The sequence below is a fragment of the Xanthobacter agilis genome (genome assembly GCF_021730435.1).
Taxonomy (GTDB): Bacteria; Pseudomonadota; Alphaproteobacteria; order Rhizobiales; family Xanthobacteraceae; genus Xanthobacter; species Xanthobacter agilis.
This window is the reverse complement of record NZ_JABWGX010000019.1, coordinates 1-57041: the sequence shown is the minus strand read 5'-3', so window position 1 is coordinate 57041 and position 57041 is coordinate 1. Positions and strand designations below refer to the sequence as shown.

The 57041-nt window shown below is 68.4% G+C and carries 46 protein-coding genes, 2 tRNA genes and 1 pseudogene; 27 read left to right on the top strand and 22 right to left on the bottom strand.

Going from position 1 to position 57041, the window contains the following annotated elements; genetic code table 11:
- Positions 1-123 precede the first annotated feature (123 nt).
- Positions 124-972, bottom strand: coding sequence for a 3'(2'),5'-bisphosphate nucleotidase CysQ (cysQ, locus tag HUW53_RS14415; RefSeq protein WP_237346460.1), 849 nt, complete (start codon positions 970-972; stop codon positions 124-126).
- Between the two features lie 172 nt (positions 973-1144).
- Between cysQ and chpT the strand changes: the two genes are divergently transcribed.
- From chpT to copM, 3 genes are all read left to right on the top strand, one after another.
- Entirely contained in the window at positions 1145-1855 is a 711-nt protein-coding gene (gene chpT, locus HUW53_RS14410; protein ID WP_237346459.1) for a histidine phosphotransferase ChpT, read from the top strand.
- 127 nt (positions 1856-1982) lie between these two features.
- Positions 1983-2474: a hypothetical protein gene (locus tag HUW53_RS14405; RefSeq protein ID WP_237346458.1), complete on the top strand. Its 492-nt coding sequence runs from the start codon at positions 1983-1985 to the stop codon at positions 2472-2474.
- A gap of 111 nt (positions 2475-2585) precedes the next feature.
- The gene (gene copM, locus HUW53_RS14400; RefSeq protein WP_237346457.1) at positions 2586-3101 is read left to right on the top strand and encodes a CopM family metallochaperone; all 516 of its coding nucleotides are present in this window, start codon (positions 2586-2588) and stop codon (positions 3099-3101) included.
- A gap of 221 nt (positions 3102-3322) precedes the next feature.
- Here the strand turns inward: copM and ctrA are convergent, their stop codons facing one another.
- Entirely contained in the window at positions 3323-4024 is a 702-nt protein-coding gene (ctrA, locus tag HUW53_RS14395; RefSeq protein WP_237346456.1) for a response regulator transcription factor CtrA, read from the bottom strand.
- Between the two features lie 458 nt (positions 4025-4482).
- Here ctrA and HUW53_RS14390 point away from each other — a divergent pair, with 458 nt between their 5' ends.
- The 3 genes from HUW53_RS14390 to HUW53_RS14380 all read left to right on the top strand — a co-directional run bounded on the left by HUW53_RS14390 (position 4483) and on the right by HUW53_RS14380 (position 7822).
- On the top strand, positions 4483-4878 hold the full coding sequence (locus HUW53_RS14390) for a flagellar export protein FliJ (RefSeq protein WP_237346455.1): 396 nt from the start codon (positions 4483-4485) through the stop codon (positions 4876-4878).
- 224 nt (positions 4879-5102) lie between these two features.
- A complete protein-coding gene (locus HUW53_RS14385; protein ID WP_237346454.1) occupies positions 5103-5636 on the top strand; it encodes an RNA polymerase subunit sigma-70 in 534 nt (177 codons plus the stop codon).
- Positions 5633-7822 (top strand): hypothetical protein, encoded by a 2190-nt coding sequence (locus tag HUW53_RS14380; RefSeq protein WP_237346453.1) that lies wholly within the window; start codon positions 5633-5635, stop codon positions 7820-7822. Before HUW53_RS14385 ends, HUW53_RS14380 begins: the two co-directional genes overlap by 4 nt.
- 36 nt (positions 7823-7858) lie before the next feature.
- On the opposite strand, the gene HUW53_RS14375 is transcribed toward HUW53_RS14380, so the two are convergent.
- On the bottom strand, positions 7859-9058 hold the full coding sequence (locus tag HUW53_RS14375) for a GGDEF domain-containing protein (RefSeq protein WP_237346452.1): 1200 nt from the start codon (positions 9056-9058) through the stop codon (positions 7859-7861).
- Positions 9059-9262: 204 nt separating this feature from the next.
- Here HUW53_RS14375 and speB point away from each other — a divergent pair, with 204 nt between their 5' ends.
- From speB to HUW53_RS21995, 4 genes are all read left to right on the top strand, one after another.
- Positions 9263-10243 (top strand): agmatinase, encoded by a 981-nt coding sequence (gene speB / locus HUW53_RS14370; protein WP_237346451.1) that lies wholly within the window; start codon positions 9263-9265, stop codon positions 10241-10243.
- Positions 10244-10313: 70 nt separating this feature from the next.
- Positions 10314-11432, top strand: a complete 1119-nt coding sequence (locus HUW53_RS14365) for a calcium:cation antiporter (protein ID WP_237346450.1) — start codon at positions 10314-10316, stop codon at positions 11430-11432.
- Between the two features lie 80 nt (positions 11433-11512).
- The gene (locus HUW53_RS14360) at positions 11513-11923 is read left to right on the top strand and encodes an NADH:ubiquinone oxidoreductase subunit NDUFA12 (RefSeq protein ID WP_237346449.1); all 411 of its coding nucleotides are present in this window, start codon (positions 11513-11515) and stop codon (positions 11921-11923) included.
- 550 nt (positions 11924-12473) lie between these two features.
- Positions 12474-13133, top strand: a complete 660-nt coding sequence (locus HUW53_RS21995; protein WP_307499992.1) for a DUF2155 domain-containing protein — start codon at positions 12474-12476, stop codon at positions 13131-13133.
- Here the strand turns inward: HUW53_RS21995 and aat are convergent.
- Both aat and HUW53_RS14345 read right to left on the bottom strand, forming a co-directional pair.
- A complete protein-coding gene (aat, locus tag HUW53_RS14350; protein WP_237346448.1) occupies positions 13070-13741 on the bottom strand; it encodes a leucyl/phenylalanyl-tRNA--protein transferase in 672 nt (223 codons plus the stop codon). The genes HUW53_RS21995 and aat overlap by 64 nt on opposite strands.
- 74 nt (positions 13742-13815) lie before the next feature.
- Positions 13816-15003 (bottom strand): pyridoxal phosphate-dependent aminotransferase, encoded by a 1188-nt coding sequence (locus HUW53_RS14345; protein WP_237346447.1) that lies wholly within the window; start codon positions 15001-15003, stop codon positions 13816-13818.
- 381 nt (positions 15004-15384) lie between these two features.
- Between HUW53_RS14345 and HUW53_RS14340 the strand changes: the two genes are divergently transcribed.
- The 7 genes from HUW53_RS14340 to HUW53_RS14310 all read left to right on the top strand — a co-directional run bounded on the left by HUW53_RS14340 (position 15385) and on the right by HUW53_RS14310 (position 23194).
- Positions 15385-16827: a M48 family metalloprotease gene (locus HUW53_RS14340; RefSeq protein ID WP_237346446.1), complete on the top strand. Its 1443-nt coding sequence runs from the start codon at positions 15385-15387 to the stop codon at positions 16825-16827.
- A 135-nt stretch (positions 16828-16962) separates the two neighbouring features.
- On the top strand, positions 16963-17724 hold the full coding sequence (locus HUW53_RS14335) for a DsbA family protein (RefSeq protein ID WP_237346508.1): 762 nt from the start codon (positions 16963-16965) through the stop codon (positions 17722-17724).
- Positions 17725-17896: 172 nt separating this feature from the next.
- Complete coding sequence (aroQ, locus tag HUW53_RS14330) at positions 17897-18328, top strand: type II 3-dehydroquinate dehydratase (RefSeq protein WP_237346445.1); 432 nt, start codon at positions 17897-17899, stop codon at positions 18326-18328.
- Between the two features lie 60 nt (positions 18329-18388).
- A complete protein-coding gene (gene accB, locus HUW53_RS14325) occupies positions 18389-18862 on the top strand; it encodes an acetyl-CoA carboxylase biotin carboxyl carrier protein (protein ID WP_237346444.1) in 474 nt (157 codons plus the stop codon).
- Between the two features lie 224 nt (positions 18863-19086).
- Entirely contained in the window at positions 19087-20442 is a 1356-nt protein-coding gene (gene accC, locus HUW53_RS14320; protein ID WP_237346443.1) for an acetyl-CoA carboxylase biotin carboxylase subunit, read from the top strand.
- An 802-nt stretch (positions 20443-21244) separates the two neighbouring features.
- Positions 21245-22459 carry a polysaccharide biosynthesis/export family protein gene (locus HUW53_RS14315; protein WP_237346442.1) on the top strand — a complete coding sequence of 405 codons (1215 nt, stop codon included), beginning with the start codon at positions 21245-21247 and terminating at the stop codon, positions 22457-22459.
- Positions 22460-22615: 156 nt separating this feature from the next.
- Complete coding sequence (locus HUW53_RS14310; protein WP_237346441.1) at positions 22616-23194, top strand: invasion associated locus B family protein; 579 nt, start codon at positions 22616-22618, stop codon at positions 23192-23194.
- A 511-nt stretch (positions 23195-23705) separates the two neighbouring features.
- On the opposite strand, the gene der is transcribed toward HUW53_RS14310, so the two are convergent.
- Genes der through HUW53_RS14295 form a run of 3 tightly spaced genes read right to left on the bottom strand, consistent with a single transcriptional unit; the run spans position 23706 to position 26196 of the window.
- On the bottom strand, positions 23706-25073 hold the full coding sequence (gene der, locus HUW53_RS14305; protein WP_237346440.1) for a ribosome biogenesis GTPase Der: 1368 nt from the start codon (positions 25071-25073) through the stop codon (positions 23706-23708).
- A gap of 51 nt (positions 25074-25124) precedes the next feature.
- Entirely contained in the window at positions 25125-25388 is a 264-nt protein-coding gene (locus tag HUW53_RS14300) for a hypothetical protein (protein ID WP_237346439.1), read from the bottom strand.
- Positions 25389-25401: 13 nt separating this feature from the next.
- On the bottom strand, positions 25402-26196 hold the full coding sequence (locus HUW53_RS14295; RefSeq protein ID WP_237346438.1) for a tetratricopeptide repeat protein: 795 nt from the start codon (positions 26194-26196) through the stop codon (positions 25402-25404).
- A 206-nt stretch (positions 26197-26402) separates the two neighbouring features.
- Between HUW53_RS14295 and HUW53_RS14290 the strand changes: the two genes are divergently transcribed.
- Entirely contained in the window at positions 26403-27203 is an 801-nt protein-coding gene (locus tag HUW53_RS14290) for a LytTR family DNA-binding domain-containing protein (RefSeq protein WP_237346437.1), read from the top strand.
- 134 nt (positions 27204-27337) lie between these two features.
- Positions 27338-27670, top strand: a complete 333-nt coding sequence (gene cowN / locus HUW53_RS14285) for a N(2)-fixation sustaining protein CowN (protein WP_237346436.1) — start codon at positions 27338-27340, stop codon at positions 27668-27670.
- A 108-nt stretch (positions 27671-27778) separates the two neighbouring features.
- On the opposite strand, the gene HUW53_RS14280 is transcribed toward cowN, so the two are convergent.
- Entirely contained in the window at positions 27779-28276 is a 498-nt protein-coding gene (locus tag HUW53_RS14280; RefSeq protein ID WP_237346435.1) for a YaiI/YqxD family protein, read from the bottom strand.
- 160 nt (positions 28277-28436) lie between these two features.
- Here HUW53_RS14280 and HUW53_RS14275 point away from each other — a divergent pair, with 160 nt between their 5' ends.
- Positions 28437-29222 (top strand): phosphatase PAP2 family protein, encoded by a 786-nt coding sequence (locus HUW53_RS14275; protein WP_237346434.1) that lies wholly within the window; start codon positions 28437-28439, stop codon positions 29220-29222.
- A gap of 16 nt (positions 29223-29238) precedes the next feature.
- Here the strand turns inward: HUW53_RS14275 and HUW53_RS14270 are convergent, their stop codons facing one another.
- Both HUW53_RS14270 and HUW53_RS14265 read right to left on the bottom strand, forming a co-directional pair.
- Positions 29239-30588, bottom strand: coding sequence for a sigma-54-dependent transcriptional regulator (locus HUW53_RS14270; RefSeq protein ID WP_237346433.1), 1350 nt, complete (start codon positions 30586-30588; stop codon positions 29239-29241).
- The gene (locus tag HUW53_RS14265) at positions 30588-32453 is read right to left on the bottom strand and encodes a sensor histidine kinase (RefSeq protein WP_237346432.1); all 1866 of its coding nucleotides are present in this window, start codon (positions 32451-32453) and stop codon (positions 30588-30590) included. The genes HUW53_RS14270 and HUW53_RS14265 overlap by 1 nt, the downstream gene beginning before the upstream one ends.
- A gap of 274 nt (positions 32454-32727) precedes the next feature.
- On the opposite strand from HUW53_RS14265, the gene HUW53_RS14260 reads away from it, so the two are divergent.
- On the top strand, positions 32728-34068 hold the full coding sequence (locus HUW53_RS14260) for a dicarboxylate/amino acid:cation symporter (RefSeq protein ID WP_237346431.1): 1341 nt from the start codon (positions 32728-32730) through the stop codon (positions 34066-34068).
- A gap of 104 nt (positions 34069-34172) precedes the next feature.
- Here HUW53_RS14260 and HUW53_RS14255 read toward each other — a convergent pair whose 3' ends face one another.
- On the bottom strand, positions 34173-34871 hold the full coding sequence (locus tag HUW53_RS14255; RefSeq protein WP_237346430.1) for a pirin family protein: 699 nt from the start codon (positions 34869-34871) through the stop codon (positions 34173-34175).
- Positions 34872-34978: 107 nt separating this feature from the next.
- On the opposite strand from HUW53_RS14255, the gene HUW53_RS14250 reads away from it, so the two are divergent.
- On the top strand, positions 34979-35950 hold the full coding sequence (locus tag HUW53_RS14250; protein ID WP_237346429.1) for a LysR family transcriptional regulator: 972 nt from the start codon (positions 34979-34981) through the stop codon (positions 35948-35950).
- On the opposite strand, the gene HUW53_RS14245 is transcribed toward HUW53_RS14250, so the two are convergent.
- The 4 genes from HUW53_RS14245 to HUW53_RS14230 all read right to left on the bottom strand — a co-directional run bounded on the left by HUW53_RS14245 (position 35943) and on the right by HUW53_RS14230 (position 39837).
- Positions 35943-37307: an alkaline phosphatase family protein gene (locus tag HUW53_RS14245; protein ID WP_237346428.1), complete on the bottom strand. Its 1365-nt coding sequence runs from the start codon at positions 37305-37307 to the stop codon at positions 35943-35945. The genes HUW53_RS14250 and HUW53_RS14245 overlap by 8 nt on opposite strands.
- 142 nt (positions 37308-37449) lie before the next feature.
- Positions 37450-38403, bottom strand: a complete 954-nt coding sequence (locus HUW53_RS14240) for a ribose-phosphate pyrophosphokinase (RefSeq protein WP_237346427.1) — start codon at positions 38401-38403, stop codon at positions 37450-37452.
- A gap of 84 nt (positions 38404-38487) precedes the next feature.
- Positions 38488-39051, bottom strand: coding sequence for a hypothetical protein (locus tag HUW53_RS21845; protein WP_272904247.1), 564 nt, complete (start codon positions 39049-39051; stop codon positions 38488-38490).
- A gap of 234 nt (positions 39052-39285) precedes the next feature.
- Entirely contained in the window at positions 39286-39837 is a 552-nt protein-coding gene (locus HUW53_RS14230; protein ID WP_237346426.1) for an RBBP9/YdeN family alpha/beta hydrolase, read from the bottom strand.
- A gap of 271 nt (positions 39838-40108) precedes the next feature.
- On the opposite strand from HUW53_RS14230, the gene HUW53_RS14225 reads away from it, so the two are divergent.
- From HUW53_RS14225 to pbpC, 3 genes are all read left to right on the top strand, one after another.
- Positions 40109-40687, top strand: a complete 579-nt coding sequence (locus tag HUW53_RS14225; protein ID WP_237346507.1) for a glycosyltransferase — start codon at positions 40109-40111, stop codon at positions 40685-40687.
- Positions 40688-41122: 435 nt separating this feature from the next.
- Positions 41123-46273 carry an alpha-2-macroglobulin family protein gene (locus tag HUW53_RS14220; RefSeq protein WP_237346425.1) on the top strand — a complete coding sequence of 1717 codons (5151 nt, stop codon included), beginning with the start codon at positions 41123-41125 and terminating at the stop codon, positions 46271-46273.
- The gene (pbpC, locus tag HUW53_RS14215) at positions 46270-48393 is read left to right on the top strand and encodes a penicillin-binding protein 1C (RefSeq protein WP_237346424.1); all 2124 of its coding nucleotides are present in this window, start codon (positions 46270-46272) and stop codon (positions 48391-48393) included. The genes HUW53_RS14220 and pbpC overlap by 4 nt, the downstream gene beginning before the upstream one ends.
- A gap of 140 nt (positions 48394-48533) precedes the next feature.
- Here the strand turns inward: pbpC and HUW53_RS14210 are convergent, their stop codons facing one another.
- The gene (locus HUW53_RS14210; protein ID WP_237346423.1) at positions 48534-48743 is read right to left on the bottom strand and encodes a hypothetical protein; all 210 of its coding nucleotides are present in this window, start codon (positions 48741-48743) and stop codon (positions 48534-48536) included.
- A 329-nt stretch (positions 48744-49072) separates the two neighbouring features.
- Between HUW53_RS14210 and HUW53_RS14205 the strand changes: the two genes are divergently transcribed.
- Positions 49073-49146 (top strand) — tRNA-Gln (locus HUW53_RS14205).
- Positions 49147-49604: 458 nt separating this feature from the next.
- On the opposite strand, the gene HUW53_RS14200 is transcribed toward HUW53_RS14205, so the two are convergent.
- The 5 genes and pseudogenes from HUW53_RS14200 to HUW53_RS14185 form a co-directional block, all read right to left on the bottom strand.
- Complete coding sequence (locus tag HUW53_RS14200) at positions 49605-51845, bottom strand: class I SAM-dependent DNA methyltransferase (RefSeq protein WP_307499985.1); 2241 nt, start codon at positions 51843-51845, stop codon at positions 49605-49607.
- A gap of 286 nt (positions 51846-52131) precedes the next feature.
- Positions 52132-52989 (bottom strand): annotated as a pseudogene (locus HUW53_RS21990) (type IIL restriction-modification enzyme MmeI); the annotation flags it as partial.
- Positions 52990-53217: 228 nt separating this feature from the next.
- A tRNA-Glu gene (locus HUW53_RS14195) sits at positions 53218-53292 on the bottom strand.
- Positions 53293-53472: 180 nt separating this feature from the next.
- The gene (gene glnA / locus HUW53_RS14190) at positions 53473-54888 is read right to left on the bottom strand and encodes a type I glutamate--ammonia ligase (RefSeq protein ID WP_237346422.1); all 1416 of its coding nucleotides are present in this window, start codon (positions 54886-54888) and stop codon (positions 53473-53475) included.
- Between the two features lie 48 nt (positions 54889-54936).
- Positions 54937-55275 (bottom strand): P-II family nitrogen regulator, encoded by a 339-nt coding sequence (locus HUW53_RS14185; protein WP_237346421.1) that lies wholly within the window; start codon positions 55273-55275, stop codon positions 54937-54939.
- A gap of 252 nt (positions 55276-55527) precedes the next feature.
- On the opposite strand from HUW53_RS14185, the gene HUW53_RS14180 reads away from it, so the two are divergent.
- Complete coding sequence (locus HUW53_RS14180; protein WP_237346506.1) at positions 55528-56991, top strand: NAD(P)H-hydrate dehydratase; 1464 nt, start codon at positions 55528-55530, stop codon at positions 56989-56991.
- Positions 56992-57041: the final 50 nt, after the last annotated feature.

Genomic DNA, 57041 nt, shown 5'->3' with positions numbered 1-57041 from the left:
GTGGACGGCTGTGGCCGCGATTCGATCCTGATTATTCCCAGTAGTGTGTCCGCCGAAAGGCGCTGGTGGCGAAGGACCACCGCACGCGGCCCCTGACGACGGGCTATCGCGCTTATCGCGCTGTTAATCGGCTGGCCGGGGGAGGGCGCCGGCGCCCCAGGCGAGGAACCCCCGCACCTTGAAGCCGTCGTCGGCATGACCGTAAGTGAGGGGGGTGCCGTCCGGCCGGATGATGCGGCCTCCGGCGGCTGCGACCAGCGCGTGGCCGGCGGCGCAATCCCACTCCATGACCGTGCCGAGGCGCGGATAAAGGTCCACCCGGCCTTCGGCCAGCAGCCCGAACTTCAGCGCCGATCCGGCCGGAATATATTCGGCGACCTGGTAGCGCGCCACCAGGGCGTCGGTTGCCGGATCGCCGTGGGAGCGGCTGGCGGCGACCACCAGCGGGCCATCGGGAATGGGACGGCAGGAAATGGGGGTCCAGTCCTGGGCATCCACCGGGGCGCCGGGCGCGCGCAGGGCGCGAAAGGCGCCGCCGGGGCGGCCGGCGAACAAGGTCGCCCGCGCCGGGGCGTAGACCACGCCCAGCACCGGCGTTCCGTCCTCCACCAAGGCGATGTTGACGGTGTATTCGCCGTTGCCGGAAATGAACTCCTTGGTGCCGTCCAGCGGGTCCACCAGGAAGAAGCGGTTGCCGCAGGCGACCTTGACGCCGGCAGAGGTCGCCTCTTCCGCCACCACGGGCACGCCGGGAGCGAGCTTCGCCAGGGCGGCGCAGATGATCTCCTCGGCCGCGCCGTCGGCGGCGGTGACGGGGCTCATGTCCGCCTTCAGGTGGGCCGCGATGCCTTCCGATTCGATGCGTCGGATGGCGACGCCGGCGGCAAGGGCGGCCTCGGCGAGGCCCGCCAGCAGCGACGAATCGGTGGGCGCGGGGGCGCGGAGCGCGGCGGAGGGAGCGGAAGCGATCATGGCCGTTTTCATAGCGGCCGGCGTTCCGCCTGTCGACGCCGGCTTGTGAGCCGGCCGCGCTCGGGTGTATCAGAACCGACCCTATTGACCGTGCGGTCCCCTGTCGCCCCGAGGTGCCGCCTGTCGCGGACAGCCTTGGCCGCAAGATCGCATCACGTCCGGAAGCCCCGCCATGTCCGACGCGACGCCCCAAGTGACTCCGCAGACAGCTTCGGCGCCGGCCCCCGAGGAGACGGTGTTCGATCCGCCGATCGCGATCTCCGCGCTCGATCTCGCGGCGCTCCTGTGCTCGCGGGTGTGCCACGATGTGGTCGGCCCGGTGGGGTCCATCGTCAACGGCATCGAGATGCTGGAGGACGAGCGCGCCGCGGACATGCACGAGGCGGCTTTGGAATTCATCGCGAAGAGCGCGCGCCAGGCCTCGGCGCGGCTGCAGTTCACCCGCCTTGCCTTCGGCGCCGCGGGCTCCGCCGGCGCCCAGCTCGATCTCGGCGACGCGGAGCAGGTGACGCGCGGCATGATCGAGGACGAACACACGCGGGTGGAATGGCTGCTGCCCCGCGCGTTCCAGCCGAAGAACAAGGTGAAGCTGCTTTTGAACGTGATCCTGCTGGCGGCCGCGGCGGTTGCGCGTGGCGGCGTCATCCGGGTGGCGCCCCTTGGTGCCGGGGACGACATGGGCTTCGAGCTCGCCGCGCGGGGGCCGCGGGCCAACATTCCGGCGCGGGACATGGCCTTGGTGGCCGGGGAGGTCCCTTCCGGCGGCTTGGCCGCGCAGGTGATCCAGCCCTATTATACGGGACTTTTGGCGCAGGCCTGTGGCATGGTGGTGCGCTTCGGACACGAGCCCGACGTGGTGACGCTGACGGTGGCGGCCAAGTAGGCCGCGTTGCATAGGCCGCGCTACGTAGGTGCCTGCGTAGGCCACGCCGCTTGATGGCGATCTAGTTAAGGGCGATCTGGATGGGAAACCGCGAGGCAAAGGCATGAAGCGGCGGCGGGCGGACAGCGTGGTGCTGCGGCTGATGCTGCTGTGGGCCTTTGCGCTCTCGACGGTGCTGGCCTCCACGCCGGCTCTCCGGGCGATGGATGTCCGAGCCATGGGGTGCGGCGACGGGGTGGCGATGGTCGGGGCGCCAGGGGCCGCGACCACGGGGCATCCGCAGCCCGCCACCGCGGCAGCCGCCCACGACGGTCATCATGGCGCCCGACCGGCAACCCTGTCCGGACCCGCCGCGCAGATGCCGAGCGCCGCTGCCATGACCGCCCATGTTCATGCCGGTCGCACCCACAAGACCGCGGCGCACGGACCACAGGCTGGAGCCGGCGCCTGCTGCACCGGGGGCGGCTGTCTCATGATCTGCCACAGTGGCGGTATTTTGCCGCAGGTCGCGATGGGGATTATCCCGGCGGCGCAGGGGCCGATTGCGATTCGCGAGCGGCCGGATCCGCTGCCTTCGCCGCCCGAAGTGGCGGTGCCGCCTCCACGCTTCCGATCCTGAAACTGTCGTTGGCGCCCGACCGTTCGGCGCCGCTGTCCGGGCGCGTGGGTCGCGAGACGATCGCAGGCGCGCGCCCGACGACACGTCAATCGACTTTCAGGAGCAACACCCATGTCAATCTTCACTTCGGCGGCGCGCATCGGCGCGGCCGCGACCCTTCTTGCCATCCTCGGCGGCACTGCGCCGCTTCGGGCCGCCGACGCGCCCGCCAGCGTGGCGCAGGCCACGCCCATGATGCAGGGCGGCAGCGGGCCGGGCGCCACGCCTGGGCAGATTCCGCACGACATGCCCGGCGGCATGATGTCCCATGACGGACCCATGGGGTCCGTCGCGGTTCCTGCGGACGGGCCTGCGGTCGCCGCCTACAAGGCGGCCGCGGCCGCCATGCATCGCGACATGGCCATCGCCTATACGGGCAATGCGGATGTGGATTTCGTGCGCGGCATGATCCCCCATCACGAGGGCGCGGTGGCCATGGCCAAGATCGAGCTGGCCTTCGGCCATGACCCGGAGATCCGCAAGCTGGCGGAGGCCGTGGTTTCGGCGCAGGAGCAGGAGATCGCCTTCATGAAGGCGTGGCTCGCCAAGCACGGCGCGGCGCCGGCGGCCGGTCCCGGCGCGCAATAATAGGGCCGCCTCACGCGCCGGCGGACCGGTTCGGGTTCCAAGCGTGTGCGAGGACAGGTGAGAAGATCGTCCGCCGCGCGCCGTTGCGCGGGCTGCGGACGATCGCGAGGCCGAGGCCGGTGGCGCGCGCGACCGCTCACGTCGCTTCAGCGAAAAACAAAATGCCCCACCTCCGGGTGGGGCATCGGAACATGCGAGGAGATCGGAAGGACAGTGGCGGCTCAGACCGCCATGCGCTCGACGCCCAGTGCCGGTTCGCGCAGAACATAGCCGCGACCCCACACCGTTTCGATGTAGTTCTTGCCCGAAGAGGCATTCGCCAGCTTCTTGCGCAGCTTGCAGATGAAGACGTCGATGATCTTCAGCTCGGGCTCGTCCATGCCGCCATAGAGATGATTGAGGAACATCTCCTTGGTGAGCGTGGTGCCCTTGCGGAGCGAAAGCAGCTCCAGCATCTGATATTCCTTGCCGGTGAGGTGCACGCGGCTACCTTCGACCTCGACCGTCTTGGTGTCGAGGTTCACGACAAGGTCGCCGGTCTGGATCACCGACTGGGCGTGGCCCTTGGACCGGCGGACGATGGCGTGGATGCGGGCCACCATCTCGTCCTTGTGGAAGGGCTTGGTGAGGTAGTCATCGGCACCGAAGCCGAAGCCTTTCACCTTGTCTTCCGTATTGGCAAGGCCGGAGAGGATGAGGATCGGGGTCTTGACCTTGGCGACGCGGAGCGAGCGCAAGACTTCAAACCCGGACATGTCCGGCAGGTTCAAGTCGAGTAGGATGATGTCGTACTCGTAAACCTTGCCGAGATCGACGCCCTCCTCACCGAAGTTCGTTGTATAGACGTTGAAGTTTTCGGTCTTGAGCATCAGCTCGATGCCCTTGGCCGTCGCACTGTCGTCTTCGATGAGCAAGACGCGCATGGCAATCCCTTTCCTCGCAACTGACCGAAAGGCGGCGTTGCCGACTTCCGTTGCTCGGCCGACGGGGTGATTCGCGTAACGTGTGGGGAATCGATAGCAGACCCCGATTCGTGGGGACAAGACCTTGTGAAAAAACAATTGTGCACGGTTTGGAAGACCGAATCTCCGCCAAGCACTTAACTGTTTTTCCGTTTTGTCGAGTCCCCGTTCCACCCGTTACCGGTCACCTTCCGGCGGCGCTCGAGCGGGCACATGGCGCGCTTCGCTCGAACCGTGGAGCCATGATTAACGAAGGCGGTAAACGATTGGTTTCCGCCCGGTGATCTGGTGCGATTTTCCGCAATGTGGCGCCCGGTGGTAAGAAAGAGGCAACCGCCAGCCGGCATTGTGGCGCCTGTTGAGAGGGGTCCGAGGGTGCTCGGGCCGCATTGCGTCATTGCGTACCGGAGTTGACGGCGATGAAGTCGCGAGAGCCCTTGATCCGCGCCAAGAAGTTTCAGATTGACGACGCCCGGCGGCGGCTCGGCCAGATCGATGCCATGATCGCCGATTTCGAGCGCATGGCGGTGGAGCTCGATCGCGACATCGCGGCCGAGGAAACGCGCTCCGGCATCGCCGATCCGGCCCATTTCGCTTATCCGCCCCTGGCGCACGCGGCCCGTGGCCGGCGGGACAATCTGCGCCGCTCGGTGGACGACCTTATCAGCCAGCGCGAGGCGGCAAGTGCCGGCTTGGCGGAAGCCGAGGCCGAGCTGGCGCTGGCGGAAGCGGCCGGCGATCTCGATCGCGTCGCGAAGCCCGAGCTCGGGGGCCGACGGGGCGTGTGGCGCCACGGGGATGCCTCGCGGGCCTGAGCCGCGACCGAGGTGCTCGCGGTTGCGCCGCGCGGGAGATTTTCGCTGGTTTTTCGTGTGGGGCAGGCTTCAATAGGGCGGTTTCTCGCCCGGTGTGACGGCCGCGTGCGAAAATCGTTTTTCGTGTCGAGACCGGATGCGTTGCGCAACCTGCGTGAATGGCCCGGTGCGGATGCCGCCTGGATGCGCCCCACGGCGCGGCGGCAAGGGGAGGTGTGCCGGCCGTGACGCCCCACCGTGAGCTCCGCGCCCTGCTGGCGGCGGCTGGCGATGCGCCTGCGCGTGAGCGCATCTATGCCCTGTCCTCGCCCAAGCTCTATGGGCTCGTGCTGCGGCTGCTGCGCCAGCCCGAGCTGGCGGCCGATGCCATGCGACGGGCCTACCGGCAGATCTTCCACCGTGCGGCGGCCCTGGCGGCGGAGCCTGATCCCTTGTCGGCCATGGTGGCCATTGCCCGGACGGTGGCGCTCGACGTGGCGCGCGAGCATGGCGGCGTTGACGTGTTCGAGCCGTTCCGGGTCAGCCAGTCGGCGGACGACCCGTTGGCGCTCAACGAACGCAGCAAGGTGCTGATGCGGCTTCTGGCCGGTCTCGGCACCCTGTCCGAGGAGCGGCGGCGGATGCTGCTGCTCGCCTATTACGACGGTTGGACGCGGGACGCGCTGGGCATGTATTTCGACGTTCCGGCCGCCGGCGTGCGGGCGTGGCTCACGCGCAGCATCCAGCAGCTCGCGACGGCTCTCGGGTTGCGCTCATGAACCGTGACGATTTCCTCGCCGCCGAGTATGTGATCGGGACCCTTGATGCCGCCGAGCGCGCCGAGGTGCGCACGCGGATCGCCGTGGATGTCTCGTTCGAGGCGCGGGTGCGGCGCTGGGAACGGGCGCTTGCACCCCTCTATGAACTGGTCACCCCCATTGCTCCGCCCCCTGGGCTGTGGCGCGCCATTGCCGATGATGTCGGCCGCGCCGGTTCGGACAAGGTATCGAGCGGGCGACGCGGACGCAGGCGCAAGGACAAGGCGGCGGCGCCGTCCGAGGCTGACGCCGCCGCCATTGGTTCCGGTGACGGCCATGCGCCGCCGGACACCGGGAAAGGGCGGTCCGTTCGCGGGGCGCTGGTGGCCCCGTTTCGCGCGGTGACGGGGTTGGTGCGGGGTCTCAAGCTCCAGCGGAAGGCGGCCGGCCCGTCCGAGCCCCGCTGGGAGCGTCCGGACCGGGTCCCGCACGGGGTTCAGGGCCAAGCCCAGGAGCGGGTTCAGGACCGGGTTCAGGCTCAGGCGCCGCGCCGGCGTGGGGTGGATCGCGGGCCGCTGTCCGCACCCCGGCGCGTGGCGACCGATGTCGCTCCCGCGCCCGATGTGGCGCCTCCGCGCGCGGCCCAAATGCCGGTGTCGGCGGATGTCGTGCCACCGGTTCACGCGCCACCGGTTCACCTGCCCCCGCCGGACGATGCCGCTGCCACGGGCCGCCTGGCGCGGAGCCCGGCGCCCGAGGTGGCTGCGGCGCCGGATGTGCGCGAGTCGGTTCCGCCGGCGGAGGCGAGCCCGAGACCTGCGGCCGAGGCCGAGGCCAGACGCGCGCGGGCCAAGGCGCGGCGCGCGCGCACGCAGGCGCCTGACCGGGCCGCGCCCTTCGATCCTCCGCGCGCGGCCGCAGGCGCAATCGTGCCGGACGCCCCGACCAAGGCGCCTGTTCCCGATCCAGGGGAGGCCCCGGCCTTCACGGCATGGCCCACGGCGCAGAAGCCCGCGGAGCGCCCGACCCCAGCTGGCCCGCCGGAGGCCGAACAGCAAGATTCCTCGGGCACGAGCGTTCGCCGCCCGCCCGCCGCCGCCCCGCCGCCCCCCGGCGGCGCTCGTCCGCCGATGGCCGTGGAGCAGGAGGCCGCGCCGGCGGTCCTTTCGCCCGAGGGTGTCGTCGCCCCGGCCGAGACGGGAGGCCCGGTGGAGGGTGCGCGCCGGCCATCGGTGACCCCTTGGATCCCGCCGTCCCGCAAGCGGGGCGTTTCGGAGGCGCCGCCTGAGGCGTCCGCCGCGCCGGCGGAAAGCGACCCGTCGCCGCCGGATGAGCCTTCGACCCCAGTGGGCGCCGCAAGCGCTGGCGGCGGTGGGCCGGCGCCAGCGGATATCGATGCGCCGACAACGGCCATGGCAGAGCCCGATGTCGCCGGCGAGAAGGCGTTAATCCCAGCCGCTGCGGAGGGCGGGGCGCAGGAGGGCGGTCCGGACTGCGCGGCCCCTCCCCCGACCATCCTTGGCGCCGCCGTCGTCCTGGAGACCTTCGAGGTTTCGCCGCGTGACGCGCCCGCGGAGCCGGCCGCGCCCACCATGGAGGTGGGGCGTTCCGGCGGTTCCGAGGTCGGGTCGGTTACGCCCCAGGAGCCTGCGCCTGCGCAGGCGTCTCAGGGCGCGGTCGAAGATCCCGTGGCTGTCGCCGCGGTGTCGCCGGGCGCCGTCGGCGCGCGCGCGTCGGAGCGCGGCAGGCCGCGGTTCGCCCGAGCGCGGTCGCGCTGGCAGAAGCTGGCGTGGGGCGTTGGAATGCTGGCGGCGGTGGTGGCCGTGGCCGTCGGCATCGACCTGCTGGCGCGGGCAAGCGGAAACGGGGGGCGCGAGCCGAGGTCGGTCGCGCTGACACCGGTGTTCGTCGCCAATCCGCCACCGGATGTGCGCCTGCGGCTCAACGGCGGATCAGGCCGTGCCGAGGTCCGGATCGAGGCGCCGGTGGCGCCGCCGGGGCGCATCTATCGGCTGCGCCTGAAGACGGCCGCCGGCGCCATCCATGTGCTCGGCACCTTCAAGAGCAGTTTCGTGGCGTCCGCCGATTTGGGGCCGCTTCTGTCCGACAATGCGCCGGGTACCGCGCGGCTCTCCGTCACCCTCGATCCGCTCGATGACAGCGCGCAGCCGGGGGAAGAGATCTATAACGCCCGCATCGGGGAATGAGGGGCCAGCGCCGGATCGGATCGCGGCCGACCGGCTTCATGCGCATATGCCGCGCATGTCCGCCTCCACGGCATCCGGGTCGCGGGCCGGGGGGCGGCCGGCGACGAGGACGCGGTTGCGCCCCTCGGCCTTGCCCAGATACAGCGCCTCGTCGGCGGCGCGAATCAGGCTGGCGAGGGACGGCCCGGCCGGCGGGTCGGCCGGCAGGGTCGCGATGCCGATCGTGACCGTAGCGTGGACTGGCCGCGACGCGACGACGCGCAATTCGAGCTCGGCGATCAGGCGGAGCCGTTCGCCGAGCTTCCAGGCCGTATCGCTATCCGCACCGGGCAGCAGGACGCAGAACTCCTCGCCGCCCAGGCGCCCGATCACGTCCCCGAAGCGCAGTCCTCGCGGCGCCACATCCGCGAATCGGTGCAGCACCGCATCGCCCACATGATGGCCGAACCGGTCGTTGATGGATTTGAAGTGGTCGAGGTCCACCATCAGGATCGACATGGCGCTGCGCCGGGCGATGGCGTCGTCGAACAGGTGGCGACCGCGCAGGAGCGTGGTGCGGCGGTTGAGCAGGCCGGTCAACTCGTCAGTGGAGGCGAACCGGTCCAGAACCATGTAGAGCGAACAGAAGTTCCAGCCGATGCCGATGGCGAGACCGGACAGGACGAGCACCGCCTGCGGCGTGCCGGCATAGGCATTTTCGGTGCTGAGCCAACCGGTGGCCACCGCGAGGGCGCGGGCCGCGTAGAGCCCCCCCATGGCCGAGATCAGCACCGAGCAGACGCTGCGGGCGAACGACCAATGGTCCCGTTCCGGCCCCCGGTGGAGGGCGATCGCGGCCAGCAGGCACCAGCCGGCAATGAGCAGCGAGATGAGAATGATGCGCTGGCCCAGATTGTCGCCAAAGTGCAGGGACAAGAACAGCAGGCCCATGCCCAGGGCGGCGATCGCCGCGACGAGGCCGAGCCTGGGTGTCTTGCCGTCGAAACTGCGCACGCCTGACAAGACCAGCCCAAGGCCGAAGAGAAGCAGCCCGTTGCCAAGGACGACGCTGACAACCAGCGGGATTTCCGCACGCAGCCCCAGCAGGGTCGCTCCAGTCGCCACGGCGACATTGCACAGCGCCCAATATGCGAGGGCGACATTCTGCAATCTATGGCTGATGAACAGTTGCAGCGCGGCGATGAGAGCATTCATCATGGCCGACGTCAGGAGAATGGTCGGGACATGGAGGGTCATGCGGATGGCCAATGGGCGCGGATATACGACCGGACGCAACCCAACATAATGCGCGCGCCACCAGTACGCCGAGAACCTGAGCCCTTGGGACCGGGCCTGCCGCAGCTTGCGCATGCCAGTCCGAAGGACATGCCAGAAGAACTGGCATGATCGGTTCATCTGGATATCATGCGCCGGCCGGCCCGTCGAGCCGAGAGGTGCCCCATGACACAACCTGTGCTGCCGCGTCCCGTCGATCGGGCCTTGGACCCGTCGTTCCGGCATGGTCAATCCACCGAGCCAAACTATTCGGGCGTCACGTCCTTCCTGCGCCGCCGCTATGCCCGCGATGGCGGGGGAGCGGAGGTTGTGGTGTGGGGCGTGCCGCTGGATGTGGCGGTGTCCAACCGTCCCGGCACCCGGTTCGGGCCGCGCGCCATGCGCGTGACGTCGAGCATCCTCGACGGCGATCCCGTCTATCCGTTCGGCATTGACCCGTTCGAGACCCTGGATGTGGCGGATGCCGGCGACTGCGTGTTCGATTATGGCCTGCCGGCGGGTATTCCGCAGGCCATCCAGGCCCAGGCCGCGGCCCATTACGCGCGTGGCAGCCACCTCGTCACCCTCGGGGGCGACCATTTCCTGACCTATCCGGTACTGAAGGCCCTGGTGGAGCGTCTCGGCGCACCCGTCGCTCTGGTGCAGTTTGATGCGCACCAAGATACCTGGGATGATGACGGTGGGCGCGTGGACCACGGCACCATGATCACCCGCGCGGTGAAGGATGGCCTGATCCGCACCGATCGCTCGATCCAGGTCGGCATTCGCACCCATGCCCCGAACACGTTCGGCATCGAGATCATGGATGCGCTCACCGCCGGCGAGCTCGGGCCGGCGGCGGTGGCCGCGCGCATCGCGGCGCGTGTGGGGGATGCGCCGGTCTATCTGTCGTTCGACATCGACGCCATCGACCCGGCGTTTGCGCCCGGCACCGGCACGCCGGTCTGTGGCGGACTGACCACGCGCGAAGTGATCTCCTGCCTCACGCGGCTGGGTAGCCTCGATTTCAAGGGCTTCGACGTGGTGGAAGTGTCGCCGCCCTATGACCACGCCGAGATCACGGCGCTGGCGGGGGGGACGCTCGCGTCCCTCTATCTCTGCCTTTTGGCGCAGCGGAAGGCGCGGGGTCACCTCTTGGCGCTCTGAAAACGGAACCTTGCGCGGCCGGTGTCGATGTGGGACAGCGGCTGCGCATCCGGGTCTGCGAGGTGGCGGGGTGAGGAAAACGCGGTTTGGCGCCTATGCCTATGTCTTTCCGCTCCTGGCCATGGTGCTCGCGATCGTCCTGACCGTGGTTCCCGCTCTTGCGCCGGATACCACGGTGGCCGGCACCACCAACCTGCTGGAGATCGTCGGCGGCACCCTGGCGATGGTGTTCCTGTGCGGCTCGTCGTTTTCCGCAGTGGCCCATGCGGATGTGGCGGCCGCGCGCCTCGGCCAGCCCTACGGCACCTTGGTGCTGACGCTGTCGGTGACGCTCATCGAGGTGTCGGTGATCGCCTCCATGATGCTGCATGGCACGGGCAATCCCACGCTGGTGCGTGAATCGGTATTCTCGGTCATCATGATCGTGAGCACCGGCATCATCGGCCTGTGCCTGCTGCTTGGCAGCCTGAAACACCGTGAGCAGGTGATCCAGCAGCAGGGCGTGGCCGGCTTCCTGTCGGTGATGATCGGCCTCGGCGTGATGCTGCTGATTCTGCCCACCGAGACCCGGGACGGGGCATCAGGCCAGTTCACGCCGTTTCAGCTCGGCTTCATGGCGTTCATCGCCGTCGCCTTGTACGCGGCCTTCCTTTACATGCAGACGGTGCGCTACACGGAGCACTTCGTCGGCCAGGAAGGGGCCCATCACGAGGATCAGCGACCCTCGCTGGGGCGTTTCCTGCGGTCGGTGGTGATGCTGCTCGTGAGCCTCGCCGGCGTGATCAGCCTGTCGGGCCATGTGGCCGGCAGCTTCGAGGACTTCCTCTCGCTTTTCCCCCTGGCCGATCCCGATGCGGTGACCGGCGCGCTGGTGGCGACCCTTCTGCTCATGCCGGAGGGCATCAGCGCGGTGCGGGCGGCGAGCCGCAACCAGTTGCAGCACAGCCTCAACATCGCGCTGGGCTCGGCGCTGGCCTCCATCGCGCTCACCATTCCGGCCATGGCCGCCATCAGCATGATGCTGGGACTGCCTATGGTCCTGGGGCTCGATCCCGAGGACCGCACCATGATGCTGTTGACCTTCGTCATCGCCATCGTGTCGTTCGGCACGGGGCGGACCAATGCGCTCAACGGCATCGTTCATCTCATTTTGTTCTGCGTCTATGTGATGCTGACCATCGTGCCGTGAGCGGTGGTCCCGCTCGCGATGGTGGACATAGGGCGGGGCAGATGGCATGTTCCGCCCGATTTCGGAACGAGGCGTCGGCCGTGAAGACTCTCCTGCTTTATATCTTCACCTGGTGGCACAAGCAGACCGTGGGCACTTGGTGGTGGACCAAGCGCTACGGCGAGTTCGTGGGCCAGGACGAAAGCGGCAACCGCTACTATCGCACCAAGGGTGGCGTCATCGATCCCACCCTCGGCTTCGAGCGGCGGTGGGTGATTTATCCCGGCTATGCGGAAGCCTCCAGCATTCCGCCCGGCTGGTGGGGCTGGATTCACCACCGCGTCGATACGCCGCCGACCAAGGAAACCTATACGCCCCGCGAGTGGCAGAAGCCGCATCTCGCCAATCCTACCGGCACGGCGGCGGCCTACCACCCCAAGGGCTCGGTGCTCGCCACCGGCCATCGTCCGCAGGTCAGCGGCGACTACAAGGCCTGGGCGCCCGGCGAGTGAGGCAGACGCTTGCGGCGGTCGGGGCGGTTTGCGCCGGCCGTGCTTTTTGTCGTGACGCATGGCGCCATGAGCGCCGCTTTGTAAGCGCCGTTTTGTGAGCACCGCGTCGCGGGGTACCGGGCGCCTCTCGATTGTCCTGAGCGCGTTGGGCCGTGCGTACACCGCCACCGCCACGGTCAAAAGCACCGCGCGGCGCGAACGGTTGGATGCGACCGGGTGGGGCGCCCATCATGAGCGGAACCTTTACGGGCGGGCTGCACGCCGCGCGCCTCCAGCACGGCCGGTGAACCTTGCTGGAACCGACGCGCCCATGGCCGGCATATGAGGAGGCGCGCGGCGGCCCTCGGAGCGCTAGGACGGCCGGCAAAGGCTGGCGGAGGCCCTGTTCAAGCCGCATTGTGAGTGCTAATCGGCCTGCGGAAAATATGCTCTTGGTGGGAGGCGCCGTTCGGCGCGTCTGGCCTCGCCTGAACGTGCTTTTCCGCGGCGGCTCGCGATCCGCGGGCCGAAAGCACTCCGTTTCAAGATTCTAGACCGGTGCGCCTGTAGCATGATGCGGATGTCCCAGGGCTTTGCTTTGGTCGCCATGATGGTGATCGGGCAGGTGGTATGCTTCTCGCCGGCCGTGGCGCAGGCCCAGCGTTCGGGAATCGAGCAATCAACGCTCCCGCCGCCCACCGGGTTCGGCGCCCCGACCGCCCCCGCCCCGATTGCCCCCGCGTCGCGTCGCGCCGTGCCGCCGGCTCCTGCGGCACCCTATCAGCCGACACCTTACCAGCCGGCGCCCTATCCGCAGGCGCCTGCTACCGCGGCGGCTCCCGCCGCGCCGGGCGTCGATGTGGATGGCGACGGGGTCGTGGTGCAGCCGCCGGCGGTGAAAATCCCCAACGGCTATGCGGTGTATGCGGGGCTCGACAAGATCACCGGCCGCACCACCTCCTTCGACGTGCCCATCGGGGAAACCGCGCAGTTCGGCTCGCTCCAGGTGACGCCGCGGGTGTGCTACACGCGACCCGCCAACGAGACCCAGAACACCACTTCCTTCACCGAGGTGAACGAAGTGACGCTGAAGGGCGAGGCCAAGCGCATCTTCACCGGCTGGATGTTTGCCTCCAGTCCCGGCCTGCACGGGGTGGAGCACCCGGTCTACGACGTGTGGCTGATCGGCTGCAAAGCCCCGGCTCCGGTCACGACCGCCGGCCAGCAATAGAAATCGCCCTCGGCGGCCAACGCGTGGTCAAGCAGGCGGTGGTATTGGCGCCGCGAAACCTCGATGGCGCCGAAGGTCTTCAGGTGGCTGGTAACGAACTGGGTGTCGAGCAGCCGGAAGCCGCCGGCGATCAGCCGCCCCACCAGATGCACCAGCGCCACCTTGGAGGCGTCGCGCTCGCGGTGGAACATGCTTTCGCCGAAGAAGGCCGCGCCCAGCCGCACGCCGTAGAGCCCGCCCACCAGCTTGCCGTCGCGCCAGGCTTCCACAGTGTGGCAGCGTCCGCGTGCGAACAGCTCGCCATAGAGGTCGCGGATGCTGTCGTTGATCCAGGTCTTCTCCCGGCCCTCCTGGGGCTCGGCGCAGCCGTCGATGACGCCCTCGAAGTCGCTGTCCACCCGCACCTCGAACGTGTCGGACCGCACGGTGCGGGCGAGACGGGAGGACACATGGAAATCGGCGAGGGGGATGATGCCGCGCCGTTCCGGCTCGATCCAGTAGAGCCCCGGATCCTCGGCGCTCTCGGCCATGGGAAAGATGCCGCAGGCATAGGCCTTCAGCAGCACCTCGGGGGTGATTTCGACGATATGGTCGCTCAACCGGCTCATGGGCGACAGATTAGCAGGAAATGGCGCAACTGTATGGCGCCGTGCCGTCGGCGCGGGGTGCTTTCGCGCCCTGCCTATTCCCCCTTCAGGAAAGTGCCGATGCGCTCCATCGCCTCGCGCATGTCGGCGGCCGAGCTGGCATAGGACAGGCGCAGGAACTGCTTGCCCCGGAACGGATCGAAATCCACCCCCGGGGTCGTGGCCACATGCACGGCATCGAGCATGCGGGTGGCGAAGGCGGCCGAATCGCCGGTGAAGGCCGAGACGTCCGCATAAAGATAGAAGGCGCCGTCCGCCGGCAAAAAATGGCTCAAGCCGACCGCGGGCAGGCCGGCGGTGAGGATGCGGCGGTTCTCCTCATATCCGGCTTTCACCTTGTCCATCTCCTCGCGCCCGTCGAAGGCGGCGGCGGCGGCGATCTGCGACAGGGTGGGCACGGAGATGGACAGATTCTGTTGCAGCCGCTCCATGGTGCGCGACAGGCCGGGCGGCACCACCATCCAGCCCACGCGCCAGCCGGTCATGCAGAAATATTTGGAGAAGGAATTGATGACCGTGACGTCGTCCGCGATCTCCACCGCGCTGACCGCCGGAAACGCATAGTCGAGCCCGTGGTAGATCTCGTCGGAGACGAAGGCGAGGCCGAGATCGCGCGCGCAGGCATGGAGGGCGGTCAACGCCACCCGGTCCATCATGGTGCCGGTCGGATTGCCGGGGCTCGCCACCAGCACGCCCTTGAGCGGAGCCTCTCGGTGGGCTTCGATCAGACGCTCCGGGGTCAAGGCGTGCCGGTCCTCGGCGCGGGTTTCGATCAGTACCGGCTCGCAGCCCAGGGCGGACAGCACATGGCGATAGGGCGGATAGCCGGGCGCGGCGATGGCCACCCGGTCGCCGGCCTCGAACAAGGCGAGAAAGGCGAGGATGAAGCCGCCGGACGAACCGTTGGTCACCACCACCCGCTCAGGATCGATCGCGACGCCGTGAATTTCCTCGTAATGGCGGGCGATGCGGGCGCGCAGCGCGGGAATGCCCAGCGCCGCCGTATAGGTCACCTGTCCGGCTTCCAGCGCTGCGGCGGCAGCGCGTCGCGCCGTGAGAGGCGCCGGCGCGGCGGGCTGGCCCACCTCCAGATGCATCACCCGGCCGCCGGCGGCCTCGATGCGCGCGGCATGCTCCATCACGTCCATGACGATGAAGGGCGCGACGGCGCTGCGACGCGACGGCTGAAGGCCAGGGACCGCACGGGGGGAGGGGAGGGTCATCGTCTACTGTCCTTGGCGAAGGTCTTTAGACCGCGCGGTGCGCGGCGCCTGCCGCGCTGCTGCCGTATTCTCGCGGTCCTTGAGACTGTGGTCGCCCTAATGTGAGATCGGGCCCGTTGACCCGGTCGCCGAGGGGCGCCACTGTCCGCCCGTTTCCTAACGCGTGCCGGCTGGCAGGCCAAGGGGTGTGTCGGCGGGTTCCGGCGTGCGCGGACAAAGGACGCATGGGGCGCCAGCGGCCGCGGCACAACACGACGGGTGTGCCCGCAAGGTGGCGGGTTGAAGGGGACTTTCGTGTTCTGAAATTTCCGGTCGGGCGGGCCGGAGGCCCAGGCCGGAGGCGTTGGGCTTGTCGAGGCGGCGAGGACAGCGTCGGGGCTCATGGACGGATCAGCTTCTTCCTCCTTTCTGCGCCGGGCGGCATCGCGCGCCGGGCGGGTGCTGGCCATGCTTTCGGTGGCGATGCTGCCGGTCCACGGGGCGCGTGCCCAGGACAGCGCCAAGGGCCGGGTCTCCACCATTCGCGATACCGAGATCGAGGCGCTGCTGCGCGATTACACCCGCCCCATCCTGAAGTCGGCGGGGCTCGCCCAGCAGAATGTGGAAGTGGTGCTCATCAACCAACGTTCCTTCAACGCCTTCGTGGCCGACGGGCGGCGCATCTTCGTCAACACCGGCGCGCTGATTGAATCCAAGACTCCGAACCAGATCATCGGGGTGCTGGCGCACGAGACCGGCCACATCGCGGGCGGTCACCTCGCCCGCATGCGCGAGCAGCTCGCCGGCGCCCAGACCATGGCCATCGTTGCCATGCTGCTCGCCGGCGCCGGGGTCGCCGCGGGGGCCGCCACCGGCGTGAGCGGAAACGGCCTGAGCGGTGCCGCCGCCGCGGGCATGTCGGCCCCGCAGGAGATGATTCGCCGGTCGCTTCTGTCCTACCAGCGCGGCGAGGAGCAGGCCGCCGACCGGTCGGCGGTGAAGTACCTGAATGCCACCCATCAATCGTCCAAGGGCATGCTGGAGACGTTCGAGCGCTTCCAGAATGATCAGCTCTTCATCAGCCAGCGGATCGACCCCTATCTGTTGAGCCACCCCATGGCGCGCGAGCGCATCGCGGCGCTGGAGCAGCTCGCCAAGGAAAGCCCTTATTACAATACCAAGGATCCGGCCGACCTGCAGGCCCGCCACGACCTGATGCGGGCGAAGCTGATCGCCTTCACCGAGCGTTCGGACGCGGTGGCGCGGCAATATCCCATGTCGGACAATTCGCTGGCGGCGCAATATGCGCGCGCCATCTCGGCCTATCGCTTCGGCAATGTGAACGGCGCGGTCGCGCAGATCGACGCCCTCATCGCCAAGCAGCCGAACAATCCCTATTTCTATGAACTGAAGGGGCAGGCGCTGCTGGAGAGCGGGCGGGCCAAGGATGCGCTGGCGCCGCTGCGCAAGGCGGTGGACATGACGGGCGGCGCGCCTCTCATCCGCACCATGCTGGGGCAGGCCATGGTGCAGTCCGGCAGCACCAGTAATCCCGACGAGGCGATCCGCGAGCTGATCCAGGCCACCCAGCGCGATCCGGATTCCGCGGGCGCCTGGCGTTCGCTCTCCATCGCCTACGGGCGCAAGGGGGACCTCGCCAATGCCGACCTCGCGGCGGCCAACGGCTCTTTCGCCCAAGGCGACTTCAAGAGCGGTCGTGAGCTGGCGGCCCGGGCGCGTCAGCGTTTTCCCCAGGGCTCGCCGGGCTGGCTGAAGGCCGACGATCTTGTGAATTTCAAGCCGCCCGCCGGTGCCGACAAGGGCGGCCGGCCCAATGGCGGCTGAAGCCCTTTCACGCCACGCGGATGTCGGTTCGCGTGGCGAAGAGGCGCTCAATCGACGATCCGGAGCATTCGCCGCGCGCCAAGACCGGCGGAACGTGCTCTGGTGGACCGCGTTCCTCACCTGATGGAGATCCATATGTTCTCGCGCCTCGGCCTCAGCGCCGGCCTCATTCCGCTGGCGCTGGCGGCCGCCCTGGCCTCCAGCCCCGCCTCCGCCTTCACCGATGAGGAGAAGAAGGAGCTCGGCCCCGTCATCCGGGAGTATCTCCTGCAGAATCCGGAGGTGCTCCAGGAGGCCATCGCCGTGCTCGACGCGCGCCACAATGCCGCCGAGGCGGCGGAGCGCGGCAAGGCGCTCGGCTCGATGAAGCCCCTGCTCCTGGACAGCCCGCGCGGTGTGGTGGTGGGCAATCCCAAGGGCGACGTCACCCTGGTGGAATTTTTCGACTACAATTGCGGCTATTGCAAAAAGGCGCTCGCCGATCTGCAGGAGCTGATCAAGCAGGATCCGAACCTGCGCGTGGTGCTGCGCGAATTCCCGGTGCTGGGCCAAGGCTCGGTGGAAGCCGCGCAGGTGGCGGTGGCCGTGCGCATGGTGGCGCCGGAGAAGTACATGGCCTTCCATCAGGCCCTGTTGAACGCGCGTGGCCCGGCCGATCGCGCCAAGGCGCTCGCCGCCGCCAAGGAGGTGGGCATCGATCCGGCCCTCATCCAGAAGCAGGCCAGTTCGCCGGAGCTCAACGCCACCCTGGATGAAAGCATGAAGCTGGCCGAGGCGCTCTCGCTCAACGGCACGCCCTCTTATGTGGTGGGCGACCAGGTGGTGGTCGGGGCGGTGGGCTTCGACAAGCTGAAGGCGGCCATCGCCGAATCGCGGGCGCCGAAGAAGGCGAACTGATCGCGTTGTGCCGTGCGCCGGCTTCACAGCCGGGTCACGGCGCGGCATCCGGGGGGCAGGTGTGCACTCCGCGCCGGGCGGGGTGCACGCGGGGCCTCTTTCCTTGCGCGGTGCGCACCCCTATAAGTGCGCCCAACCCGGCCATGGTGCGCCGGCGGCAGATGTCTTTGGGATGTCCAATACCATCCACGTTCTGAACGGGCCCAACCTGAACCTCCTCGGCACGCGCGAGCCCGGAATCTACGGCGCCGCGACCCTGGCCGACGTGGAGGCGCTGTGTCGCGCGGAAGCGGCGCAGCATGGTTTCGAGCTTGTGTTCAAGCAGACCAATTCAGAAGGCGCGCTGGTGGACTTCATCCAGGCGGCGCGGGGGGCGAAGGGCATCGTCCTCAATGCGGCGGCCTACACGCATACCTCTGTCGCCATTCGGGATGCGGTCGCGGCGGTGGGGGTTCCCACCATCGAGGTCCATCTGTCCAACGTGTTCGCGCGCGAGCCCTTCCGGCACCACTCCTATCTGTCACCGGTGGCGCGGGGCGTCATCTGCGGCTTTGGTCCGCATGGCTATGCGCTCGGAATCCAGGCGCTGGTGCGCCTTCCTTGACGACGTGATGGCGCGCCGCCCCAAGGACAGGGCGCGGACGCAGCCGGCAAGAGCAGGAACATGATGAAGCCTTCCAAACCCCAGATCGACACCAACCTCGTCAAGGAAATCGCCAAGCTGCTGTCGGACAGCGACCTGACCGAGATCGAGGTGGAGCATGAGGGCCTGCGCGTGCGCGTGGTGCGTGCCCCGGCGCCGGTCATCACCGCCGCCGCCCCCGTGGCCGCGGCCGCCGCTCCGCTGGTTGGCGCCGCCGCGCCTGCGCCTGCCGTCGAGGCGCCCGCTGATCTGTCCAAGCATCCGGGCGCCGTGACCTCTCCCATGGTGGGCACCGCCTATCTGTCGCCTGAGCCGGGCGCGGCGGCGTTCATCGAGGTCGGCGGTGCGGTCAAGGAGGGCCAGACGGTGCTGATCGTCGAGGCCATGAAGACCATGAACGCCATTCCCGCGCCCCGCTCCGGCACGGTGACGCGCATTCTGGTGGGCAATGCGCAGCCGGTGGAATACGGCGAGCCGCTGCTGATCATCGAGTGAGGCCGGGTGCATGGCGCGCGCTTGCCGAGTGCGCGCCGCGCGCCGAGTCCTAGCGTCCAAGTCGCGTCCAAGCGGTTTCGCGCGCCGATCCGCCGCGCGACATGCTCTAGAGCGCCTTCCGTTTGCCTTGGCTCACGGTCATCGCTCTAGATAGTCGAGTTCTCGCATTTTCTTCACGCGAACCGGTGTCCATTTCGCCTGAAAATGCTCTAGGGGCAGGCCAGATGTTCAAGAAAATCCTCATCGCCAACCGTGGCGAGATCGCGCTGCGCATCCTGCGCGCCTGCAAGGAGCTCGACATCGCCACCGTGGCGGTTCACTCCACGGCGGACGCCGATGCCATGCATGTGCGTCTCGCCGATGAAAGCGTGTGCATCGGCCCGCCGCTGGCCCGCGAGAGCTATCTCAACATCCCCTCCATTCTCGCCGCGTGCGAGATCACCGGCGCGGATGCCGTGCATCCCGGCTACGGCTTCCTGGCGGAGAATGCGCGGTTCGCCGAGATCCTGTCGGACCACAATGTCGGCTTCATCGGTCCCAAGGCGGAGCACATCCGCATCATGGGCGACAAGATCGAGGCCAAGAAGACCGCTCAGTCCCTCGGCATTCCGGTGGTGCCGGGGTCCGAGGGCGGCATCCGCGACGACGAGGAGGCCTATCGGGTCGCGGAGGGGATCGGCTATCCGGTGCTGGTGAAGGCCGCTGCCGGCGGTGGCGGGCGCGGCATGAAGGTGGCCCAGAGCAAGGACGACCTCTCGCAGGCCCTGTCCACCGCACGCATCGAGGCCAAGGCCGCCTTCGGTGACGATGCGGTCTATCTCGAAAAATACCTCTCCACCCCGCGCCACATCGAAGTGCAGGTGCTGGGCGATGGCTGCGGCAACGCCATCCATCTCGGCGAGCGGGACTGCTCGCTTCAGCGCCGCCATCAGAAAGTGTGGGAGGAAGCGCCCTCGCCGGTGATTTCCGCGGCCCAGCGCGCCGAGATCGGCGAGACCTGCGCCAAGGCCATGCGCGAGCTGAAGTACCTCGGGGTCGGCACGGTCGAGTTCCTGTATGAGGACGGGAAATTTTATTTTATCGAGATGAACACCCGCATCCAGGTGGAGCATCCGGTGACGGAGATGGTCACCGGCATCGACCTCATCAACGAACAGATTCGGGTGGCCGCAGGCGAGCCGATGACGCTGACCCAGCAGGACGTCGTCATCCACGGCCACGCCATCGAATGCCGGGTGAACGCCGAGCATCCCACCACCTTCCGGCCCTCGCCCGGCAAGATCACCCATTATCATGTGCCCGGCGGTCTTGGCGTGCGGGTGGATTCCAACGCCTACCAGGGCTATGTGATCCCCCCCACCTATGACAGCCTGGTGGGCAAGCTGATCGTGCACGGGCAGACCCGCGACGAATGTCTGCGTCGTCTGCGGCGCGCCCTCGACGAGTTCGTGGTGGACGGCATCGACACCACGCTGCCGTTGTTCCGCACCTTGGTGCGCGTGCGCGATATCGCTGACGGTCGCTACGACATCCATTGGCTGGAGCACTTCCTGGCGGATACGGCCAACACCCAGGGCTGAGCCGGGGGCGCGGCGGGTGCCCACCTCGCCGCATCATCCTTTTCCCGTCATTCTTGCCTCCGGCTGGAAGCGCCGGTGCGCCGAACCCGTGCGCACGCGGTGGTCGTCAATATCCCGGAAACCTCCCTCTGCGATAGCTCGTGGCGGCCTCAAGGGCCGCGTGCGCGATAGATCGTGGTGTCATCCGCAGCGTCCGGCGCGGGCGTTAGGGCATGTGAAAATTTTTCTTTAGAAGATCTGCGATTTATTTTTTGATTAACGCTTCGTCATGAAATTGAGCTCTCACCTCTACTGTATTTTATTCGAGTTGTTCGTAGTCGCGCCGATGTGGTGACGTGGTTAACGTCGTTGCATGGCGGCCACAGTCTGTGAGCGAATGCAGTCTTGGCTGTCATCGGGGGCATGAAACGTCATTTATTAGATGCGTCTTCATGTGTGGCTCGCATAATGTGCCGGAGCAGAGGGGACGCGGAATCGCCGTGGGTTTTCTCTGCGCGGGTCGAGGTGGCAGGCTGTGCCTGTCCGTCTGGCGTCGTCTCCGGAGCGTCACGTTTGCGCCGCACCGTGGACATGCTAAAGGCGGAGGGCCGCTTGGAGGCGTCTACGGTCGCCTTTGAGCGCTCGGGGGTCAGGAATGCCCTTGCCGGGCGTGTCGTGGCGGAAGCGTCTGACACGTGGGGCTGGGTCTGGTTTCCGGGTGGGGTCCGCTCGCGAAGGTTCAGTGTTTGCCGGAACTTGATGGGGCATGGGGCTTCGCTCGCCGGCGGTCGTCGCAATCAGCAAGAAGGCCAGGAGAATGGTGTTGAATTGGCTCCGCAAGTGCCGGCTCGCGTTCGGGGACACCGTCCGACCCGCACATGCGCTTCTGGTTCTGGCCATGGGCGTGGCGGTGGGGCTCGCGGGCTGCGACATTCCGCGCAGCGGCCCGATGGCCAGCGAGATCCAGCAGAACAGCGAAAATCCGGGTGATTTCCCGTTCCGACTCGTTCCGGTCGATGTCGCCGTGAGCGGCGTGCTGCTGCGCGCGCCGGACGACAGCATGTCCACCCGCGGCTTCTTCCGTTCCGACCGCAAGTCGGGGGGGCCGGTTCTCGGCCCGGGCGACAGCTTGTCCATCACGGTCATGGAGCCGGCATCGGGCGGCGTGTTCACCGGCATCAATTCGCAGAATGTGGGCGGCCAGTCGGCCGCGCTGGTGACGCTGCCCGACATGACCGTGGACACGCAGGGCACCATCGCCTTCCCGCTGGTGGGCAGTGTGCATGTGGCGGGCATGACCACCCGGCAGGTCGCCAGCAAGCTCGAGGAAGAGCTGAAGAGCCGCATCATCCAGCCGCAGGTGCTGGTGCGCCTGTCCGGCAATCTGACCAACAAGGTCATCATCGCCGGCGCCGTGAAGTCGCCTGGCGAGTTCGATGTCACCGCCGCGGGCGAGACCCTGCTGCAACTCGTGACCCGCGCCGGTGGTCCGGTTGTGCCGCCGAGTGATGCGGTGGTGGAGTTGACCCGCAGTGGCACCACCCGTTCGGTGCGCCTGCAAGCGCTCATCAACCAGCCGACGGCGGACGTGAAGCTCGCGGGCGGTGATTTCATCAATATTGCGATCAAGCCGCGCATTTATCTCATCATGGGCGCCATCGGCCGCACCACCGAGGCCGCGCTGCCGCCGGAGAAGCTGACCTTGGCCAATGCGTTGGCGCGCAATGGCGGCTTCATAGACAGCCGCGCCGACGTCAAGGGCGTGTTCGTGCTGCGTTACGAGCCGCAGCAGGTGATCAGCCAGCTGACGCCCGACCAGCCGGCGGATACGCCTTACGTCCCCGTGGTCTATCAGTTCAATTTCGAGCAAACGTCGGGCTTCTTCCTGTCCGACAGCTTCGTGTTGCGGGATCGGGACATCATCTATCTGTCCAACGCGTCGTCGGTGGAAATGCAGAAGTTCCTGGATGTGTTCCGCATCGCGGTGTCGCCGGCCATCAGCGCCGTGGGCGTCGCCGCGAACGTCAACAATCTCTGACGCGGCAGGCGTCGACCCGTCACCGGGCCGACGCCTCGTCCGCTTGGCGGGGGAGGCGTCGGGATAGGAGTTGCCGAACCGGCCGCGATTCGTATATCCCGGCGGCTCATGTGGTGGCTGAGGCGCCGCCGAACGTCGGGGACATCCATGATGACCATGTCGCGCAAGGTTTTCCGGTCGGGGCAGGCTCAGGCCGAAGCGCAGCGGGCTTCTGGAGCCGGCAGGCGGGCTCTGGCCTGGGCCACGGCCCTCCTGCTGAGCGGCGGGGCAATGTTTCCGGTGTCGGCGGCGCGCGCGGAGACCCCCGCGGCGACCGAGACCCGCTCGTCTCACGGCGACTGGCTCGTCCGCTGCAAGAAGGACAGCAACCCGAAGGAGTGCGAGGCGGTTCAAACCTTGCAGACCCAGGACCTCAAGGGGGTTCTGGCCCATGTGGCGGTGCGCGCCGTCAAGGGTGGCGAGGTGCTCCTGCTCGTGCTGACGCCGCCCGGCGTATGGCTGCCGGCCAATGTCACCTTCAAGGTGGGCGGCGTCCCGGATCTGACCCTCGTTTATAAACGGTGCGGTCAGTATTGCGTGGCGAGCCTGGCTTTGACGCCGGAAAATATCGCGGCACTCAAGGCGAGTTCCGGCCAGGGTGAACTGACCTTTGAGAACGGCTCGCGCAGCCCCATCATTCTTCCCGTCTCCTTCAAGGGCCTGGGCGAGGCCATCACTGCAAGCCTGAACGGCTGACCGCGGCGCTGGCGTTCCGCCCGCTTCGATCATGTGACAGCGACCTTGGCGCAGAGAACCCGCGCCGAGGTCGCTTTCGGATCCACCGGACATTTGCGGCGGGCGTTTGCGGGGGGCAGCGGGTGCGTGTGCGCGGCCCTGAGGCCGAAGGGCCCGTGAGCTTGCTCCATGGCCTTTGGTAGAAGCCTGAGTGGACCTGCAGGGCACCCACTTCTCGCCGGTCAAAAAGCGGGAACATGGCGTGGGGCGGCGCGGCGGGGGAAGGCGACCATCTCGCCGGTGACGCCCGCTTCAGGGCGCTCGGCTTCCGAAAATCCAATTTGAGGCCGCAACCGTTTGGCGCATCCGCGGTGTGAGCCGGCGGGCGGCGTTGCGCGACCCCTTGGGTGGGGTCGGCGGGACGCGCGATCGCGCCGCGCGCCCGCATCGCTTTCCTCCCCATTTCACGGGGTGTTCCGGCGGCGCGAAACCTGCTGCAGTGTCTGCGGCCCGGTCTGCGGCGCTCGCTCACTCACTCGGCGTAGGGATTGTCCTTCTGGCGCAAGGTCAGGCGGATCGGCACGCCCGGCAGGTCGAATGTCTCGCGCAGGGCGTTGGTGATGTAGCGGATATAGCTTTCCGGCACCGCCTCCGCCCGGGAGCAGAACAGCACGAACGACGGCGGCCGCGCCTTGGGCTGGGTGATGTAGCGCAGTTTCACGCGCCGGCCGGACACCGCCGGCGGCGGGTGATTGTCCACCACCTGTTGCAGGAAGCGGTTCAGCGGATTGGTGGCGACGCGCTTGTTCCACACCTTGTGGGCTTGCGAGATGGCTTCCACCAGCTTGTCCAGCCCGTGCCCGGTCAGGCCGGAGAGCGGCACGATGGGCACGCCCTTCACCTGCGGCAGCAGGCGGTCTGCTTCCTCGCGCAGCCGGGTGGCGAGGCCACCACGGGCGACGAGGTCCGACTTGTTGTAGCCGATCACCACCGCCCGTCCCTCGCGCGCGACCAGGTCGGCGATACGCAGGTCCTGTTCCTCGAAGGGGTGGGTGGCGTCGATGAGCACCACCACCACCTCGGCGAATTTCATGGCGCGCAAGGCATCGGCGGCGGAGAGCTTCTCCAGCTTGTCCTCGATGCGCGCGCGCCGACGCAGGCCGGCGGTATCGAACACTTCGAGCCGGGTGCCCCGGAAGTTCACCTCCACCGCGATGGAATCGCGGGTGATGCCGGCCTCCGGTCCGGTCAGCAGCCGGTCTTCGCCCATGAGGCGGTTGATGAGGGTGCTCTTGCCGGCGTTGGGGCGGCCGAGCACGGCCACCTTGATGGGCCGCTTGGGGGCGGAGGCATCTTCGGCCGCGTCTTCGGCGTCGTCCGCCTCCGGGACCTCGGGGCGGGTGTGCTCCGGCAAGGCGTCGCAGATGGCGTCGTAGAGGTCGGAGAGGCCTTCGCCATGCTCCGCCGACAGGGGGATGGGGGTGCCGAGCCCGAGCGCGAAGGCCTCCAGCGTGCCGGCCTCGCCGCCGCGTCCCTCGCTCTTGTTGGCGACCAGAATGGTGGGCTTGGCGGCGCGCCGGACCAGGGCCGCGAAGGCGCGGTCGGTGGGAGTCAGGCCGACCCGGGCGTCAATGATGAAGAGGATGGCGTCGGCATCGCCGATGGCGGTCTCGGTCTGGGCGCGCATGCGGCCTTCGAGGCTGGCGGCGTCCGCTTCCTCCAGGCCGGCGGTATCGACGATGCGGAACGCGAGGTCGCCGAGATGCGCCTCACCCTCGCGGCGGTCACGGGTGACGCCGGGGCGATCGTCCACCAGCGCGAGCTTCTTGCCCACGAGGCGGTTGAACAGGGTAGACTTGCCCACATTGGGCCGGCCGACGATGGCCAGGGTGAAGGTCATGGGATCCGTTCGCCGCCCGAATGAGGGGAATGGGGAAGACTTGGTCGCGCGTCAGCGCGACGGCGTGCTGCCGGCGGCCGGCGGGTTGGGCAGGTCGATGGCCGCGTTGGAGTTGCTGGGCTGGCCGGGGCCGCTGGAGTAATCGACGCCGGGAACGCCTTCCGGGAACACCGGCTGGCGCGCGCCGGGCAGGGGCTTCTTGTGTTCCTCGAACGGGTTGAGCTTTTCGAGGCTCTCGCAGCCGGCGGCCGCCAGCGCGAGCGAAAGCCCGATGGCGACTCGCAGCGACCTCAGGATACGGCGAGATTGTCCCATGGGAAGCATCTCCTTACTGGGCCGCGGCCGGGGCCGGCGGGGTGTTGGCGGGCGGCGCCGGCGTTTCGGCGGGCGCCTGGGGCGCATTCTCGGATGCCGCAGGTGCGGATGCGGCTGGAACCGGCGCAGGGGGGGCTGCGGCCGGGGCTTCGGCGGATGCGGGGGCCGGCACCGCCGTCAGGCGGCGGATCAGCTCGGCGCGCGAGCGGATGCCGGCGGTGGCCTCGGCATCCTCGGTGATCTCGGTCGCGGTCTTGTTGGCGGCGGCGAGGTCGCCGGCCTTGAGCTGCGCCAGCGCCAGGATTTCGCGCGCCGGATTGCGCAGCGGCCCGGTGCCGGCGGCAAGGTCGCCCACACGCTGCTTCACGGCGGCGAGGTCGGACGTGTCGAGCACGATCAGGCCGGAGCGCAGCCGCGCCATGTCGCGCACCAGGGCCGGAAGGCGCCCGTCGGCGGCGATGGCGTCGAATGCGGCAACGCCCGCCGCCGTCTCGCGCGCGGCGGCGGCATTGGCGGCGTGGAACAGGGCGATGGCGCGGTAGCCCTCTGGACCGGTCTTGGCGAGGGCCTGGAAGGCGGTCTCGGCCTCGGCGTATTTGCCGGCGGTGTTCAGCGCCGTCGCGGCGTCGAGGGTGCTGCTGGCGGCAATGGCCTGCTGCTGACGCCAATAGGTATATCCGCTCCAGGCGGCCGCTCCGGCGATGGCGAGCACGACCGCGGCGATCAGCACGATGCCGTAGCGGTCCCAGAGCTTGCGCATGCGCTCGCGCCGGAGGTCTTCCTGGATCTCGTGGAAAATGTCGGTCATCAAAGGTCCGCACGTGCAGGGTGCCGGTGCGCCGGCTCAGGGCGCGTAACGTATCCATGCGGCTTCATCGTGGCAAACCCGCAGTGGTGGCCGCCTGTGGGCGAGGGTTATCTTGTCCGGCGGGCGCGGCGCCGTAAGATCGGCGGCCGGGGTGCGACCGGCACGGCGTCGCGGGCGGGGACTTAGGCGGGGACATAGGCTGGGACATGGCGAAGCCGACCGGGGATCAGGCGCCGCGCGCGGCCGGTCCATCCTTTGAATACCGGCTCAACCGCACGCCGGTGGGGGTGGTGATGCTCGACGCCGACCTCGCCATCCGCGCGGTGAATCCGGTGGCGCTGCGCCTGCTGGCGCCGGCCGGGGCCAGCGTGTTCGGCGCCAACATCCTGGATCTGCATCCGGAGGACGCGCGGGACAAGGTGGGATGGCTCATTTCGCGCGCCGCCTCCGGCGTGGACGGCACCGCCTCGCTGGTGGTGACGACCGCCATGGGGAGCCTGGTGGCCAAGGTGAGCCGTCTTGACGGCGCCGGTGGTGCCGCGGCCGGCTATTGCATGATGATCCACGCCCTGGTCGATGCCCCGGTGATGGGGCGGGCCGATTCGGAGGAGGCCGACGACCGGGTGGAAGCGGTGCCGGTGGCGGCGGAGGCGGGGCTGGCCCTGTGCCCGCTCATGAAGCTGCCGCTCATGCGCGGCAAGGGGGCGGTGATCTCCCTGATCGATGTCGGTGAGGTGGTGTGCCTGGTGGCCCAAGGCCATTATGCAGAGGCGCGCACCTTGTCGTTTTCCGCCTTCTGCCCCCGTTCCCTGGCCGATCTGGAACGGCGGCTCGATCCGGCCGCCTTCCTGCGGGTGCACCGCCGCTATGTGGTGAATATCCGCCATGTGCGCGGGGCGGAGCGGGTCGATGGCGGCTGGCACCTCATTCTCGCCGATACGGCGGCGACGCGGGTGCCGGTGAGCCGGGCCAAGGTGGACACCATGCGCCGCATGCTCGCGGTGTGAATTGCCGTTCGTGCGGCCAGGATGCCATTGGTGCATGCTATTCGTGAGCGGTTCCCGCGTCGTTGAGGCGCGCGGCGTGCACCGGCACCCTTCCACCCTGCGCTGTTTCCGCGCCCGATGGAGAGGGTGTCCCCATGGATTCGTCCGTTTCCGCCGACTTTTCCCAATTGCCGAGCGAGCTCGACAATCCGGATCGCTATGTGACGTTCCGCGGCATCGATTTCGAGGGCAACATGGCGCGGGTGCTCGCGCACCTGTTCCGCTACATTGACGATCCCGCCTATGGCAACGCGTTCTGGGCCCGCTTCAAGGCGCGGCTGACAGCGGTGGAGCAGAACGGCGCGGCTATCTGCGACAAGCTGCTGCTGCTCCATTCCCACGTCTATTACATGGTCGACCTGTTCGAGGAGCACGACGACGGCCAAGCCCTGACCGACCTGAAGAAGCTGGAGGAAGAGTGCTTCTGAGTGCTCATGCCAAAGGCCAATGCGCTTCACCCATCGGACTTTGGTCAAGCCCGCGCGGCGCTTGAGCGAGACCCATTCGGCTTCGGTCGAACACCGATGTCGATGGTATCAAGAGCCGGTCTGGAAGCCGGCCCGCTTCAGCCGCACCACGGCGAGGTCGAGGGCGGACAGGAACGCCGAGCGGTCGCGGGCGGAAAACGGCTTCGGGCCTCCGGTGACGGCGCCGGCGGAGCGCAGGTCTTCCATCAGGTTGCGGGTGGCGAGTGCCATGCCGATGGAATCGCGGGTGAAGGGCTTGCCCGAGGGGGCGATCACATCCGCCCCCGCCTTCACGCAACGGGCCGCGAGCGGCACATCGGTGGTCACCACCACATCGCCGCGGGCGACGCGGGACGCGATGAAGTCGTCGGCGGCATCCGGCCCGGCGGGCACCACCACCCGCTCCACCAGGGGATGGGCGGGCACCGCCAGCGGCTGGTTGGCCACCACATGGACGCGGATCGCGTGCCGCCACGCCACCTTGTACACCTCTTCCTTCACCGGGCAGGCGTCGGCGTCGATGTAGAGGGCGATGGGGGCGGTGCGGCCGGTTGCTGGTTGGGTCATGACCCGCAAATGGCAGGCCCCGGCCGCGCGGGCAAGGGGCGCGGGCAAAGGGGCGGGGACAAGGAGGGCGTGCCCGCTGGCGGGATTTGGACCGCCGCCGGGTCACAATGGGTGGCGGCGGGTTATTGACGCGGGGCGCCCGCCGCGCCAAGCCTTCGGTATGACATCGCTCGTCACGCGCGGCCGCCGCCGCCTCGAAAGCCTCCCCGTCATCGGCCGTCTGCTCGCCTCGGTGAGCCACATGGAGCGGATGACCCTGGCCACGCTCGCGTTCGCCGCCTGTGCGCTCTATGCCTTCGTGAGGATCGCCGACGAGGTGATGGACCACGAGACGGGCAGCCTGGATCGCGGCATCCTGCTGGCCTTGCGCGACCCCAACAATCTTTCCGATCCCTTGGGCCCGCCCTGGTTCGAGGAAATGATGCGCGACTTCACTGCCCTCGGCAGCACCGGCGTGCTGACCCTTCTGACCGTGGTGGTGCTGCTGTTCCTGCTGATGACCCGCAAGCGCCACGCGGCGTTGCTGGTGGCGCTTGCGGTGGCGGGCGGCACGCTTTTGTCCCAGGCGATGAAATGGGGGTTCGACCGGCCGCGGCCCGATCTCGTGCCCCATGGCATGGCCGTCTATACGCAGAGCTTCCCGAGCGGCCATGCCATGCTGTCGGCCATTGTCTACCTCACCCTCGGCGCGCTGCTCGCCCGCACCCAGGCCCGCACGCGGGTGAAGGTGTTCCTGCTGTGCGTCGCGGCGGCACTGACGGTGATCGTCGGCGTCAGCCGCATCTATCTTGGCGTGCACTGGCCCACCGATGTGCTCGGCGGCTGGATGCTGGGCGCCGGCTGGGCGGCTCTGTGCTGGCTGCTCATGCTGTGGCTGCAAGGTAAGGGCGACGTGGAGCCCGAATCGAGCCTGCCGCCCGGCGACGAGGCGGTGCCGGGCCGGTGACGGCATCCGGCGGGGCTCATTTCTCCGCGCGGTAGCGGCCCTGGTCGATGCCGTGGCGGCGCAGCTTGTCGTAGAAGGTCTTGCGTGGAATGCCGAGGGTGCGGACCGCGCTCTGCACGTCGCCCTTGGTGGCGGCCAGAGCGGCCCGAATCTCGGCCGCCTCGAACGCATCCACCCGCTCCGGCAGCGGGGTGGGGGCAGCGGTCGCGGCGCCGGCGTCCGAGGTCGCGGCTGCGCTTTCCTCGGCCACGAGGCCCAGCGCCACGCGCTCGGCATAATGGGCCAGTTCGCGCACATTGCCGGGCCAGCCATGGCCGTCGAGATGGCGGCGCACGGTGGCGGTGAGGGGCGGCGGCTCGCGGCCGAATCGCTGGGCGGCCCTGGTCAGGAAGTGACCGAACAGCAGCGGCACGTCCTCGCGTCGCTCGCGCAGGGGCGGAATGCGCAGGGTCGCCACATGCAGGCGGTAATAGAGATCCTCCCGGAACTCGCCCTTCTTCACCAGATCGATGAGGTCGATCTTGGAGGCCGCCACCACCCGCAGGTTCACCCGCTTCACCTCGTTGGTGCCGAGCGGCGTCACCTCCCGCGCTTCCAGCACCCGCAGCAGCTTCACCTGGAGCGCCGGCGACATGGCCTCGATCTCGTCCAGGAACAAGGTGCCGCCGCTGGCATGCTCGATGCGTCCGACGCGCTTCTTCAGCGCGCCGGTGAATGCGCCGGCCTCGTGGCCGAATAATTCGCTCTCGATCATGCTCTCGGGCAGGGCGCCGCAGTTCACCGCCACCAGCGGTCGATTGGCGCGGCGGCTCCAGCGGTGGAGGGCATTGGCCACCACTTCCTTACCGGCGCCGGTCTCGCCTTCCACCAGAACATCCACGTCGGCATCGGCAAGCTGGCGCAGCATCTGGCGCAGCCGCGCCATGGCCGGGGCGATGCCGATCAGCGGCTCGTCGTCATCCACCTGCTCGGCGCGGCGCTTCAGGTCGCGGTTTTCCAGCACCAGCCGCCGCTTCTCCAGGGCGTGGCGCACCGCCGACAGCAGGCGGTCCATGGGATAGGGCTTGGCCAGGAAGTCGTAGGCGCCCTCGCGCATGGCGTCCACCGCCATAGCGATGTCGCCATGGCCGGTGATGAGGATCACCGGCAGGTCGGCATCCATGCACTTCAGGTGGCGGAACAGGGTGAGACCGTCCATGCGCGGCATGCGCACATCGCTCACCACCACGCCGGGGAAGGTCTCGTCCAGGTCGTCGAGGGCCGCTTCGGCGGAGGCGAAGGGCATCACCGTGAGCCCGGCCAGCATCAGCGCCTGCACGTTGGCGGCGCGCAGCACATCGTCGTCGTCGATGAAGGCGACATCCATCAGGAAGCCTCCGGCAAGGTGATGATGAAGCAGGCGCCGGCCCGGTTCTCGGCGGCGAGGGTGCCGCCGAATTCGCGCAGGATGTCCTGGCAGATCACGAGGCCCAGGCCCAGGCCATGGGGCTTGGTGGTGGTGAAGGGCATGAACAGGGCTGCCATCACCTCCGGCGGCAGGCCGGGGCCGTTGTCGGCGACGGTGAGGGTGATGGCGCCGTCGGCGCGGGCGGCGACGATGCGCAGCCGCCGGTCCGGCCGCTCGGCCATGGCCTCGACGGCGTTCTGGATCAGGTTGACCAGCACCTGTTCCAGCCGCCCGCGATCGGCGCGGGCCACCAGCGTCGCGGGAATGTCGAGGGCGAGCGCGATGTCGTGCTCGCGCAGGCGATAGCCCATGAGGCCCAGCACGCCCTTTACCGCTTCCGCCACCGGCACCGGGCCGATCTCGCGGGCGGGCTTGCGCGCGAAGGCGCGCAGCTCCTGGGTGATGGCGCCGATGCGCTCGGTCAGGGCGGCGATGGTGGAAAGGTTGGCGCCGGCGGCATCCGGCTGGCCCTGGTCCAGGAAGGTGCGGGCATTGTCCGCGAACACGCGGATGGCGGCCACCGGCTGGTTTACCTCATGGGCGATGGAGGCGGCGATCTGCCCCAGCATGGCGAGCTTGGTGGCCTGGGCCAGCTCGTCCTGAAGGGCCTCGAGGGCGATGCGGGCGCGGCGGCGTTCCACCATCTCGGCCTTGAGCTGGTCGTTGGCGCTTTTCAGCTCGGCGGTGCGGTTCTCCACCTGCTCTTCCAGCTCGCGCCGGGTTTCCGCCTGGCGGGCTTTCTCCTCGCGACGGCGGGTGCGCAGGGACAGGAAGAGGCCGCCGATGCCGAGGCCCACGACTCCCGCAAGCACCGCGATGGAGCGGCCGGCGGTGGTCGCGACGTTCACGGCCGGCCCGGTCGGGGCGAGCACGTGCAGAGTCCATGGGGTGGTCGGCACGCCGGCCTGGGCCTCCACGAAGCTGCGTGGGGCATGGGTGCCGGGCAGGGTCGCCTCCACGAGCCGCTCGCCCCCGCTGGCGGGGGTGAAGGCGAGCGGCTCCAAGGGGGCGTCGCCGAATTGCAGGCTGGCGCGGATGGCCGCCCGCTGGTCCGTGGGGATGGGCGCGGCCGCCTTGAAGCGCCAGGCCGGCACGCTGGTGATGATGACGATGGAATGGGAGTCGGTGACGAAGGTGGGGGTGGGCACCGGCAGACGGCGCCAATCGCTCTCGATAGCGTCGAACTCGTCCTTCACCACCATCACGCCCAGGGGTTTCCCGTCCGGCCCGTCCACCCGGCGGGAGAGGTAAAGGCCCGGATGGAGGCTCACCGTGCCGAAGGCGAAATGCTCGGCGCCGCCCTCGGCCATGGCCCGCGTGAAATAGGGGCGGAAGCTGTAGTCCGAGCCGACGAAGCTGAGCGGCGTGCCCGCATTGCTGGCGGAAACGCAGAGGCCGGCGTCATTCATGAGGTAGATCACGCCGGCGCGGGTGGCTTCCGCCAGGGCCTTGAGCTTGGCGTCGAGCAGGGCGAGCGCGGCCGCATCGCCCTGCTGGAGCGCGGCGCGCACGTCCGGATCCTGGGCCAGCACCACCGGCAGGGTGCGCTGCTTCTCGATCTCGCTGCGCAGGGCGGTGACGCGCAGGTCGGCCGCGAGCGCCGCCTCGGCATCCACCTGGGCCAGCGCCCAGCGATTGGCGCCATAGACCGCCAATCGGTCCAGCCCCGCCAGGATGGCGAGCCCGCCGGCGATCAGCGCCAGGATCGTCCGCAGGCGCCGGGTCGCCGGACGCCGGCCGGTGTCCGGTGCGCGGGAGATGTCGCCTTGCGGGGCTTCGGACACGATCGCCTCTCTGCTTCGGCTGTGCGGAAATCCGCACGTTTACGGATCCAATTTGTGCGGCAGATCGCACGGTGTGTCGAGGGGATAGGATAGGAATGGGGTTAATTAACGGTTTTTCAATGGTTTGCCGGCTGCGCCGCGCGCTGGCGCACATGGCATGGCGTTTGCGGAAAGGGGGCACCCGCACGGCGAGCGTGCGGGCATTGCATCACCCATTCGGTTTCGACGTCGCCCGATCCAAGAGGCGCGACGAGGCCGGCGGAGGAAACGGTCCATGGCCACCCTGCTCCCGGCGGCGGCGCCCCACGCGCCCCGCAGGTTCCATCAGCATTTGTATTTCCAAGTGCTCGTCGCCATCGGCGCGGGCATTCTGCTCGGCCATTTCTATCCGAGCCTCGGCGCCGACATGAAACCGCTCGGCGACGCCTTCATCAAGCTGGTGAAGATGGTGATCGCGCCGGTGATCTTCCTCACCGTGGTGACCGGCATCGCCGGCATGAGGGACCTGGGCAAGGTCGGCCGCGTGGCCGGCAAGGCCATGATCTACTTCGTCACCTTCTCCACGCTGGCGCTCATCATCGGGCTGGTGGTGGGCAATGTGATCCAGCCGGGATCGGGCCTCAACATCAATCCGGCGACCTTGGACCACAAGGCGGTCGCGGACTATGCCGCCAAGGCGCACGATCAGAGCCTGATCGGGTTCCTGATGGGGATCATCCCGAACACGCCCATCAGCGCGCTGGCCTCCGGCGACATCCTGCAGGTGCTGTTCTTCTCGGTGCTGTTCGGCATCGCGCTTGGCGCCATCGGCGAGCGCGGCGAGCCCTTGATGGATGTGTTCCACTCGGCGACGCAGGCCATGTTCAAGCTGGTGGCCATCCTCATGAAGGCCGCTCCGATCGGCGCGTTCGGCGCCATGGCCTTCACCATCGGCAAATACGGCATCGGCTCGGTGGCCAATCTCGCCCTGCTGATCGCCACCTTCTACCTGACGTCCTTCATCTTCGTGCTGGGCGTGCTGGGTGCGGTGGCGCGCTACAACGGCTTCTCCATCGTGGCGCTCATCCGCTACATCAAGGAAGAACTGCTGCTGGTGCTCGGCACCTCGTCGTCGGAAGCGGCGCTGCCGAGCCTCATGGAGAAGATGGAGCGCGCCGGCTGCGGCAAGTCGGTGGTGGGCCTTGTCATTCCCACCGGCTATTCGTTCAATCTCGACGGCACCAACATCTACATGACCCTGGCCTCGCTGTTCATCGCGCAGGCGGTGGGCATTCATCTGTCGCTGTGGGATCAGATCCTGCTGTTGCTGGTGGCGATGCTGTCGTCGAAGGGCGCGGCGGGCATCACCGGCGCCGGCTTCGTCACCCTGGCCGCGACGCTGTCCGTGGTGCCGTCGGTGCCGGTGGAAGGCATGGCCCTCATCCTCGGGATCGACCGCTTCATGTCCGAGTGCCGGGCGCTCACCAATTTTACCGGCAATGCGGTGGCCACCATCGTCGTCGCCCGCTGGGAGAACGACCTCGACACCGCGCAGCTCGATGCCGCCCTGCATGGGCGGGTGCCCGAGACCGCCGAGCTGCCCATCGACATGGCCGAGCCCGCGCCCATCGACTGACACCGGCCCCCGGGCGTCGCCGCCGCGGGACCCGAGGCAAAGACAACGGCCGGCTTGCCCCCACGCAAGCCGGCCGTTTCCGTTTGGGTGGAGAAATGCCGCGCTCAGGCGGCATCCACCAGGATCACCTCGGCATCGTCCAGGGCCTTCACGGTGACTGCCGCCTCATCGCGAATGGCGGCGCCGTCGCGCTCGCCGAGGCGGGTGCCGTTCACCTCCACCGCGCCGCGGGCCGTGACGAGATAAAGATGGCGTCCGGGATCCGCCGCATAGGTGGCGCTGTCGCCGGCCTTGATGGTCGCCGCCACCAGGCGGGCGTCGGCGCGGATCATCAGCGCATCCTCGTCTCCCTTGCGGCCGCTGGCCAGGGTGACGAACCGGCCGGCCCGTTCGCCCTTCGGAAAGGGCTGGGCGGCCCAGCGCGGCGCGCCGCCCCGCTCCTCCGGGATGATCCAGATCTGGAAGATCTTGGTGAGCCCTTTTTCCATATTGTACTCGGAGTGGCGGATGCCGGTGCCGGCGCTCATCACCTGCACGTCGCCGGCCTCGGTGCGCCCGCGGTTGCCCTGGTCGTCCTGGTGGGTGATGGCGCCCTCGCGCACATAGGTGATGATCTCCATGTCGCGGTGCGGGTGCAGCGGAAACCCGGTGTCGGGCGCGATTTCGTCGTCGTTCCAGACCCGGAGGTTGCCCCAATGGAGGCGGTCCGGGTCGTAATAATCGGCGAAGGAAAAATGGTGCTTGGTGTTGAGCCAGCCGTGGTCGGCGCCACCCAGCCGGTCGAAGGGACGAAGCTCAATCATGGCGAACTCCTTGTCGCCCGCATGGTGACGGGCCGTTTCATGTCCGCGTTGGACTGAGGGGAATATGGCATTGAACTGCGGGCGCAAAATGGAAACAATGGAAACTCATGGTTTCCAATAATGCACCTCATCGCCTGCCCGACCTGGAGGGCTGGGCCATTTTCGCCAAGGTGGTGGAGGCGGGATCTTTCGCCCGCGCCGCGGCCGAGCTCGGCCTGTCCAAGGCCACCGTCTCCAAGGCCATCAGCCGGCTGGAGGAGCGGCTGGGCACGCGGCTGCTGCACCGCACGGCGCGCCGGCTGTCCCTCACCGGGGCCGGTCGCGCCGCCGCCGAAAGCGCGGCCCGCCTGGTCGCCGAAGCCGAGGCGGCGGAGGCCGAGGCGGTGTCGCAATCAGTGGAGCCGCACGGCGTGGTGCGGCTGGCCGTGCCCATGTCGTTCGGCCTGCGCCACCTCGCGCCGCTGCTGCCGGAGCTGATCGCGCGCTTTCCCAAGCTGTCGGTGGATTTGCACCTGAGCGATGCGGTGGTGGATCTGGTGGGGGAGGGGTTCGACCTTGCCCTGCGCATCGCCACCTTGCCCGCGTCGAGCCTCAAGGTGCGGCGCATCTGCACGGTGCGGCGGATCCTGGTGGGCAGCCCGGCCTATTTCGCGCGCCATGGGCGGCCGGAGCATCCGCGCGACCTCGAAGGCCATCCGTGCCTGGGCTATGCCTATCTGCCGGTGCCGGACCGCTGGCGCTTCGTGGACGGCGGGGGCGAGGTGGTGACGGTGACGCCATCGGGCCCGCTGCGCGCCAACAATGCCGACGCTCTCACCCCCATGCTGCTGGCGGGGCAGGGGCTGGCGGTGCAGCCGGAATTCATGGTGTGGCAGGATCTGGCCAGCGGGGTGCTGGAGCCGGCGCTGACGGGCTGGTCCATGCCCGACCTGTCGCTCAATATCGTGCTGCCGCCGGGCGGCTTGCGCCCGGCGCGGGTGACGGCGGTGGTGGAGTTCCTCGCCACCCGGCTGGCGGCGGCCCCGTGGGCGACTCCCTCGGCGGCCCCTTGGGCAGGGGCCGCCGAGGGCGTCAGTTGAGTTCGAGCGTGTTGGTGAGGTCGTTGGCCTTGGCGTCGCGGTCGGCCAGCGGCGCGAGGCCGTGGCGGGTCTCGATCAGCTTCAGCACCGAGGTGGTGTCGTAGGGCGTGTGATCCACGAAGCCCTTCTTGGCGAGCGGCGAGATGACCAAGGTGGGGATGCGCATGCCGGGGCCCCAGCGGTCCACCTTGGGCGGCGCCACATGGTCCCAATAGCCGCCGTTCTCGTCATAGGTGACGATGACCACGGTATCCTTCCAGATCGGGCTGCGCTCGATCAGGGCGATGATGTCGGCCGCCTGCCGGTCGCCGGCCAGAACGCTGGTGTAGCCGGGATGCTCGTTGGCGACGCCGATGGGCTTGTAGAACGAGACCGGCGGCAGGGTGCCCGCGTTGATGGCCTCGATGAAGTCGACCCCGTCCTTCAGGTGCTTGGCGCGGGCCTCGGTGCCATCGCCATAGGCCTTGAAATAGGCGAAGGGCTGGTGGTGGAACTGGAACGACATGTCGGGATGCCCGGCGATGGCGTCGTTCCAACCGCCCGAATACCAGGCCCAGTCCACGCCCTTCGCGCTGAGGCGGTCGCCGATGGTGGTCGCCTCCTGGGGCGGTAGCAGCTTCGCCGGATCATTGGCAGCGGCCGGGCGCGGGGTAAAGCTGGAATAGATGGTGTTGACCGCGAAGCCGTCCGGCGTCACGGCGCCGTCTTTCTTGAGCGTGCCGTCAGGATTGAGCGTGGCGCGGATGCTCTCCGGCGCGGCCTTGAACTCCGGCGTGCAGGCGCACACCAGGAACATGTGATTGAGGAACGAGCCGCCGAACGCCCCATGGAAGAAGTTGTCCGCCAGCGTGTAGGTTTGGGCGTAGCGCCACAGGGGCAGGCGGGAGCCGTCGAAATAGCTCATGGCGAGGCCGCCGGCGTCGGAGATGGCGGCGAAGCGGTCCATCTTGCCGCCGTTGATCTGTTCCTGCTGCTGATAGAAGCGGTGCACCAGATCGCCGGTGGTCTGGTCGAGGCCGGCATAGGCGTCCGCCCGGAACGGCTTGTTGGGCAGGTTGTCCGGGAAGCGGTTGTCGACAAGCGGCGGCTTGATGTTCACGTTCATGACCAGGGGAAGCTGATCATAGGGCTTGCCGTCGCGGTCGGTCTGGGTGGCGGTGGCGCCGGCATTGGCGATGCCGTCGGCGCCGGGGAACAGGCCGTAGAGATTGTCGAAGCTGCGATTCTCCAGGAACAGCACCACGATGTGCCCCACCTTCTCCAGGCCGGGCTTGGCAGTGGGCGGCTCGGCCGCGCCCGCGGCACCGGCGAAGATGAAGGCAGCGGTGGAGGCAAGGGCCAGGGAACGGATGCGCATGGGACAGTCGCCGTCTGATCGAAGATGGAGGGCACCCTCCACCTCTCCCATGACCGGTCAATGACGCTTAGAATAATTCCAGACTTGTTCCCCAGCGGCAACCGAGGGCGGCCGGCCGCGCGGGCCGGCCCGGTCCGGTCCGTCAGTCGAACAGGCTGGAGACCGACTCTTCGTGGGCGGTGCGGGCGATAGCCTCGCCCATGAGGGTGGCGACGGACAGCACGCGGATGTTGCGCGCCACCCGCACCGCCTCGGTGGGCTGGATGGAATCGGTGATGACCAGTTCCTTGAGCTTGGAGGCGGTGATGCGCGCCACCGCCCCGCCCGAGAGCACCCCATGGGTGATGTAGGCATGCACCTCGCTGGCGCCGCGAGCGAGCAGGGCCTCGGCGGCATTCACCAGCGTGCCGCCGGAATCGACGATGTCGTCCACCAGGATGCAGCGACGGCCTTCCACATTGCCGATGACATTCATCACCTCGCTCTCGCCGGGGCGCTCGCGGCGCTTGTCGACAATGGCGAGGGAGGCGTCGATGCGTTTGGCGAGGGCCCGCGCGCGCACCACGCCGCCCACGTCGGGCGACACCACCATGAGGTTCGAAAGCTCGAACCGTTCCTTGATGTCGCGCACCATTACCGGCGCGGAATAGAGATTGTCGGTGGGGATGTCGAAGAAGCCCTGGATCTGGCCGGCGTGGAGATCCATCGTCATCACGCGGTCGGCACCGGCGTGGGTGATGAGGTTGGCCACCAGCTTGGCGGAAATGGGCGTGCGCGGGCCGGGCTTGCGATCCTGCCGGGCGTACCCAAAATAAGGCAGCACCGCGGTGATGCGCTTGGCCGAGGCACGGCGCAGCGCATCGATGATGATGAGCAGCTCCATGAGATGGTCGTTGGCCGGGAACGAGGTGGACTGGATCACAAAGGCGTCCTGGCCGCGCACGTTCTCCTGGATCTCGACGAAGATCTCCATGTCCGCGAAGCGTCTGACCACCGCCTTCGTGAGGGGGGTGGCGAGATAGGCGGCAATAGCTTCCGCCAGCGCGCGGTTGGAATTGCCCGCGACGAGCTTCATGGGACCGTTCTCCGCTGACATCTGACGCTCCACCCGCAGAAGCGGGGTCTTCGAGGCTTGGGATGCTCTGATAGGCGCCCACTCAGGATTTTGTAAAGTCGCGGATCAGTTCGCCGCATAGGCAAGGGCCGGCGTGACCGATGCGACGGCGGCGACCGGGACGCCGCTCTCGGCGACCGGAGAGGCGGGCGCCTCGGGCGCGGCGGCGGGCGCAGGGGCATCTTGGGCCGGCACCGCGGGCACCTCGGCGGGCGCCGATGCCACGACCGGCTCCGGCGCTGCCGTGGCCGCCGGGTTGCCGCCGACGCCCAGCGCTTCGGAAAGCTCGGCCATGGAGCGGTCGGCGATCTTGGCCAGCACCGCGTCGTTGCAGGCGGCCCACCCGGTGGAACCCTTGACGGTCCCGGCGCTTTCCTCGCCCGTGATGCGGGCGACGCGGGTCTTGTTGGGGTCGTAGATGTCCCAGGCATAGGCCACCGACGCCTTGCCGCGCTCCACATGCATGGAGAGGTAGCCCTTCACGCGATAGGCGCCGGGATCGTCGCGGGAGGCCACCTTGACCTGCCGCGCCTGGGCCTCCGACGACAGCTCGTCCACCAGCTTGTCGAAGGTGGGCTTGGGCGGCCCGTCGATGGAGATGAAGGCAAGGGCGCCATTGGCCGACGCCATCCCCGAGCCGTCCGTCTGACATGCGGCAAGCGCAAGGCTTGTCAACAGAATACCCGTTCGGACCAGGATGCGGGCCGAGGGAAGAGGAACGCGCTGACCAGCCTTGACGTGTTTGGCTGGGGCCTGTGATTCCCGCATGGCGGCTCTCGCATGATGCTTGATCTGCGCAGAGGTAGCGGCAAACGCGGACGCGGTCCAGACAAACGGTTAAGGGGCTGTTAACAACGGGGACTTTCAGCCCAGCGATTGCAGCAGGCCGAGCAGCCGCATGGAGCCTTCCGGCCACGGGCCGAAGCCGGCCGCCGGGTTGATGTGTCCGGCCTCGCCCGCGTCCACCAGCTCGGCGCCCCAGGCGGCGGCGAGCGCTTCGGCGGCGTCATAGCTGCAATAGGGGTCGGTGCGGCTCGCCACCAGCAGGGTCGGAAACGGCAGCGCGGCCCGTGGCACCGGGCAGAAGGATGCGAACAGGGGCTCCATCGGTCCCGTTTCAAGATCGGGCGGGGCCACCAGGAAGGCGCCGACCACCTTGCCGGCGGGAAAGCCGGGCGCCGCATGGGCCGCCGTGAGCACGCCGAGGGAATGGGCGATCAGAACCACCGGTTTTTCAGCGGCCGCGACGGCGGACTGCAAGGTCGCGACCCAGGCGCCCCGGTCCGGGCGCGCGAAGTCGGCCTGCTCGACCCGTCGGGCCGTGGACAGGCGGCCCTCCCAGCGGCTCTGCCAATGGTCCGCATCGGAGCCGTTCCATCCGGGAACGATGAGGAGGGCGGTATCAGATGACTTCATCGCTGTGTTCCGGGGTCAGACGTGCGACGCGCGGCGCATCGAAGGGCATGGGACGAGGATTCCCGCTTGCCATATCCGGCGAGCGGGAGAAAGTCCGCGCCCGAGATCTCCCGCCCGCCGCCGCAACCCCGGTACGGACAGGGAGGCGCATTCGGATCGTAATGGTTGTGTTGGCGGGGCTTTCGCCTTGCGTGCATTGCGGAATCGACGTTGCGGCGCAGCAGCGTTATAGCTGTCACAAATTTGCGGGAGCTTTAAACCGTTGCTGTCCGTGGTGATCGCCACTCAGAACTCGGAACGCCAGCTGGTGCCGGTGCTGTCGGCGCTGGTGCAGGGCGTGACCGCCGGGGTGTTGCGCGACGTGATCCTCGTGGACAGCGGATCCACCGACGACACGTCCGCCATCGCCGACGCGGCCGGTTGTGCCTTTTTGCATTCGCTCAGCGATGTGGGCGTGCGGTTGCGGCAGGGCGCGGCGCAGTCGCGCGGGCGCTGGCTGCTGTTTCTGTCGCCGGCCTCGTTCCTGGAGGAAGGCTGGGCGCGCGAGGTGGCCAATTTCATCGAGACCGCCGAGCGGCGCGGGCAGGCGGAGCGCACCGCCGCCACATTCCGTCTGGCGGTCGATGGCTACGGCCTGCGGCCCCGTCTGGGGGAGGCGGTGGCGGCGGCGCGGCTGGCGTTGCTCGGTCTGCCGAATACCGGCCAGGGGCTCCTGATCGCGCGCAAGCATTACGAGCGGCTCGGCGGCCATCCCTCCGGCGTGAAGGCGGAACGGCGGCTCGCCGCGCGCATCGGCCGGCGCCATATCCATCTGCTGCGCGCCCATGTGCTGCTGCCCGAACGCGGCTGAGGCGGCAAAAGTCTTTTGATCGGTGGGGCGTGCGATTCTCCTTGGCGCAGGGGCAGGCTTGCGGCTAGATGACGGCGCGGGGTCGGGCCATGCCTGTCGCACATGCGGCGGGCGGGTTCCGATGAGCCATTTCTGATGACATGAGGGTGCATCGCGTCGCGCGGATCCCATGTGCCGGAAGTCGCCCGCGCACCGCCCGACCGTGATGACCCCACAGCCACGATGCCCGGCATCGGTGGAGGGGCCATGACATTCGCTCGTCGTCTGTTCGCGCGCGGTTTGACACGCGGTTTGACGCGCGGTTTGAATGGGGCGCTGGGTGCCCTGTGTGCCGGCACACTCGCATTCGGCCTCGCATCCGCCGCTCTCGCGCAGCCGCGCCCGCCGGCGCCGCTCCCCGCGCCCGCCGCGAATCCACCCGCCGCCGCGCCCCCTGTGGCTGCCCCGCCGGCGCGCCCGGCGACGGCGAAGACCTTTCAGCGCGCCGACCTCGTCACCGGCGCCAAGCGCTACGAGCGTCTGCTGCGGCGGGAGGCGACGGCGCCCACCGCTCCCCTCGACCGCGCCCGCCGCGATGCCGACCAGGCGTTTCAGCGCAATGATGCCCGCTCCGCCGCCGCGCTCTATGGCGGGCTGACCCTGGTGGCGCCGCAGGACGCGGGCGTGTGGCTGCGCCTTGCCCGGTCGCTCGCCGCCATCAAGCCCAATGAGGACGAGGACGCGAACGCCATCACCGACAACGCCCTGGCCGCCGCCTACATCGCCTATCGCCGGGCGGGCACGCGGGCGGACGAGGCCGATGCGCTGGCCCTCATCGGCCGCCTTTATGCCGGGCGCGGGCTGTGGAGCGCGGCGCTGGACACCATGAAGGTGTCGCTGGCCCTGCGCGATGCGCCGGCCGAACGCGCCTTCTATGAAAAGCTGAAGGACGAGCACGGCTTCCGGCTGGTGGATTATTCCGTGGAGGCGGATTCGGCGGCGCCGCGCGCCTGCGTGCAGTTTTCCGAGGACCTCGCCGCCGGAACCGATTTCGCTCCCTTCGTGCAGGTCGGCGGCATGGCAAAGCCGGCGGTGACGGCGGAGGCGCGACAGATCTGCGTGGAGGGCCTGAAGCACGGCGAGCGCTACACCCTGCGGGTGCGCCCCGGTGTGCCCGCCGCCAACGGCGAAAGCCTGCGCAAGCCGGTCGATCTCTCCTTTTATGTGCGCGACCGCGCCCCTTCGGTGCACTTCACCGGCCGCAATTATGTGCTGCCCCGCACCGGGCAGAAGGGCATTCCCATCGTCTCGGTGAACACGCAGGCGGTGAAGGTGAACATCCTGCGCATCGGCGACCGGGCCCTGGTGCCCACCGCCATCCAGGGGGAGTTCCGGCAGAACATCGATTCCTTCGTGCGTGAGCAGATGGCGGCGGCGACCGCCATCGCCATTTATTCCGGCATCCTGGAGGTGGAGAGCCCGCTGAACGGCGAGGTCACCACCGCCGTGCCCATCTCCGAGGCCATCGGCACCCTCGAGCCCGGCGTCTATGTGATGACCGCCAAGCCCGACCGGGTGCTGGGTGACGAGGACTACGGCAGCGAGGCGACCCAGTGGTTCATCGTCTCCGACCTCGGCCTCACCGCCCTGTCGGCGCAAGACGGCGTGCACGTGCTGGTGCGGGCGCTGGGCACCGCCCAGCCGGTGGCCGACGCGAGCGTGCAGCTTGTCGCCAAGTCCAACGAGGTGCTGGGCGAGGCGCGTTCCGACGCGGACGGGCATGTGCGCTTCGATCCCGGCCTGTCGCGGGGGCCCGCGGGGCTGGAGCCGGAGGTGGTGATCGCCCGCACCAAGGCCGGCGACTATGCCTTTCTGTCGCTTCAGGAAACCGCCTTCGATCTCACCGACCGGGGGGTTGCCGGGCGCGAGGCGCCGCGCGCCCTCGACGCCTTCGTGACACCCGAGCGCGGCGTCTACCGTTCCGGCGAAAGCGTGCATCTCACCGTGCTGCTGCGCGATGCCCAGGGCCGCGCGGCGGCGGGCGTACCGCTCACGCTGGTGCTGCAGCGGCCCGACGGCGTGGAGGATCGCCGGCTGGTGGTGGCGGACCAGTCGGCCGGCGGGCGCACGGTGGATCTTGCCTTGCTCAAGGGGGCCATGACCGGCACCTGGCGGGTGCGGGCGTTCACCGATCCCAAGCTCCCGGCCATCGGCGAGGCCTCCTTCCTGGTGGAAGACTATGTGCCGGACCGGGTGGAGTTCACCCTGTCCGCACGCGATGCGAAGGTCTCGCGGACCCGCCCGGTCGAGGTGCTGCTCGAAGGCCGCTTCCTGTTCGGCGCGCCGGCCGCCAGCCTCGATGTGGAGTCCGAGACCGAGCTTCGTATCGCCGAGAGCCGCAAGGGGTTCGAGGGCTATCGCTTCGGCAATGCCGATGACGACGTGTTCGCCGAGCGCCAGCCGGTGGCCGACGCCCCGCGCACCGATGGGGCGGGCAAGGCGACCCTGAGTGTTGCCGCCGGCACCCTGCCGCGCACCGACCGTCCGCTGGAAATGGAAACTCTGGTGCGCCTCGTGGAGGCGGGCGGGCGCGCGGTTCAGCGTAGCATCGTCCTGCCGGTGGCGCCCGCCGGCAGCCAGATCGGCGTGAAGCCGCTGTTCTCCGACCGCGTGCGGGAAGGGGAGACGGCGAATTTCGACGTGGTGGTGGCCGGGGTGGACGACAAGCTGCTCGCCGCCCCCAACCTCACCTGGAAGCTCTCGCGAATCGAGACGCGCTACCAGTGGTACAAGGTGGGCAGCTCCTGGGATTACGAGCCGGTGAAGGTGGTGACGCGGGTGGGCGAGGGGCGCCTGTCGACCCTGTCCGATGGCCCGGCTCGCCTTGCCGTGCCCACCGAATACGGCCGCTATCGCCTTGACGTGATCGGCGACGGTCTGCCGCTGACGTCCCTGGCGTTTGATGCCGGTTTCGGCGGCGACGGCACCGCCAACACTCCGGACAAGCTGGAGCTGACCCTCGACCGGTCCGCCTACGCCACCGGCGACACCGTGGCCGCCACCATCACCGCCCGCACCGCCGGCACCGCGACGGTGATGGTGCTGAACGAGGGCCTGCTGGCGCAAAAGGTGGTGTCGGTATCGCCCGGCGCCAACAAGGTGAGCTTCAAGGCGGCCGAGAACTGGGGTCCCGGCGCCTATCTCGTGGCCTTCCTGCATCGTCCGCTGGATGTGGCGGCTGGCCGCATGCCGGGCCGGGCCATCGGGCTGGCCTGGTTTTCCGTGAACCGGGAGGCGCGCACCCTGAAGGTGGAGCTGACGCCGCCGGCGCAGATGCGGCCCAACGAAACCCTCGCCGTGCCGGTGCGGGTCTCCGGCATCGCGCCGGGCGACAAGGCATTCGTGACGGTGGCGGCGGTGGATGTGGGCATCCTCAACCTCACCGGCTTCAAGCCGCCGGCGCCCGATGCCGTCATCTTCGGCCAACGCCGGCTTTCGCCCGAGATCCGCGACCTCTACGGCGCGCTCATCGACGGCATGCAGGGCAGCGCTGGGCGCCTGCGCTCCGGCGGCGACGGCGGGGAAGGCCAGCTCCAGGCCAGTCCGCCCACCCAGGCGCCCTTGGCGCTCTTCTCCGGCATCGTGCCGGTGGCGGCGGACGGCACCGCGCTCGTGTCTTTCCCCATTCCGGCCTTCGACGGCACGGTGCGCCTGATGGCCATGGCTTGGAGCGCCGACAAGCTGGGGCACGGGTCCACCGACGTGGTGGTGCGGGACAAGGTGGTGGTGCTCGCCACTTTGCCGCGCTTCCTGGCCGCCGGCGATCGTTCGACCCTCACCCTCGATCTCACCAATGTGGAAGCCCCGGCGGGCAGCTACCGCCTCGACGTGACCGCCACCGGCGCGGCCGCCGTGCCGCAGCCGGCGCCGGCTGTGACCCTCGCGGAGAAGCAGCGGCTGCCGGTGCGTCTCGCGGTGGAGGGGCGCGGCGTGGGGGCCGCCGCCATCAACGTGAAGCTCACGGGGCAGGGGGTGGAGATCGTCCGCAGCTTCGCGCTCAATGTGCGGCCGGCGTATCCGGAGATCGCGCGGCGCACCGTGCGCAATTTGGCGCCGGGGGAAAGCCTGACCCTTTCCACGGCGCTGGTGGGCGACCTTCTGCCCGGCACCGGATCGGTGGCGGTGAGCGTGACGCCCAACAGCACCATCGACGTGCCGGCCCTGCTCGCCGCGCTCGATCGCTACCCCTATGGCTGCGCCGAGCAGATCACCAGCCGCGCCCTGCCGCTCCTGTCCTACAACGACCTGTCGGCCCTCATCGGCCGGGTCGCGGACCCCGGCGCGGACCAGCGCATCCGTGACTCGGTCACGCGCCTGATGGCGCGGCAGGGGTCGGACGGTTCCTTCGGCCTGTGGGCGGCGGGCGGCGAGGATACTTGGCTCGACGCTTATGTGGCCGACTTTCTGACCCGCGCGAAAGAGAAGGGCTTCGCCGTGCCGGAAGAGGCGTTCGACCTCGCCCTCGACCGCCTGCGCAACACGGTGAATTTGGCGGGGGCGGAGATGCAGTCCGGCTCCGAGGGGCTTGCCTATGCGCTTTATGTGCTCGCTCGCAACGGCCGGGCGCCGCTGGGTGATCTGCGCTACATCGCCGATACGCGGCTGAAGAACCTCTCCGGGCCGCTGGCTCAGGGGCAGGTGGCCGCCGCCCTCGCCTTGCTGGGCGACCGCACCCGCGCCGAACGGGTGTTCAACGTGGCGCTGGAGGGGCTGCCCGCCGCTCCGGCGAATGCGCCCGCGGGCCGGGCGGACTTCGGCTCGGTCCTGCGCGATGCGGCGGCGCTGACGGTGCTCGCCCGCGAGGCGGGGATGGAGAAATATGCCGACATTGCCCTCGCCCGCGTGGATGCCGCGCGGGTGCGCACCGAGCGCACCTCCACCCAGGAGAACGCGTGGCTGATCCTCGCCGCCACGTCCCTGGTCAACAGTGCCAAGGCCATGGTGCTCAACGTGGACGGGGCCGAGGAACGGGGCGTGTTCGGCCGCACCCTGTCGCGCGCCGATCTGGAGCGGGGCGCGCTCACCCTGCGCAATGGCGGGCCGGAGCCGGTGAAGGTGGTGGTGTCCATCAATGGCGCGCCGGTGGCGCCGGAGCCGGCCATCGCCCGCGGCTTCGACCTGGAGCGGCGCTATTACACCCTCGACGGCAAGCCCGCCGATCCCGCCCAGGCGACCCAGAACCAGCGCTTCGCCGTGGTGCTGAAGGTGACGGAGACCGACAGCACCCGCGCCGATATCCTGCTGGTGGACTATCTGCCCGCCGGCTTCGAGATCGAGAATCCGAGCCTCGTCCAGGGCGGCGGTGACGGCGGCTTCGCCTGGCTCGACGAGACCAGCGAGACCAGCCATGTGGAGTTCCGCGACGACCGTTTCGTGGCCGCCGTGACCCGCCAGGAGGGGGATGCCCCGTTCGTGGTGGCCTATGTGGTGCGGGCGGTGTCGCCCGGCCGCTATGCCCATCCGCCGGCGGTGGTGGAGGACATGTACCGTCCCGACCGTTTCGCCCGCACCGGCGCCGGAGCCGTGGAGGTGGCTCCCGCCAAATGAGCAGGCGCGGCACTGAGAGCCCGGACCGCGACCGGCGCGGGGAGGCCGGGCGGCGCTGGTCGCTCGCCGCGCGCCTCGCCGCCGTGACGGCGCTGGCCGCGGCCGTGATCGGCGGCGGCGTGGTGGCGGGGCTCGCGGGTCTCAGGGGCGGGGCGCCGCCGGCGCCGCGGCCGCCGGTGTCGCGCGAGGTGGTGGACCGCGAGGGGCGCCTGTTGCGCCCGTTCGCGCTGCCCGATGGCCGCTGGCGCCTTGCCGCCACGGCGGAGGGCGTGGATCCGCGCTTCATCGGCCTCGTTGAAGCCTATGAGGACAAGCGCTTTGCCACCCATGGCGGCATTGATCCGGTGGCGCTGGTGCGCGCGGCGTGGCAGGGGCTGACGACCGGGCGGGTGGTGTCCGGCGGCTCGACCCTCACCATGCAGGTGGCGCGCCTTCTGGAGCCGCCACGCCCGCGCACGGTCGCCGCCAAGCTGGCCCAGATGCGCCGCGCGCTGGAGCTGGAGGCGCGCCTGTCCAAGGCGGAGATCCTCGCGCTCTATCTGGCGCTTGCCCCCTATGGCGGCAATATCGAGGGGGTGCGGGCGGCGTCCCTCACCTATTTCGGCAAGGAGCCGCGCCGGCTCACCCTTGGCGAGATGGCGCTGCTGGTGGCGCTGCCCCAATCGCCCGAAGCCCGGCGGCCGGATCGCGCGCCGGCCCAGGCCCGCGCCGCCCGCGCCCGCGTGCTCGACCGTCTGCTGCGGGAGGGGGTGGTGTCCGCCGATGAGGTGCGGGTGGCCAAGGCCGAGCCCATGCCGCGCGGTCGCCGGCCCATGCCGCGCCTCGCGCCCCATCTTGCCGAGGACATGGTGGCCGAGCGCCCGGCCCTGTCGCGCCATCCGCTGACCCTCGACGGCGCCCTTCAGGAGCGGCTGGAAGGGCTTGTGCGCGAGCGGGCGCAGACCTTGGGGCGTGGCCTTTCGGCGGCCCTGGTGGTGGTGGACAACGACAGCGCCGAGGTCCGCGCCTATGTGGGGTCCGCCGACTTCTCCGATACCGCCCGCGCGGGCGAGGTGGATCTTGCCCGTGCCGTGCGCTCGCCGGGCTCGACCCTGAAGCCGTTCATCTATGCGCTCGCCTTCGACGACGGCGTGGCCCATCCCGAGACCCTCATCGAGGATCGCCCGGTGCGGTTCGGCGCGTGGCGACCGGAAAATTTCGATCGCGGCTTCCAGGGCACTCTTTCGGTGCGCAAGGCGCTGCAGATGTCGCTGAACGTGCCGGCGGTGCGGCTGCTGGATGCGGTGGGTCCGCAGCGCCTCGCCAGCCGGCTGAAGGAGGCGGGCGCCCGGCTGGAGCTGCCGCCGGGCGCGGCCCCCGCGCTGCCCATGGGCCTCGGTGGCGTGGGCATCCGCCTCACGGATCTGGCCATGCTCTATGTGGCGCTGGCGCGCGGCGGCGAGGCGCATCCCCTGGTCTATCGCCGCGACGATGGCGCCGTGGCGGCGCCGCGCAAGGGGCACCTCGTGGGGGAGGTGGCGGCCTGGTATGTGGGGCAGTGCCTGTTGGGCACGCCGGCCCCGGAAAACGCCTTGGGCGGCCGCATCGCCTTCAAGACCGGTACCTCTTACGGTTATCGCGATTCCTGGGCGGTGGGCTTCGACGGCCGGCGCACGGTGGCGGTCTGGGTGGGCCGGCCCGATGGGCAGGCGGTGGCGGACCTCACCGGGCGGAGCGCCGCCGCGCCGCTGCTGTTCGACGCCTTCGCGCGCATCGTGCGCACGCCGGCAAGCCTTGGTCCGGCGCCGCGCGGCGCGCTGATCGCCGCCAATCCGCGCCTGCCACCGCCGCAGCGCCATTTCGGCGGGGCCATGGACGGCCGCGCCATGCAGGTGGTCTATCCGCCCGATGGCGCCCGTGTCACGCGCGACGGGGGGGACGCGGCCGGCGGCGCGAGCGCGTTCGCGGTGAAGGTGGAGGGCGGGATGCTGCCGCTGACCCTGCTGGTGGACGGGCGGCCGGCGGCCCATGCCGACGACGCTCGCGTGCTGTTCTGGAACCCGGCGGGCCGCGGCTTCACGCGCATCACGGTGATCGATGCCACCGGCCGCGCCGACAGCGTGACCGTGCGGGTGGAGTAGGCGCGGGCGGCATCGTGTTTTTCGCGGCGGCCTGAAGACGCGGACTGAATACAAGAAAAATCCCGCACATCAGGGACGTGCGGGATGAAGTCCTTGGGAGGAAACACAACTTGAACAGTACCGGCGGTGCCGGCGGATACTCAGTGCTTGGGATGAAGCGCGGTCTCGGGAACATCCTCGCGGGTGAGGCCCATGCGCTCGAACTCGCTGTTCCCGAGATGGGTCGGATCTTCATATCGATCCGCCATCCGGCGCGCCTCGGCGACCGTCGTGAAGAACTCCGACATCGCGGCGCCGACCCGCGCGATGAAACCGTGCCCCTGAAGGCCGTTCGCGTGAACCGTTGCCATTCTTCAACTCCTTAATACCATCAGCCCCGGTCTTTGACCGGTGCCGAGTGGGTTCGCTCAGGCGCCGCGCGGGCTTAACCAAGGGCCCGTGAGTCAAGCTCACGGGCCCTTGGTATTGAAGCTGCCGCAGAGATAGGCGGATCCGATGCGGCGCAACAGGGGGCTTTGTGCATGGCACCAATGCGCGGCCTGTATGCGTGTGGGGCTGTGGATTATTCAAAAAGAGTCTGGACCGGCTCCGGCGAATTGCCTATAGAGCGCTCCTGCCTTCGGGCACACCACTCGAACCACCGCTCTTCCGGCCCCGCCGGCGGCGGCAGGCGAGAGGGTGGGGGATAGTTCAACGGTAGAACCGCGGACTCTGACTCCGTTAATCCTGGTTCGAATCCAGGTCCCCCAGCCAAATGATGGCGCCTCACTTTTTCCGATCTCAGAACAGAACGAAACGCGTGGGCTGGGCGCTCGGGCGGGCGTTTGCGTTGCTGTTGCGCGGGGCTGGATCGCGCTTTCCGCCAGGGCGGGGGGCGCGGGCCGGAGCATTTTCACGCGCGGTAGATTCCGGTTCGCGTGAAGAAAACGCGTGACAGCAATAACCTGGAGCGGTTTCGGCTTAATCGGGCTCATCTCCGGTGGCGGCGAAGACGTTTGCGCGGTCTCGCGGGGTGAAGGGTTGAAGCGCCATGGGGAAGCGCCATCGGAAGCGCCATCGGAGGCGGCAGGGCGATGCCGCAATGGGGGTGGATGGCGGGCCGGTGCCGGTGCGGTGAGCGCGCGCCAGCGCGGGATCGTTCTCGACCGGGTCTTGCCGGTGAGCGGGGAGGGCGGCGAGGACGGAACGGGGACCGCGCTCCGTGCGGGCGATCAAGCTGCCTTGCGCAGGGAAAAGGTTTTGCCGCCGTCGGTGGTGGCGATCACGCCCAGGCGGAACAGGGCGGAGAGGATGTCGGCCACGGCGGCTTTTACCTTGGGGCCGGGGCGGAAGCCGGCGGCGATGCTTGGGGCGTCCATGGGGGCGGGGCTGGTGGCGAGGGCGTCCATGACTACGGCGGTTTGCTCCATTTCGCCCTTGGGGAAGGTGGGGCGCGGGCCGGCGGCCTTGGCTTCGTCCGCCTCGCCGAGATCGGCCTCGATCTGCCGCGCCTTCTCCTGTTCGGAGCCGAAACGGGGGATCTGATAATCGGGCCGCAGCCAGCGCACGAGGCCGCGCTTTTCTTCCTTCGCGCGGGCCTTGTTCAGGGCCACGAGGCGGGCGAGCACCGCGTCGTCGGGCAGATCGGCGGGCCAGCCATAGGCATCGGCCACGGCGGCGTCGAGCCGGTCATGCAGTTCTTTCAGGATCAGCACGAGGCCGTCATCGAAGATGCGCCGGTCCCTGGGCTCCAGCCCGGCGGGCGCCACCCCGGCCTTGAGTTGTTCCAGCACGTTGTAAAGGCCGGTCAAGGTGAGGTGTTCATGGCGCTCCAGCACCCGCTTGCGGTGCGCGTCCAGCTCTTCCGCGATGGCGCGGATGGCCGCCTTCTGCGGCTCGGTGGCGTCCGGGAAGGGGAAGGGATCGAAGCATTCCGTGTGATTATAGGTATGATCATTTCCTATGCCGAGCCAGCCGCCACGGGCAATTGCCCATGACCGATGGAAAGAGGATGATAGAACGCCAAGAATCCAAGCGTCATCAAAGCCAAATGTATTGATTTTTGAATCGCATAGCGTTTTTCCATCAACAAAAATAAATATTTTATGCTTCGCTGTTCTTGTAGATACAATATATCTATCAATTCCTAAAATAGATTTTCTCATGGATTCCATATTTTCTCCAAATTGCCACCATTTTTCTCGATAGGATGCCCTGTGATTCTTAATGCGTTCAGGCCGGACATAAAGCAAAATATGTTGATACAAGGTGGAAGCCTTGGATAATAGTTCATATTCTGGCGCCTTGTATGCGTCTATGATGTATAGATTCCTGGATTTTTGAGATAAATCTCTTCCATTCAAGTACTTTTTTAAAAAATGGCGGCGCTCTTGAATCGGAATTTTTGCGTAAGCGTCTGGCTCCAGGAGAAACCCCATCCCAATTGGTTGCACCCCCCTTCCACCCACTCCAGTATTAGAAAGGAGAGGCTGAGCCTCTAAGGTATTGGTGCCACAGCTTAGGTCAGGATTGATCCGCCCCGCCTTGTCCGCGAACAGGATCACCGGCGCGTCGGTGTCGATGTCCGCTTCGGACACTACCTCGCGCAGCAGCCCGTCGCTCTTCCCGGCCTCGGCCACCGTCATGGCGATGCGCACGGCGGCGCTGTCCCGGGTGGCCTTGGTCCAGGGGTGATCGGGAATGGCCATCACCAGCGACAGCGGCTTCTTGGCGGACAGGTATCGCTCCATCACCCGGCGCTGAAACACCTGGCTGATGGAATTGGTGGTGACGAAGCCGAAGCGCTTCAGCGCCGTGCCCCGGCGCAACAGGATTTGTGCCGCCTGATCCCACCAATACATGACGAAATCCGCGCTTTCGTTCATGTGCGGGTGCGCCGCCCACAGCGCCCGCGCATAGGCATCCCCCAGCCGCGCGCGCAACAGTGATCCGCCGATGAAGGGCGGGTTGCCGACGATGAAATCCGCCTTCGGCCAGTCCGGCGCGCGCGGGTTGGGATAGGCCGCCTCGCCCTCCTGCCATTGACGGCGCGGATAGCCGTCCCAGGTCAGCACCGCGTCGCGCGCCTCGATATTGCGGAAGGCCCTCAGGATCGGGTCGCTCGGCAGGCCGCCACGCGTGCGCACATACCATTGCAAATGGCCGATCCACAGCACCAGCTCGGCAATGGCGGCGGCGCGCGGGTTCAGCTCCAGCCCCAGGAACTGGTGCGGGTCCACGGTGTGGCTCTCAAGGCCGGTCAGGGCTTCCTGTCCGCCAAGGTCGGCGACCGCCTCCAGCACCTCGCCTTCCAGGCGCTTCATCAGCTCCAGCGCCACATAAAGGAAGTTGCCGGTGCCGCAGGCCGGGTCCAGCACCTGGATGTCGCACAGCTTGTCGTGGAAGGCCTGCACCGTCTTCGCCGCCTCGGCGCCGCGCCCATCCGTCTTCTGGCGCTCGGCGGTGGACAGCACCTGCTCCCATTCCGCCCGCAGGGGATCGATGAGGGTGGCGATGACGAGCCGTTCCACATACGCGCGGGGTATAGTGCGCGCCCAGGCGGCGGCGGTCCTCCGCATCCAGGGCCTGTTCCAGCAGGGTGCCGAAGATGGCGGGCTCCACATCGCGCCAGTCATATTCCGCCGCCGCCCGCAGGTCGCCGATGGAGCCCTTGTCGAGGGCGAGCGCGGTGCGGTTCTTGAAGAACTCGCCGTTGAACCGCCGCACCTGATGCTTGATGGTGGCGGTGAAGCCGCCTTCATCCATCGCTTTCCACAGGTCTTCCAGCATGGCCGGAAAGATCTGCGGCTGGGCCTCGCACTCCTTAAGCAGGGACTTGAAGGAGTCTTGCGGCAGCAGGCCCACGTCTTCCGCGAACATGGTGAAGAGCACGCGCATGAGGAACATGGCCACGCGCTCCGGCGGCTGCCCGCCCTCTTCCAGCGTTTTTGAAACCTCGGCCAGGCGCGCGGCGATGTTGCGCGTGACCCGCGCCGCGTGGCGCGAGGGATCGAGCGACATGGGCTCGGTCCAGATGGCCGCAAGCCGCCGGCGCACGGCGTCCTCGCGCAGATCCTCCAGATAGATGCGGAACGCCGCGCGATCGGGAAACTGGTCGTAGGCTTTGCCGTCGCGGCGGAAATTGGCATAGACCTCGATGCAGTGCCCGACATCGCACACCAGCACGAAGGGCGGCGGCTCGTGGTCCGGCGGAAGGAGGCGCACATAGTCTTCCGCCTGCCGCCGCGCATTGAGCATCAGCACGTCCCAGGCCCGTTCGGCGCCGCGCCGGCCACGGGTCTTGCCGGCCGGGGAATCTGCGGGCGCGTCGGCGAGCTTCTTGTCGCCGGAAAAACGGGATTGCTTGGCTTCGAGAATGAAGCAGTCGCGCTTGTAGAGGTCGATGCGCTTGTTGGACACCGTGCCGTCGCGGGCGGTTTCGCGCACCACCCGCTCGAACACATAGTCGTTTCCGTCGTGGCTGGCGCTGGCGGGGTCGGGTCGCGGCAGCTTGAGCACGGACGCCAGTTCACTGAGGAACAAGGCGTAATTGGCCCGCTCCTGCCCACCCTCGCGCCCCTGCCATCGCGCGATGAAGGCCTCAACCTCCGCCTGCATGATTCGCCCCCGCTGCCTCCGCAGGTGTTACCATCAACCGCGACAGGTCGTCGATGGCGCGCACGCGGACCCTCTGCGCGGCTTTTTAGGTCAGCGGTGGTGCGCCGGCCGCCTGGGGGAGGGCGGCTATCACCACGCTGTCGGGAGAGACATCGAACGGAGCGACCGAAGCTGCCTCCGGCGCGTTCGGGAACATCTTGTGATGAGCCAAAATATTGGGAAATGTGCTGGCGCGCCCTAGGGGAGTCGAACCCCTCTCTCCACCGTGAAAGGGTGGCGTCCTAACCGATAGACGAAGGGCGCTAACCGCCCGCCCTTATAGGCGGGGTGCGCGGCAAAGGGCAAGCGCCTTTGAGGCAGTTTTCCAAAGGCGCGATGCCGGCTCAGAAAAAAAGAAAGGGGCGCCTCGCAAAAGGCGCCCCAGTCGCAGAAAACGTACCGATAGAAAGGCGATCCGGCGCGGACGCCCGATCGCCTCGTGCATCACACCGAGTAATACATCTCGAACTCGACCGGGTGCGGGGTCATTTCGAACCGGTGCACTTCGGTCATCTTGAGCTCGATGTAGGACTCGATGAAGTCCTTCTGGAACACGTCGCCCTTCAGCAGGTACTCGTGATCCGCCTCGAGCGAGGCGAGGGCCTCGCGCAGCGAGCCGCACACGGTCGGGATCTGCTTCAGCTCGGCCGGGGGCAGGTCGTAGAGATCCTTGTCCATGGCCTGGCCGGGGTCGATGCGGTTCAGGATGCCGTCCATGCCGGCCATGAACAGCGCCGAGAAGGCGAGGTAGGGGTTCGCGCCCGGATCGGGGAAGCGAACCTCGACGCGCTTGGCCTTCGGGTTGTTGGTGTAGGGGATGCGGCAGGACGCCGAGCGGTTGCGCGCGGAGTAGGCCAGCAGCACCGGCGCCTCATAGCCCGGGACCAGACGCTTGTAGGAGTTGGTCAGCGGGTTGGTGAAGGCGTTGATGGACTTGGCGTGCTTGATGACGCCGCCGATGTACCACAGGCAGTAGTCGGACAGGTCGGCATACTTGTCGCCGGCGAAGAGCGGCTTGCCGTCCTTCCAGATGGACTGGTGGACGTGCATGCCCGAGCCGTTGTCACCAAAAACGGGCTTCGGCATGAAGGTCGCGGTCTTGCCATAGATGTTGGCGACCTGATGGATACAATACTTGTAGATCTGCAGGTGGTCGGCCATCGTGACCAGCGAGCCGAACTTCAGGCCGAGCTCGTGCTGGGCGGAAGCCACCTCGTGGTGATGCTTCTCGACCACGGCGCCCATCTTGGCCATGGAGGCGAGCATCTCGGAGCGCATGTCCTGGGCGCTGTCGATCGGGGGCACCGGGAAGTAGCCGCCCTTGGTCTTCACGCGGTGACCGAGGTTGCCGCCCTCATATTCGGTGTCGCCGTTGGTCGGCAGCTCGACGGAGTCGAGCTTGAAGCCCGTGTTGTACGGGTCGGCCTTGAAGCGGACGTCGTCGAAAATGAAGAACTCGGCCTCGGGGCCGAAGAACACGCTGTCGCCGACGGCGGTGGACTTCAGATAGGCCTCGGCCTTGCGGGCGATGGAGCGCGGGTCGCGGCCGTAGGGCTGGCCGGTGGTCGGCTCCAGCACGTCGCAGACGATCGAGAGCGTCGTCTCGGAAAAGAAGGGGTCCACGCAGGTCGTGGCCGGATCCGGCATGAGCAGCATGTCGGACTCGTTGATGGCCTTCCAGCCGGCGATCGAGGAGCCGTCGAAGGCGGTGCCCTCGGTCAGGAATTCCTCATCCACCATGGAAATATCGAAGGTGACGTGCTGCCACTTGCCGCGCGGATCGGTGAAGCGCAGGTCGACGTACTTCACGTCCTCGGCTTTGATCTTATCGAGGACGTCCTTGGCCGTCTTGGTCGTCATGTGGATGTCTACCTTTCTGCGGAAAACTCTGCGGGATCTTGGGAGGTGTCAGATGGCGTCGAGGCCGGACTCGCCGGTGCGGATGCGGATCGCCTCCTCGACGGGGGACACGAAAATCTTGCCATCGCCGATCCGGCCCGTCTGGGCAGCGCGGCGAATCGCGTCAACTGCTTTTTCCACCATCTCGTCGGCGAGCACGATCTCGATCTTCACCTTGGGCAGGAAGTCCACCACGTACTCGGCACCGCGATAAAGCTCCGTGTGACCCTTCTGGCGCCCAAAGCCCTTCGCCTCGGTGACGGTGATGCCCTGCAGGCCCACGTCCTGCAATGCTTCCTTCACCTCATCCAGCTTGAAGGGCTTTATGATTGCCTCGATCTTCTTCATGCGCTCCGTCTCCCCGTGGCCCGACCCGCCGCCGCATGGCCGAGCCGGCGACAGTTAAGCAGGATGTGTGCCATACGTCGCTCCACGGGGGGATGCCATCAGATGGTCAGGGGTTCGCCCCTGATTGCACAAAAAATATTCGACATGCCCAATAGTTGGGCGGCAATTGCCTGCGCGCCCCGCTGATCGTGTGCATGAACTAGGCATAGCCGACAGGAGGCTGGAGTGTACGCGCTTCTTGATCCTCAGGAAATGAGTCGAGCCGATCACTGCGCCGTGGACGCGGGGGTCCCCGCCCTCGCGCTGATGGAAAAGGCAGGCTGCGCGGTGGCCGACGTGGTCGCCCGCAGGCCCCATGCCACGCGGGTGCTGGTTCTGTGCGGGCCGGGCAACAATGGCGGCGACGGCTTCGTCGCGGCGCGGGTGCTGGCGCAGCGGGGGTTCCGGGTGCGGGTGGCGCTGCTCGGCGAACGGGGGCGGCTGGCGGGGGATGCCGCGGCGGTGGCCGCCCTCTGGCGTGGTCCCGTGGAGGACGCCACGCGCGTGGATGTCATGGCCGCGGATCTGATCGTCGATGCCCTGTTCGGCGCCGGCCTCGCGCGCGATCTCGATGGCGCCGCGCGGGCCTTGGTGGAGCGCATGGCGGCTTCGGGCCGTCCGATCGTGGCGGTGGATCTGCCTTCGGGTCTCGATGGCGCCACCGGCCTGGTGCGGGGCGCGGCGGCGCCGGCGGTGGAAACGGTGACCTTCTTCCGCCGCAAGCCGGGCCATCTGCTGGAACCAGGTCGCAGCCTGTGCGGCAAGGTGCGGGTGGCGGATATCGGCATTCCCGATGCGGTGCTCGATCTGGTGCGTCCAAAGACCGCCGTCAACGCGCCCCATCTGTGGGAGGCGCTGTTTCCGGTGCCGCGCCGGAGCGGCCACAAATATGATCGCGGCCATGGGGTGGTGGTGAGCGGCGGTGCCTGGACATCGGGGGCGGCGCGGCTCGCGGCTCGCGGCGCGCTGCGGGCCGGGGCGGGGCTTGTCACCGTCGCCTGTCCGGCGGCGGCGCTGCCGCTCCATGCCGGGTCGTACGCGGCGGTCATGGCGCGGCCCATGGAGCGGCCGGCGGACCTGTCGGCGCTGCTCGCGGACACGCGGTTGAACACGGTTCTGCTCGGACCGGGTCTCGGCGTGGGCGCCACGACGCGGCAACTCGTCGCCATCGCCGCGCCCGGGCGGCGCGTGGTGCTCGATGCCGATGCGCTCACCTCGTTCGCCGGCGCGGCCTGGAGCGTGGGAGACGTGGCCCGGCAGGCCGCCGCCCTGGTCATCACCCCGCACGACGGGGAGTTCGCGCGCCTGTTCCACGGCACGCCGGAAGTTCTGGAGCGGCCCGGCAAGCTCGCCCGCGCGCGCGCGGCGGCCGCGCGGCTCGGCGGCATCGTCGTGCTCAAGGGGCCGGATACGGTGGTCGCCGCGCCCGACGGCCGGGCGGCGATCGCCGAGAATGCGCCGGCCTATCTGGCCACGGCGGGGGCGGGCGACGTGCTGGCCGGCATCACCCTCGGCCTGTTGGCCCAGGGGATGCCCGCCTATGAAGCCGCGGCCGCAGCCGTGTGGGTGCATGGGGAAGCGGCGCGGGCGGCAGGACCCGGCCTTGTGGCCGACGATCTTCCGGAGGCGCTGCGGGCGGTCTACACGCGACTTTACGAGGCGCTCGGGATGGAATGAGGGCATGGCCGGCGCCGGGCAGGGCGCGGCTGAAAGTCACCGTGGCGGGG

Bases quoted from the DNA above. Each gene is read 5' to 3' on its own strand.
- HUW53_RS14240 (WP_237346427.1), bottom strand. From the start codon at position 38,403: ATGTCAGCGGAGAACGGTCCCATGAAGCTCGTCGCGGGCAATTCCAAC.
- HUW53_RS14345 (WP_237346447.1), bottom strand. From the start codon at position 15,003: ATGACCCTCCCCTCCCCCCGTGCGGTCCCTGGCCTTCAGCCGTCGCGT.
- HUW53_RS14245 (WP_237346428.1), bottom strand. From the start codon at position 37,307: ATGCGCATCCGTTCCCTGGCCCTTGCCTCCACCGCTGCCTTCATCTTC.
- HUW53_RS14185 (WP_237346421.1), bottom strand. From the start codon at position 55,275: ATGAAGAAGATCGAGGCAATCATAAAGCCCTTCAAGCTGGATGAGGTG.
- HUW53_RS14375 (WP_237346452.1), bottom strand. From the start codon at position 9,058: ATGACCCTCCATGTCCCGACCATTCTCCTGACGTCGGCCATGATGAAT.
- der (WP_237346440.1), bottom strand. From the start codon at position 25,073: ATGACCTTCACCCTGGCCATCGTCGGCCGGCCCAATGTGGGCAAGTCT.
- HUW53_RS14280 (WP_237346435.1), bottom strand. From the start codon at position 28,276: ATGACCCAACCAGCAACCGGCCGCACCGCCCCCATCGCCCTCTACATC.
- cysQ (WP_237346460.1), bottom strand. From the start codon at position 972: ATGATCGCTTCCGCTCCCTCCGCCGCGCTCCGCGCCCCCGCGCCCACC.
- chpT (WP_237346459.1), top strand. From the start codon at position 1,145: ATGTCCGACGCGACGCCCCAAGTGACTCCGCAGACAGCTTCGGCGCCG.
- HUW53_RS14255 (WP_237346430.1), bottom strand. From the start codon at position 34,871: ATGATTGAGCTTCGTCCCTTCGACCGGCTGGGTGGCGCCGACCACGGC.
- speB (WP_237346451.1), top strand. From the start codon at position 9,263: ATGACACAACCTGTGCTGCCGCGTCCCGTCGATCGGGCCTTGGACCCG.
- HUW53_RS14230 (WP_237346426.1), bottom strand. From the start codon at position 39,837: ATGAAGTCATCTGATACCGCCCTCCTCATCGTTCCCGGATGGAACGGC.
- aat (WP_237346448.1), bottom strand. From the start codon at position 13,741: ATGAGCCGGTTGAGCGACCATATCGTCGAAATCACCCCCGAGGTGCTG.
- aroQ (WP_237346445.1), top strand. From the start codon at position 17,897: ATGTCCAATACCATCCACGTTCTGAACGGGCCCAACCTGAACCTCCTC.
- HUW53_RS14275 (WP_237346434.1), top strand. From the start codon at position 28,437: ATGACATCGCTCGTCACGCGCGGCCGCCGCCGCCTCGAAAGCCTCCCC.
- ctrA (WP_237346456.1), bottom strand. From the start codon at position 4,024: ATGCGCGTCTTGCTCATCGAAGACGACAGTGCGACGGCCAAGGGCATC.
- pbpC (WP_237346424.1), top strand. From the start codon at position 46,270: ATGAGCAGGCGCGGCACTGAGAGCCCGGACCGCGACCGGCGCGGGGAG.
- HUW53_RS14180 (WP_237346506.1), top strand. From the start codon at position 55,528: ATGAGTCGAGCCGATCACTGCGCCGTGGACGCGGGGGTCCCCGCCCTC.
- HUW53_RS14210 (WP_237346423.1), bottom strand. From the start codon at position 48,743: ATGGCAACGGTTCACGCGAACGGCCTTCAGGGGCACGGTTTCATCGCG.
- HUW53_RS14390 (WP_237346455.1), top strand. From the start codon at position 4,483: ATGAAGTCGCGAGAGCCCTTGATCCGCGCCAAGAAGTTTCAGATTGAC.
- HUW53_RS14335 (WP_237346508.1), top strand. From the start codon at position 16,963: ATGTTCTCGCGCCTCGGCCTCAGCGCCGGCCTCATTCCGCTGGCGCTG.
- cowN (WP_237346436.1), top strand. From the start codon at position 27,338: ATGGATTCGTCCGTTTCCGCCGACTTTTCCCAATTGCCGAGCGAGCTC.
- HUW53_RS14300 (WP_237346439.1), bottom strand. From the start codon at position 25,388: ATGGGACAATCTCGCCGTATCCTGAGGTCGCTGCGAGTCGCCATCGGG.
- HUW53_RS14340 (WP_237346446.1), top strand. From the start codon at position 15,385: ATGGACGGATCAGCTTCTTCCTCCTTTCTGCGCCGGGCGGCATCGCGC.
- HUW53_RS21845 (WP_272904247.1), bottom strand. From the start codon at position 39,051: ATGGCGTCGGCCAATGGCGCCCTTGCCTTCATCTCCATCGACGGGCCG.
- copM (WP_237346457.1), top strand. From the start codon at position 2,586: ATGTCAATCTTCACTTCGGCGGCGCGCATCGGCGCGGCCGCGACCCTT.
- HUW53_RS14250 (WP_237346429.1), top strand. From the start codon at position 34,979: ATGGTTTCCAATAATGCACCTCATCGCCTGCCCGACCTGGAGGGCTGG.
- HUW53_RS14270 (WP_237346433.1), bottom strand. From the start codon at position 30,588: ATGGATGTCGCCTTCATCGACGACGACGATGTGCTGCGCGCCGCCAAC.
- HUW53_RS14310 (WP_237346441.1), top strand. From the start codon at position 22,616: ATGTCGCGCAAGGTTTTCCGGTCGGGGCAGGCTCAGGCCGAAGCGCAG.
- HUW53_RS14290 (WP_237346437.1), top strand. From the start codon at position 26,403: ATGGCGAAGCCGACCGGGGATCAGGCGCCGCGCGCGGCCGGTCCATCC.
- HUW53_RS14295 (WP_237346438.1), bottom strand. From the start codon at position 26,196: ATGACCGACATTTTCCACGAGATCCAGGAAGACCTCCGGCGCGAGCGC.
- HUW53_RS21995 (WP_307499992.1), top strand. From the start codon at position 12,474: ATGATGCGGATGTCCCAGGGCTTTGCTTTGGTCGCCATGATGGTGATC.
- accB (WP_237346444.1), top strand. From the start codon at position 18,389: ATGATGAAGCCTTCCAAACCCCAGATCGACACCAACCTCGTCAAGGAA.
- HUW53_RS14380 (WP_237346453.1), top strand. From the start codon at position 5,633: ATGAACCGTGACGATTTCCTCGCCGCCGAGTATGTGATCGGGACCCTT.
- accC (WP_237346443.1), top strand. From the start codon at position 19,087: ATGTTCAAGAAAATCCTCATCGCCAACCGTGGCGAGATCGCGCTGCGC.
- glnA (WP_237346422.1), bottom strand. From the start codon at position 54,888: ATGACGACCAAGACGGCCAAGGACGTCCTCGATAAGATCAAAGCCGAG.
- HUW53_RS14260 (WP_237346431.1), top strand. From the start codon at position 32,728: ATGGCCACCCTGCTCCCGGCGGCGGCGCCCCACGCGCCCCGCAGGTTC.